The organism is Krasilnikovia cinnamomea, from assembly GCF_004217545.1.
In the GTDB taxonomy this organism is placed as follows: domain Bacteria; phylum Actinomycetota; class Actinomycetes; order Mycobacteriales; family Micromonosporaceae; genus Actinoplanes; species Actinoplanes cinnamomeus.
In genome coordinates this window covers 1611096-1668163 of record NZ_SHKY01000001.1, presented here as the reverse complement: position 1 = coordinate 1668163, position 57068 = coordinate 1611096, and the positions used below count along the sequence as shown (strand labels likewise).

Here is a 57068-nt window from a genome sequence, read left to right as displayed (position 1 = left end):
GGCGAGGACGAGGGCCGCCGCGCCGAGAAGGAGCTCGACGACCTGACGCACCGCTACGTGTCGATCGTCGACGAGCTGGTCAAGCACAAGGAAGCAGAGTTGCTCGAGGTCTGATGTCGTACCTCGAGCCCCGCGGTGGGCATTCACCCTTCGGCGGCCGGTCGCCCGAGCCCGACGTGGTGGCGCCCTACGCCTTCGATGAGCCCGCCGCGGCGCCCGACCCGTACGCGCGCTACCGCAAGCCGGCCGAATCCGGATCCCCGGAAGACGGCTGGCCGCAGACACCCGGCGACGCATCAAGCGGTCCGAGCACAGGCGGCTTCGGCTCGGCGGGCGTCGGTTCGGGCGGCTTCGGCTCGGCGGGCGGTGGATCGGGCGGGCCCGGCTCGGGCGGGCTCGGCTCGGGCGGGCTCGGCTCGGCAAGCGGTGGATCGGGCGGCCTCGGATCGGCGGGCGGCGGGTCCGCGTACGTGAATCCGGGGTGGAATGACGACCTGTCGGCGCCGGACGGCGACGAGCCAGAGCCGCCCCGGCGCCGGGGCCCGGGCCGCCGCCGCGCCCGCCGCTCGGGCGCGCCCGTGCGGCCCCGGGAGACCGCCGCCGACGGCGGGGCGCCGCCCCCGGCGAAGCCGGGTGGGCGGGCGGGCCGCAACCTGCCCGCCGCGATCGGTGTGGGCGTCACCCTCGGGGCGATCGTCCTGGGCTCGCTGTTCTGGCCCCCCGCGTTCCTTGCCGTGGTCGCGGCGGCCGCGTCGGTCGGGGTGTGGGAGATGGTCCGCGCGGTCCGTGCGGCGGACGCCCACCCGCCGCTGCTGCCGCTGCTCGCAGGCACCCTGCTCATGGCCGGGCTGGCCCAGTTCGCCGGGCCGGACGGACTCACCCTCGGCCTGCTCGTGACCGTGGCGGCCGCGCTGGTGTGGCGGCTCGGCGAGGGCGTCAGCGGCTTCCGGCGCGACCTGACCGCGATCGTGCTCATCGCGGTGTACGTGCCGTTCCTGCTGGGCTTCGGCGTGCTGGTGGTCCAGCCGGACGACGGGCCCTGGCGGGTGCTCGGGACGCTGATCGCGGTCGTGCTCTCCGACACCGGCGGCTACGCGTCCGGGGTGTTCCTCGGGCGGCACAAGATGGCCCCCAGCATCAGCCCGGGCAAGACCTGGGAGGGTTCCGCCGGGTCCGTGGTGGCCGCCGCGGTCGGCAGTGCCATCTGGTTCGCGCTGCTGATGGACGTGCCGCTGGGCTGGGGGGCGCTGTTCGGCGCCGTGATCTCGGTGGTGGCGATCACCGGTGACCTGGCCGAGTCCATGCTCAAGCGCGACCTCGGCGTCAAGGACATGAGCAACCTGCTGCCCGGCCACGGCGGCCTGATGGACCGGCTGGACTCCATCCTGTTCGCCGTGCCCACGGCATATGTGCTGCTCTCGCTCATCGCGCCGCCGGGGTGAGCGGTGCCCGGACGTGTGCCCCGCCGTGGGAGACTGGACTGGCCATGACGATGCTTCCGGTCATCCCGACCAGCCCCGATACGCCCGACGCGGTGACCACCCGCCGGCGGCCCAGCATGCCGCCGCGCCACCTCGCGGACCTCGACCTCGCCGGTCGGCGGGAGGCGGTCGCCGCGCTGGGACAGCCCGCGTTCCGGGCCAAGCAGCTCTCCACCCACTACTTCGGCCGCCTGGTGCGCGACCCGGCCGCGATGACCGACCTGCCCGCCGGCGAGCGGGACCGGCTCACCGGTGACCTGCTGCCCACGCTGCTCACGCCGGTCCGTGAGCAGGCCTGCGACGCCGGGGCGACGCGTAAGACCCTGTGGCGGCTGCACGACGGCGCGCTGGTGGAGAGCGTGCTGATGGGCTACCCCGACCGCGTGACCGCCTGCGTGTCGAGCCAGGCCGGGTGCGGCATGGCGTGCCCGTTCTGCGCCACCGGCCAGGCCGGGCTGACCCGCAACCTGTCCGTCGCCGAGATCGTCGACCAGGTCGTCTACCTGGCGGGGGTGGCCGCGTCCGGCGCGGTCACCGGCTCACCGCCCCGGCTGTCCCGGGTCGTGTTCATGGGCATGGGCGAGCCGATGGCCAACTATCCGCGGGTGATCGAGGCGGTTCGCCGCCTGACCGCGCCCGCGCCCGAGGGGCTGGGGCTCTCGCAGCGCCACATCACGGTGTCCACGGTCGGCCTGGTGCCCGCGATGCGCCGGTTGATCGCCGAACAGCTGTCTGTGACCCTTGCGTTGTCTCTGCACGCCCCCGATGATGATCTGCGCGATGAGCTAGTGCCCGTCAACCAGCGCTGGAAGGTGGCCGAGGTGCTCGGAGCCGCGTTCGACTACGCGGCGCAGACTTCTCGCCGGGTCTCCATCGAGTACGCCCTGATCAGGGACGTAAACGATCAGCCCTGGCGCGCCGACCTGCTGGGCAGGCTGCTGCACAGCAAGCTGGCGCATGTGAACCTCATCCCGCTGAACCCGACTCCGGGTAGCAGGTGGGATGCCAGCCCCAAGCCGGTCGAGCGGGAGTTCGTCCGGCGCCTGCGGGCGGCCGGGGTGCCGACCACGGTTCGCGACACCCGGGGCAGGGAGATCGACGGCGCCTGCGGCCAGCTGGCCGCGAGCGAGCTGACGGTGGTGGACGCTGGGGGCGCCGCCGCCGAGGCGGAGGTGGCACAGTGACTGGGGCGAGTTCCCAGCAGACGAAGTGGGAGACGTTGTGACGAGTCAGGGGCAGCGTTTCCGGCGGCGCGCGCTGCGGCGCGGCTACAAGGTCGACGAGGTCGACAGCTTCCTCGACCGCGTCGAGGCCACCCTGGCGGGGGAGCCCATCGGGGCGCCGGTCGGCGCCCAGGAGGTGCACGACGTCGTCTTCCGCGTGCGCTTCGGCGGATACGACGAATGGCAGGTCGACCTGCACCTGGACCGCGTCGAGCGGCAGCTGGCCGAGTTCGAGGAGCGCGGCGGGCGCGGCGCGGACCCCCGCATGGCGCCGGACTCGATGCGCGACCGGATGACCAGCACCGGCACGATGGCCCCGGTGGACCGGATGGGCCCCGGCATGGGCCGCTCCGCCCCGCCCACCGAGCGGCTGCCCGCCCCGACACGCGACGACCGGATGCAGGACGACCGGATGCGCGACGACCGGGGTTACGACGACCGGATGGCGCCACCGCAGATGCCGCAGCGCCAGCAGATGCCCACCGGGCCCGGGCCGGACCCGTACGGCAGGTACGACGAGCCCGCGTACGGCCAGCAGCAGCAGCGGTACGGCGGTGGCCCGGCCGGTTACGACACCGGCGCCTACGACGCGTACGAGCCGGGCCGGCACGGCAAGGCCGACATGACCGCCGAGATCCGGATGCCGGAGCGCGACCGTGGCGGGTACGGCGGCCCCGCGCCGATGAGCGCGCCGCCGATGTCCAGCGCCCCGATGAGTGGCCCGCCCATGGGTGGCCCCCCGATGGGTGGCGGGCAGGGCGGCCCCGGTGGGGAGCTGTACCGGGTGGATCAGCTGCGCCGCACGTTCCAGCCGCGCCGCTTCGGCAGCGGGTACGACCCGATGCAGGTGGACCGCCTGTTCGAGAGCATCCTGCAGGCGATGTCGGGCCGCGGCCCCATGCCGGTGCCCGAGAACGAGCTGGACACCCTGCAGTTCGGGCTGGTCCCGGGCGGGTACTTCGAGGCCGAGGTCGACGCGGCGCTGCGCGAGGTCAAGGACATCCTGCTGCGCCGCCGCTGAGACGCACGAAAAGGGCCCGCTCGCCGCGCGAGCGGGCCCTTTGCCGCGTACGGATTACTGGTCGTTGGGCTTGAGGCCGTTGCGGCGCAGCACCGTGTCGGCCACCACCGCCAGGACCAGCAGCAGCGCGATGATGAGGAGCCACAGGTTCTCCGTGTTGCCCTCGTGGTTGCCCCAGAAGAACATCACCATCACCGCGGCGGAGCCCAGGGCGCCGATCCGGGCCAACTTGCGGTTGCCCGGCTTGAGCTGGTCGGGCGCGTAAACCGGCTCTTCTGCCACCGTTCGGTCCTCCTGCTTCCGGCGATCACGTCTCGCCGCCAGTCTCGCACGGAGGCCACGGGCGTGACCGGGCAGCCCGGACGACGTGAGCGGCCAGCCCCGAGGGGGCGAGACGGCGGCCCGGACCGGGCGGCTCCGGGCGCGACCCGGCGGCCCGGACCCGGTACCGTCGACCCGGTCGGATTCACGGAGCGACGTCGGATTCACGGACGAGGTCGGATTCACGGGCAAGGGAGCAGGACGTGCGGATCACGGGCACCGGACACGCGAGCATGCGGATCGACACGGCCGCGGGCAGCATTCTGTGCGACCCGTGGGTCAACCCCGCCTACTTCGCGTCGTGGTTCCCGTTCCCGGACAACTCGCAGCTCGACTGGGAGTCCCTGGGCCAGGTCGACTACCTGTACGTCTCGCACCTGCACCGAGACCACTTCGACGCGGCGCACCTCAAGCGCTTCGTCAGCAAGAAGGCGACCGTGCTGCTGCCGGAGTACCCGACCAGCCAGCTCGAGGACGAGCTGCGTGACCTCGGCTTCACCAGCTTCCTGAAGACGAAGTCGGATGAGGTGCACGAGCTCGACGGCGGCCTCAAGGTGATGATCCAGGCCCTGATCAGCCCGACGGACGGCCCGATCGGCGACTCGTCGCTGTGGGTGGAGCACGACGGCATCCGGGTGCTGAACCAGAACGACGCCCGCCCCACGGATCTGTCCAGGTTCACCGAGCTGGGCCACGTGCACGCGCACATGCTGCAGTTCTCCGGCGCGATCTGGTATCCGATGGTGTACGAGCTGCCCGAGTCCGCGAAGCGGGCGTTCGGCAAGCAGAAGCGGGACCGCCAGTTCGACCGGACGTGGCGCTACATCGACGACCTCAAGGCGTCGCATGTGTTCCCGATCGCGGGCCCGCCGTGCTTCCTGGACGACGAGCTGTGGCAGTTCAACGACATCTTCGGCGACGAGGGCAACATCTTCCCCGACCAGGGCGTGTTCCTGCGCGAGTACGCGAAGGTGGGCGGCACCAACGGCATCGTGCTGCTGCCCGGCAGCGTGACCGAGCTGACCACCGACGGCGCGCAGACGTCCCACCCCACCGACGTCGACGAGTTCTTCGCGAACAAGCAGGCCCATCTGGAGGAGATGCGGGTCCGCAAGGCGCCGGTCATCGCGGCGGAGAAGGCATCCTGGCGGCACCCCGAGATCGACGTGCTGGGCGAGCTGAAGAAGCGGATCGAGCCCCTGCTGGAGGAGTCGATCTACCTGGCCAAGGGGGTCGGCGGCCCGGTTCGCTTCGACCTGGTCAGCTACGACGACGAGTCGGTCGAGTCGATCGTGGTGGATTTCCCGGGCAAGCAGGTCCGGCCGTATGCGGACGAGAAGGTGCGCTACCGGTTCCGCACGCAGCGGGAGCTGATCGAGCACCTGATCTTCATCGACGAGGGCGACTGGGTGAACTCGCTCTTCCTGTCCTGCCGCTTCTCGGCCGCCCGGATCGGCCAGTACAACGAGTTCGTGTACGCGTTCTTCAAGTGCCTGTCCGAGGAGCGCCTGCAGTATGCCGAGGGCTGGTACGACGAGCACCAGAAGTCCGTCGAGGCCGAGGACACCGTGCTGGGCGACTGGACCGTGCAGCGCCGCTGCCCGCACCTGAAGGCGGACCTGAGCCGGTTCGGCATCGTCGAGGGCAACGTGCTCACCTGCCAGCTGCACGGCTGGAAGTTCGACCTGCCCAGCGGGCGGTGTCTCACCAGCGTCGGCCATTCGATCCGGGCCGAGAAGACTTCCTAAAGAGGACATGTCGTAGCTGGGTCGGTGGTGCAGACCGTCGCTCCCGCCGAGACCGGGACGGGCGCTGGGGCGCCCGTCCCTGCCAGGTCCGTGCGTGGCTTTAGATCCCCAGGTCGGTGAGGATGCGCCGGGCGACGTTGTGGCCGGCGGCGCCGATGACGCTGCCGGCGGGGTGGGTGCCCGCGGAGCCGGCGTACAGGCCGTCTAGGCCGGTCGCGTACGGCATGCGGGCGTCGAATGCCACGGTGTTGTCGACATGGTGGATGTGGCCGCCGGTGATGCCGAAGCGCTCCTCGATGCCGGGTGGGGTGAGCGGCATCATGTCGGCTACCAGCGCGGAGGTGCCGGGGGCGTACCGGTCGCAGATGGCCAGCAGCTTGTCGACGAAGCCCGGGAGCGCCTCGTCCCAGGTGGTGCCGTCCAGCGAGTAGGGCACGGACTGCACGAACAGGGCCGACGAGTGGTGCCCGGCGTCGTCGCGCAGCGACTCGTCGACCGTGGTGTGCAGGTACCACTCGATGGTCGGTTCCTCCGGCAGCCGCCCGGCCTGGACGTCGGCCCACATGGCGCGCAGCGCGGCCATCGGGGAGTCCGCCTCGGCCAGGCCCGCCAGCCCCGCCGAGCCGGGCAGCAGGTGGATGGTCGAGCCGAACGGCGACGGTGCGCCCTCGGGCAGGCAGGAGAAGCGGGGCAGGTCGGTGAGCGCCAGGTTCAGCTTGAGCGTGGTGCCGGTCCGCTTGACCGCGTTCATCCGGGAGGTCAGGTCCTTCGGCAGCGCACCGTCCGGCACCAGCGACATCAGCCGGTACGGGTCGCAGGAGCCGAGCACCACACGGGCCGCGAGCTGGCGCCCGTCGGCCAGCACGACACCGCTGGCCGCGCCGCCGTCGACCGTCACGGCGGAGACCGGGGTGCCGGTGAGGATCCGGGCCCCGGCGGCGCGGGCCGCGTCGGCGAACGCGCGCGACACCGTGCCCATGCCGCCCTGGGCGATCATCCAGGTGCCGTCCGCGCCGGGCAGGCGGCACATGTTGTGCACCAGGAAGTTGTGGCCCGTGCCGGGGTCGTCGGGGCCCGCGTTGAGGCCGGACAGGCCGTCGGTGACCGCGTACATGCTGACCAGCAGTTCGCTCTTGAAGCCGAACCGGGACAGGTAGTCGGCGACCGAGCCGCGCACGAGGTCGATGAAGGTCGACTGCAGCTGCGGCCGGATGTGCCGGTCGGCGACCTGCTCGACCGACTCCGGCTCCTCCAGCCAGGCGGGGGCCAGGTCGGCGCGCAGCGCGGCGATCTCGACCTGCAGCGCCTCGTCGGCGGCGATGTCGCGCGGGGAGAAGAACTTCTGCATCTGCGCCCGGGTGGCCTCGCGGTCCGAGCCGAACAGCAGGTACGGCGCGCCCGGTCCGCCGGGGGTCGGCAGGAAGTAGTGCGGGTCGCGCCGCAGCACCGGGATGTCGATGTCGAGCGTGCGCAGCAGCTCGGGCGGCATGAGGCCCAGCAGGTACGAACCGGTGGACTGGCCGAGCCCGGGCACCCGGGGGAACGGGTGCTCCGTGCGGGTGGCGCCGCCGAGGGTCTGGTCCGCCTCGAGGACGACGACGTCGAGGCCGGCGCGGGCCAGCAGGACGGCGGAGACCAGGCCGTTGTGGCCGGCACCGATGATCACTACGTCGGCCCGGTCGGGCAGCACGGCGGGCGTCTGAGGGGTCATGGGGGCCGAGCCTAGCGCGTGATGCGCTGCAGCGTACGGGCCAATTCCGCCTCGAACAGGGGCTCCACGTCGGTCATCGCCCACTGCAACTGTCCGAATACCTCCATGGCGACGATTCCGTACAGGCGGGTCCAGGCGGCCATGAACAGGTACACGAGAGGTAGCGGAAACCGGTCACCGAACAACTCGAGGTACGGCTGGAACACCTCGCGCAGCGTCGGCTCGGACAGTCCCGGCGGTGGCTCGTCAGGCGGGCGGTTCCGCCAGATCTCGTCCAGGACGGTGAAGAAGGTCTCGCCGAATCGTGCCCCGGCTTCGTGGACCGGGCCACACACCATGCCGATCTGGGTGATGCCGGGTACGGGGCTGCCGAAGATCAGGGCGAATTCGGCGGGGTGGGCGAGTGACCAGCGACGGAAGCCGCGAGCCATGTGCCCGATGCGGATGACCGGGTCGGCCTCGGCGTACGCGACGGCGACCTGTTCGACCGCGGTGCGGAGTTCTTCAAATAGATCTGTGACGATATCTAGGACAAGGGCGTCGAGGTTGGCGAAGTAGCGGTAGATGGCGGGCGCGGTCAGGCCCATGTCCCGGGCGACGGCCCGCAGGGAGATGCTGGCGGGCCCGCCGGCGACGAGATGACGGCGGGCGGTCAGCTTGATCTCGGCGACGGTCTCCGCGCGCAGCCGCTCGCGGCGGCCGGGCGTGGTCGTCGTCATAGTTCGCTCCATTGACCTGGGTGAACGGTGTTTGCCAGAGTAAACAGCATTCACGATTTTAGCTATTACCGCCGCGACGGCAACGCGGCCCGGGGAGGACAACCATGTTCGGCTGGTGGGGACGCGCTGTCGTCCGGGTCCGATGGTGGGTGATCGCCGCCGCCCTGGCGCTGGTGGTGACCGGGGCCACCTGGGGTGCCGGGGTCTTCGGCGCGCTGACCGGCGGCGGTTACGCCGACCCGAACAGCGAGAGCAACCGCGCGGCCAAGACTATCGCCGCCGAACTGGGCCGCCAGGACCCCGGCGTGCTCGTCCTCTGGTCCAGTGACACCGCCACGGTGGACGACCCGGCGTTCCGGTCGGCGGTGGCCGCCCGGGTTGCCGCGCTGCGGGCCCGGCCCGAGGTGGCGGGCGTCACCAGCTACCTGGACGCGAAGGCGCCGGGCATGGTCAGCAAGGACCGGCATGCCACGTTCGCGGCGGTGCAACTGGCCGACGGGAGCGAGGACGAGAAGCTCGCGGCGTACCAGGCCATCGAACCGGAGCTGCACGCGCCCGGGCTGCAGATGAAGGCGGGCGGGCTCGCGGCGTTCGGGGCACAGGCCAACGCCCAGACCAAGGAGGATCTCACCCGGGCCGAGCTGTTCTCCCTGCCCGTACTCCTGGTGTTGCTGATCCTGGTCTTCCGCGGCCTGATCGCCGCGCTGTCGCCGCTGGTGATCGGCGGGATCGCGATCCTCGGCGCGTTCGTGGCGGTGCGCACACTGACCTACTTCACCGAGATCTCGGTCTTCGCGATCAACGTGATCACCCTGCTCGGTCTCGGCATGGCCGTGGACTACTCGCTGTTCGTGGTCAGCCGGTTCCGGGAGGAGCTGGCCAACGGGCGTGACGTCCCGGCCGCCATCCGGGCCACGGTCGCCACCGCCGGGCGTACCGTCGTGGTCTCGGGCCTCACGATCGTCCTGGCCCTGTCGAGTCTGCTGATCTTCCCGCAGCCCTTCCTCGGTGGCATGGCCATCGGCGGCATGGCCGCCGTGCTCATCGCGATGCTGGCCTCGCTCACCGTGCTCCCGGCCGTGTTGTCGCTGCTCGGGCACCGCATCGACATGCTGCGTGTGCCGCTGCCGCGCCTGCGCCGGGCCGTGCCGCGCCAGCGCGCCGCGGGTTCGGTCGCGGGTGGCAGCACCGCCTGGGCCAAGGTCGCGCACAGCGTGATGCGCCGCCCGGTGTTCTACGCGATCGGCGTGCTGGCGGTGCTGGTGGCGTTCGCGCTGCCGTTCGCCCGGGTCCAGTTCGGCGGCTTCGACGAGCGGGTGCTGCCCGCCGACACCCCGGCGCGGGTGGTCACCGAGACGCTCCGCACGGACTTCCCCGCCGCCGGGCAGAACCCGATCGACGTGTACGTCGCGGGCGCCCCGGCCGGGCCGTTCGCCACGACGATCGCCGGGCTGCCGGGGGTCACCGGTGCCCAGGTCACCGCGACCAGGGGAAACGCCTCGCTGATCACGGTCGGGTACGCCGCGGAGCCGACCACCGCGGCGGCGCGCGACGTCGCCGCGGCCATCCGCGACCTGCCGCCCCCGGCCGGGGCCACCGTGCTCGTCGGCGGGCGCCCGGCGATCGACCTTGACCTGCTGAACAGCCTCGGCGCCCGGCTGCCGTGGATGGCGCTGATCATGGCGGTGGCCACGATGGTGCTGCTGTTCTTCGCGTTCGGGTCGGTGCTGCTGCCGATCAAGGCGGTGCTGATGAACGTGGTCTCCATCGGCGCCTCGTTCGGCGTGGTGGTCTGGATCTTCCAGGACGGCCACTTCGAGAACCTGCTGCGCTTCGAGTCCACCGGCTACATCGAACCCAGCAACCTCATCCTGGTGCTGGCGGTGCTGTTCGGGCTGGCCACGGACTACGAGGTGTTCCTGCTCTCCCGGGTTCGCGAGGAGTGGGACGCCACCGGGAACAACACCACCGCGGTCGCCGCCGGTCTGCAGCACACCGGCCGGATCATCACGGCGGCGGCGCTGCTGCTCATCGTGGTGGTGGCGGGCTTCGCCACGGGCGGGGTGACCGTCATCAAGACCATCGGCGTGGGCATGATCGTGGCGATCATCGTGGACGCGACCCTGGTGCGGGCGCTGCTGGTCCCGGCGACCATGCGGCTGCTGGGCCGCTGGAACTGGTGGGCCCCGGGCCCGCTGGGCCGCCTGTACGCCCGGTACGGCATCCACGAGACGCCCCGGTCCGAGCCGGAGAGCAGCGACGTCGACCCACCCGAGCTCGGCTCGTCCACAGCCCGGTCGGACGGGGTCGCGGCGGTACGCTGACCCCGGCAGGATGCCCGGGAGGAGGTGAGTCCGATGGCCGCGCCCGCCCGGGAACCGTCGTTCGACATTCTCGGCACGCTCGATACGCCGTGGACCGCCCAACGCGCGCTCGACCTGCTGCCGGAACACCACGGGCCGAAGGTCGAGGTCTTCCGGGGGAGCGTGATCGTGACACCGCACGCCGGGTTCGACCACCAGGCGGCCGAGCGGCAGCTGGCGTTTCTGCTGCACCAGGCTGCCCGCCGGGCCGGTATGTGGGCGTACCCGGAGGTCAACATCGTGGCCGGGGATGATCTGTTCATCCCGGACTTCGTGGTGCTGCGGCGTTCGGGTGGCGGCCGGATCACCATGCCGATCATGGACGCGGTGCTGATGGGCGAGATCGTCTCCAGCGGCAACCGGCGCAAGGACGTCATCGACCGTCCCCGGGAGTACGCCGCCGCCGGCGTGCCGTACTTCATGCGTGTCGACTTCCGTAACCGGGTGCCGTCCCTGGTGCTGCACGAGCTGGCCGACGGCGAGTATCCGCCCGTGGTGGCGGCCGCCGCCGGCGGCACGTTCACCATGCGTGAGCCGTTCCCGTTCGAGATCGACCCGGGCGACCTGCTCGACGAACAGGACGAGCAGAACTGATCGGGCGGGCCGCGCGGCCGGCACTGCGGGGCCGGGCTGAGCGGCGCACACGTGCGGGCGTCGGGAAAGATGGAGCCATGCGCGACCTCGTCCTGCTCGGCTCCACCGGTTCGATCGGCACCCAGGCCATCGACATCGTGCGGCGTAACCCCGACCGGTTCCGGGTGGTGGGGATCGGCGCGGGCGGCGGCAACGTCGAGTTGCTGGCCGCCCAGGCGCTGGCGCTCGGCGTGGAGGTGGTCGGGGTGGCGCGGGCCAGCGCCGTCCAGGACCTCCAGCTTGCGTTCTACGCCCAGGCCCAGCAGCACGGGTACGCGACCGGCGACTTCCGGATCCCGAAGATCGTGGCGGGGCCGGACGCGATGACCGAGCTCGCCCAGTGGCCGTGCGACGTCGTACTCAACGGGGTGGTCGGCAGTCTCGGGCTCGCGCCGACGCTGGCGGCGCTGCGCTGCGGCCGTACCCTCGCCCTGGCCAACAAGGAGTCGCTGGTGGCCGGCGGCCCGCTGGTCAAGGCCGCGCTGACGCGGCCGGGGCAGATCGTGCCGGTCGACTCGGAGCATTCCGCGCTGGCGCAGTGCCTGCGCGGCGGCCAGCGCGGCGAGGTGCGGCGGCTGGTGCTGACCGCCAGCGGCGGAGCGTTCCGGGATCGGCGGCGCGCCGAGCTGGAGAACGTCACCCCGGAGGAGGCGCTCAAGCACCCGACCTGGGACATGGGCCCCGTGGTGACGATCAACTCGGCCACCATGGTCAACAAGGGCCTGGAGGTGATCGAGGCGCACGAGCTGTTCGACGTGCCCTACGACGACATCGAGGTCGTGGTGCACCCGCAGTCGGTGCTGCACTCGCTGGTCGAGTTCACGGACGGCTCGACCCTGGCCCAGGCCAGCCCGCCGGACATGCGGCTGCCGATCGCGTTGGCCCTGGCCTGGCCGGACCGGGTGCCGGAGGCGGCCCCGGCGGTGGACTGGACCCTCGCCCACAGCTGGGAGCTGCGGCCGCTGGACGACGAGGCGTTCCCGGCGGTACGGCTGGCCAAGGAGGCGGGCCGGGCGGGCCGGTGCCGTCCGGCGATCTACAACGCCGCGAACGAAGAGTGTGTGGCCGCGTTCGTGGCCGGTCGGCTACCGTTCCTGGGCATCGTCGAGACACTCGAGGCGGTTCTCACGGCGGCGCCCGCTTATGCGCAACCGGGTACCGTCGATGATGTGCTTGAGGCGGAGGCATGGGCGCGTGCCCAGGCTCGGCGGTTGATCGCGACTGGGGCAGAAGGAGCCTGATGCTGTACTGGCTGGGTGTGGCGGCGTTCGCGCTGGCCATCCTGATCTCGGTGAGCCTGCACGAGCTCGGGCACATGATCACCGCGAAGCGCTTCGGCATGAAGGTCACGAAGTACTTCGTCGGCTTCGGTCCGACGATCTTCTCGGTCCAGCGCGGCGAGACGGAGTACGGCCTCAAGGCCATCCCGCTCGGCGGCTTCTGCAAGATCGTCGGGATGACCCCGCAGGACGACGACGTCGCCCCCGAGGACCAGCCGCGCGCCATGTGGCGGTTCCCGGTGTGGAAGCGCACGATCGTCATGTCCGCCGGGTCGATCACCCACTTCCTCCTAGCCATCGTGGCGCTGTGGTTCGCGGCCGTCTTCGTCGGCCTGCCCAACCCCGACCTGAAGCTGCCCGAGACCGCGGCCGCCCAGCGCGCCGAGGTCGCGCGCATCCAGGTCGGCGACTGCATCCAGGTGAACCTCTCCGACCAGACGTGCGTCGTGGGCCAGAACGGGGCGCTCCCCGGCCCGGCCGCCGCGGCGGGGCTGAAGAACGGCGACGTGATCACCAAGGTGGGCGACACCACGATCGCCAACTACGGCCAGCTCACGGACGTGATCCGGGCATCGAAGGCCGGGCCGACGGTGTTCGCGTACACGCGCGACGGGGTGGCGGGCACCGCCACGGTGCAGCTGGCGCAGGCGCAGCGGCCGCCGCTGGACAACCCGCAGGGCCCGGTGAGCCAGGTCGCGGTGGCGGGCATCAGCTGGACGACGGACCAGCCCGCGCTCGTCACGTACGGGCCGGTCGAGGGCGTGAAGGCCACCGGCGACTTCGGCTGGCAGATGGTCGAGGGCACGTTCACGGCGTTCAAGAAGATCCCGGAGAAGGTGCCCGCGCTGTGGCACTCGATCACCGGCTCCGAGCGGGACCCGGAGACCCCGATCAGCGTGGTCGGGGCGAGCCGGTTGGGCGGCGAGGCGATCGCCGCGGGCGTGCCGCAGTACTTCCTGATGATCTTCATTTCGCTGAACGTCTTCATCGGCATCTTCAACCTGCTGCCGCTGCTGCCGCTCGACGGCGGCCACATCGCCATCGCCTGGTACGAGCGGGTCCGCTCCTGGCTCTTCGCCCGGCTGCGCAAGCCCGACCCGGGCCGGGTGGACTACTACAAGCTCATGCCCGTGACGTACGCGGTCATCCTCATCGGTGGGGCGTTCACGCTGCTGACCGTCACCGCCGACATCATCAACCCGATCTCGATCTTCAGGTGAGCACCAATATGACCGCAGTCAGTCTCGGCATGCCTGCCGTGCCTCCGCCGCCGCTGGCCCCGCGCCGCCAGAGCCGCCAGATCATGGTCGGTTCGGTGCCCGTGGGTGGCGGCGCGCCGGTGAGCGTGCAGTCGATGACCACCACGCTCACCGCGGACGTCAACGCGACGCTGCAGCAGATCGCGGAGCTGACCGCGTCGGGCTGCCAGATCGTCCGCGTCGCCGTGCCGTCGCAGGACGACGTCGAGGCGCTGCCCGCCATCGCCAAGAAGTCGCAGATCCCGGTGATCGCCGACATCCACTTCCAGCCGAAGTACGTCTTCGCCGCGATCGACGCGGGCTGCGCCGCGGTCCGGGTCAACCCGGGCAACATCCGGCAGTTCGACGACAAGGTCAAGGAGATCGCGAAGGCGGCGTCCGACGCGCGGGTGCCGATCCGGATCGGCGTCAACGCGGGCTCGCTGGACAAGCGGCTGCTGGAGAAGTACGGCAAGCCGACCGCCGAGGCGCTGGTGGAGTCGGCGCTGTGGGAGTGCTCGCTGTTCGAGGAGCACGGCTTCCGGGACATCAAGATCTCGGTGAAGCACAACGACCCGGTCGTCATGATCCGCGCGTACCGGCTGCTGGCCGAGCAGTGCGACTACCCGCTGCACCTCGGGGTGACCGAGGCGGGCCCCGCGTTCCAGGGCACCGTGAAGTCGGCGGTCGCGTTCGGGGCGCTGCTGGCCGAGGGGATCGGCGACACGATCCGGGTGTCGTTGTCCGCCCCGCCGGTCGAGGAGATCAAGGTCGGCAACGCCATCCTGGAGTCGCTGGGCCTGCGCGAGCGCGGCCTGGAGATCGTCTCCTGCCCGTCGTGCGGTCGCGCCCAGGTCGACGTGTACACGCTGGCCGAGCAGGTCACCGCCGCGCTGGAGGGGCTGCCCGTGCCGCTGCGGGTGGCCGTCATGGGCTGCGTCGTCAACGGACCCGGCGAGGCCCGGGAGGCGGATCTCGGCGTGGCGTCCGGCAACGGCAAGGGCCAGATCTTCGTGAAGGGCCAGGTCATCAAGACCGTGCCCGAGTCGATCATCGTGGAGACGCTGGTCGAGGAGGCGCTGCGGCTGGCCGACGAGATGGGCGCCGAGCTGCCCGACGAGCTGCGTGAGCTGCTGCCCGGCCCGACGGTCACGGTCAGCTGATCTTTTTCGTACGGGCAGAAGGGGGCGCACCGATCGGTGCGCCCCCTTCTGTCGTCGGTCCTCACTCGCCGTCGGCCAGGATCGCGTACAGCTTGCGCTTGGTCTCGCTGAGCACCTCGAGGGCGCGGTCGCGCTGCTCCGGGGTGCCGTTGAAGCCGACCTGGCGCAGGGCGTCCATGATGCCGAACGCCGCGTCGCGGAAGTCCTGCGCCTGGGACATGGTGTCCGCGCCGAACTGCGCCCACGGTGGGTTCTGCGCGGCGGTCTCGGCCTCGGGGCGGCCCGCCTCGGTGAGCGTGTAGGCCTTGCGGCCGCCGGTGGCCTCGGCCTCGATGAGGCCCTCGTCCTCCAGTAGCTGCAGGGTGGGGTAGACCGAGCCGGGGCTCGGGCGCCAGATGCCGTTGGTGCGGCTCTCCAGCTCCTGGATCATCTCGTACCCGTGCATGGGACGCTCGAGGAGCAGCGCGAGGACGGCGGGTCTGACATTGGGGCGGCTGCCGCGCCGCCCGCCCCGGCCGTGCCCGTGCGGGCCGCCGGGACCGCCGAATCCGCCGAACGGGAATCCGGGGCCGAAACCGAAGCCGCGCATCCGGGCCTCGTGGAACTGCTGGTGGAAGTGCTGTCGCATGACTATCTCCGATCAGTTGGCGATACGTAGACGATATATCGGCAACTTATCGGCAGCAAGGGTTTTCGTAGTTGGCCCGGGACGGCGCGCGTATCCGGAGGGTCATCTGGCAGTCTGATATCCGTGCTGACGGTGCCGATCCGCCAACTCGGTGACTCCGAGCGGTCGACGGTCGAGCGGATTCTCGACCGGGACCCCTACGCCGGTGCCCAGATCGCCGAGCGCGTGGCCGCGCACGGCCTGAGCTGGTGGCGCGCCGACGGCCGCATCTACGGGTACGGGCCCGGCCGCGACGTCGAGTCGCTGTGCTGGTCCGGCGCCCATCTGGTGCCGGTGTGCGTCTCGCCGCCCGCCGTCGCCGCGTTCGCGGAACTGCTCGGCGCCGAGCCGCGCGCCTGCTCGTCGATCATCGGCCGGGCCGACGCCGTGCTGGGGCTCTGGGACCGCCTCGCCGCCCACTGGGGCCAGGCCCGCGACGTACGGCCCAACCAGCCGCTGCTCGTCGCGGCGGCCGCGCCCCCCGCCCCGGCCGACCCCGAGGTCCGGCTCGTCCGGCCCGACGAGGTCGACGCGCTCTTCCCGGCCGCGGTCGCCATGTACACCGAGGAGGTCGGCGTCTCACCGCTGCTCGACGACGGCGGGCGCGGCTACCGGCGGCGGATCGCGGAGCTGGCCCGGTCGGGCCGCGCGTACGCCCGGTTCGTGGGCGGGCGGGTGATCTTCAAAGCGGAACTGGCGATCGTGACCCGCCGCACCGCGCAGGTCCAGGGGGTGTGGGTGGATCCGGAGTTCCGGGGACGCGGGCTGGCGGTGCCGGCCGTGGCGGCGGTGGTCCGGGACGCGCTGCGCCGGGTGGCCCCCACGGTCAGCCTGTACGTCAACGACTACAACTTCCCGGCGCGCCGGGTGTACGCCCGCTGCGGCTTCCAGCCCGCCGGGACCTTCGCCACCGTCCTCTTCTGACACCCCGCCGACGTCCGGCCGGCAGTGCCCGGCGGCCCGTCGTCGCCCTGTGGCACGCGTGCCTCGGCGGACGTTGAGGACTTCCGGTCAGCTTCTCGCCCGAAGTCCTCAAGGTCTTTCGTGCGGGGCGGTCAGATGGCCAAGCGGGGGATGAGGGTTGCCAAGGTTGTGGGGTTTTGCTCCAGCTCGGGGGTGGGGAGCAGGGCCATCACCGGGACCGTCACCCCGGCCTTCGCGTACGCTGCCACGTGCTCGCGGCAGCGCTCCGGCTCGCCGTGCACGATCAGGGCGTCGACGACCTCGTCGGGGATCGCGGCCAGCGCCCCGCGCCGGTCGCCCGCGGCCCAGGCCGTCCACATCGGCGCGAGGTCGGCCTCGCGGCCCAGCCACCGGTGGAACTCCGCGTACGCGGGGACGGTGAGATAGGCCGCGATCATCCGGCGGCCGACCGTGCGGGCGTAGCCGGTGTCGGCCGTGGGGCAGACGAAGATCCGGGCGACGACGTCGAAATCGGGGCGGGCCGGGCGTACCTCGCTCAGGGCGCGCGGCACGTCCGTGGCGGCCAGCCAGTTGAGGATCACGCCGTCGGCCTCGGCGGCGGCCAGGCGCAACATGCCGGGACGCAGCGCGGCCAGCAGGACCGGCGGCGGCGTGGCGGGCGGCCGCTCCAGCCGGAACCGGCGCACCGTGAACGTGTCGTACGCCTGGTCCACCACCTCGCCGGCCAGGGCGGCGCGCAGGAAGCGCAGCATGTCGCGGCTGCGCGCGTACGGGCGGGCGAAGTCGGCGGCGTTCCAGTCGCCCGCCACCACCGGGGAGGACGCGCCGATGCCGAGCTGGAACCGGCCGGGTGCCGCCTCCGCCAGCGCGGCGGCGGTCATGGCCAGCAGGCCGGGGCCGCGGGTGAACACCGGGGCGATGGCGGTGCCCAGGCGCGCCCGGGGCTGCCAGGCCGCGGCCAGGGTGAGCGGGGTGAACGCGTCGGTGCCCGCGACCTCGGACGACCACAGGTCGGTGAAACCGGCGTCGGTGAGTGCCGCGTAGACGGCCGCGTGGTCGGCCAGCGGCACCCCGGCCAGCGGAACGGTCATGCCCCAGCGAGTCGACATGTCCCGATCTTGCCGGTCGCCCGGGGTCGCGACAAGCGCATCCGGCCGACCCGGAACCGCGACCTTGGTAACAGTGGCAACATGCCGCAGCCAGCGTGATCGCGCCTGGGTAACGCGACTTTGATAACAGCGGTGTGGACGTAGCGTGTCCACTCCTTTGCGGACCGGTAGCAGTTCGTCGATGCCCGGTGAGCTCGCCCACGGTGGCTGGTATTCACGCCGGTTGTCGGTATCTTTTTGAACTGACCAGTCAGTGCAAACAGGGAGTCGTCATGTCGTTGCTCGTCGCGACCGGGGTGGGCGTACGCCATCGCCGCCGCTGGATCGTCCGTGACGTGGACCTCACGGTCGAGCCGGGCGATCTCGTCGCCATCGTGGGGCACGCCGGCAGTGGGCGAACGACCACCCTGCTCGCCCTGACGGAACGGTTCAAGCTCTCCGCGGGCAAGGTGCGGCTCGTCGGCAAGGCGTCGCTGGGCCACGTGGCCAATGTGGAGCAGCCGGAGAACCTGCTCACCGTCGCGGACCACGTCCGGGAGCGGTTGGCGCTGCTCGGCCGTTCGACCCGCAGCGCCGACGCGGTGATCTCCGGGGGCCTGTACGGGCTGGACCCGAAGCTGCAGGGATGGGAGCTCACGCCGTACCAGAAGCAGGTCCTGGGAGTGGTGCTCGCCCGCCTGGCCGACCCGGCGGTGATCGCCCTCGACGGCATCGACGAGGGCCTGGACCCGAACGAGCAGGATGACCTCTGGCGGATCCTCGGCCGGATCGCCACCGGCGGCGTCGCCATCCTGGTGACCGCCCGTGAGATGGATCCGGCCCGGGTGACGACGATCCTGCGCCTGAGCGGCCCACCGGAGGCCTTCGCCCAGCCCGCGCCCGAGCCCGTCGGCCAGACCACGCCCGAGCCCGGCCAGACCACGCCCGAGCCCGGCCAGACCGCGCCCGAGCCCGCTGGCCAGACGGTGGCGGAGCCTGCCGGCCAGGCGGCAACCGCGACGAATGAAGCCCCCGCGACCACGCGGACCCAGTGGTCCGCCCGGACCGCGGCGGCCGAGGACGGCGACGCGCTGGACGCGACGGAGGTGCTGGTGACGGCCGGTGGGGCGGCGCACCCCGCGCGCGATGAGGAGATCGACGATGAGCAGACCGAGCGGTTCGAGGACGGAGTGAAGCGATGAGGGGCGGATCCGCCGCGCAGGTGGCCGGCTTCGAAATGCTCAAACTGCTGCGCGGGCGGCTGACCGCCGTGGCGGTCGTCGTGATGGCGGTGATCCCGCTGCTGTACGGCGCCCTCTACCTGTACGCCTTCTGGGACCCGTACGGCCGGCTGAACCACGTCCCGGCCGCCATGGTGGTGGAGGACCAGCCCGCGACGGCCAGTGACGGCACCAGGGTCCACGCCGGACAGGACCTGGCCGACGAGCTGATCGAGCGGGAGGTCTTCGACTGGCACGTCACCGACGAGAAGGGTGCCGAGGAGGGCCTGCGCAGCGGCGAGTACCACATGATGCTGCGTATCCCGCGTGACTTCTCGGCGAACCTCGTCGCCAACCCCGAGCCCAAGGAGGCGCCGCGCGCCGCCGAGCTGCGGGTGATCAGCGACGACGCCACGAACTACCTCTCCGGCGTCTTCTCGCGTACCGCGTTCGAGGAGGTGCGTACCGCGGCCGCGAAGAAGTCCGCCAGCGGCTACTTCGACAAGATGCTGATCGGCTTCACCGACGTCAAGGAGGAGACCAAGGAGGCGGCCGACGGCGCGGCGACCATCGAGGACAAGCTCGGCGACGCCAAGTCCGGTGCCTCCACGATCGCCGGGAAGATCAATTCCGCGCAGAGCGGGGCGGGGCAGATCGCCGGCAAGCTCGGCACCGCGGCGAACGGCGCGGACGCCCTCGCCGACGGACTCGTCGCGCTCCACGCGGGCGCCGCCCAACTGGCCAACGCCACGCAGCAGACCGCCGCCGTCGGACGGCAGCTCTCCACGGTCGCGAATGCCGCCGTGGACAAGATCGAGCCGGTGCTGCGCGACAACGCCGACCTCATCCAGGAGGCCGCCACCCAGGTCGGCAAGGGTGCCGACGTGCTGGCCGCCAACGTGCGCCAGCTCGACACGGCCGCCGCCGACGCGGTGAACCGCGCGGAGGAGATCCAGCGGTTCCTCAATGGCCTGCCGGACGAGACGCCGGGCATCGGTGACGCGCGCGCCGCGGCCGCCAAGCTCGTGGCGGCCGCCAAGCAGACGCAGCAGGTCATCGACTCACTCGATCTGGACGCGCTGGCCAAGCGGTTGCGTGTGGTGTCGGCCGACGCCCGCAAGCTGGCCGCCGCCGCGCCGCACCTGGCCGACGACGCCGCCCGCGCCCGGGACCAGGTCAACAAGTTCGCCACCGCCCTCAACGACATCGCGGCCGGGAACAAGAAGCTGAGCGACGGGACCGCGGACGCCGCCTCGGGCGCGAGCGACCTGCGCGGCGGCATCTTCAAGCTCGCCACCGGCGCCCGCGCCCTGGACTCGGGCCTGGGCAAGATCGGCTCGGGGCAGTGGCAGCTCACCACGGGGATCGGCCAGATTCAGGGCGGCGCCGCGAAGCTCGCCAACGGCCTGGCCGACGGGGCCGAGCAGATCCCCGGGTTCGGCCAGAACACCACGGACCGCGCCGACATGCTGGGCGACCCGGTGGCGCTGAACCGGACCGTACGGCACGCCGCGAGCACGTACGGCGTGGGCTTCGCGCCGTACTTCCTGACCCTCGCGCTGTGGGTCGGCGCGATGATCAGCTACATGGTGCTCAAGCCGCTGAACCGGCGGTACGTGATGTCCGGGGCACCCGCGTACCGGGTGGCGCTGGCCGGGTTGCTGCCGGCCGTGGCCGTCGGGCTGGCCCAGGCGACGATCCTGTTCTCCGTCGTCACGGCCGGCCTGGGGCTGTCGGCCGTGCGCCCGTGGACCACGCTGGGCGTGCTGATGCTCACCGCCGTCGCGTTCGCCGCGATCATGCAGTTGCTGGGTGCGGCGCTGCGCGCGGCGGGCCGGATCATGGCGCTGGCGTTGCTGATGGTGCAGCTCACCTCGTCGGGCGGGACGTACCCGGTGCAGACGACGCCGGGCTTCTTCCAGGCGGTGCACCCCTGGTTGCCGATGACCTATGTCGTGCAGGCCCTCCGGCACGCCATCGACGGGGGCTCCACGGGTACGGTGACGGTGGGCGTGCTCGCGTTGCTCGCCTTTGGCATCGGGTCGTTCGCACTCACCGTGAGGGTGGCCCAACGTTCCCGGCGGCTCACCCCGTCGACGCTGCACCCGGAGCTGGTGATCTAGGGAGACATGACCGAGGCACATGTCGCGGACGGGCGGACCAGGCGCCGGGAGGACACCAAGCAGCGCCTGTTCGAGGCGGCCGTCGAGTTGATCGCCGAGCAGGGCTTCTCCGCCACCACCGTGGACGACATCGCGCTGCGCGCCAAAGTGGCCAAGGGCACGGTGTACTACAACTTCGCCTCCAAGACCGCGCTGTTCGAGGAGTTGCTGCGGCACGGCATCGACCAGTTGACCGAGGAGTTCCGCGCGGCGGTGGCCGGGCGGCCGCCGCGCGAGGCGGTGGCGGCGCTGGTCCACGCGCAGTTGGAGTTCATCCGCCGGTACCAGTCGTTCGCCCAGTTGCTGCTCTCCGAGATGTGGCGCAGCAACCGCGAGTGGCAGCAGACCCTGTTGCTGCTGCGCGAGCAGGCGATCAGCGTGATCGCCGAGACGCTGCAGGCGGGGGTCGACTCCGGTGACCTGCGCGCCGAGCTGGACGTCCGAGTCGCCTCGTCGGCGCTGTTCGGCGTGGGGCTGGTGGTGGCGGTGGACTGGCTGGTGTTCTCGCCGGAACGTCCCGTCGAGGAGGTCGAGCGGGGGCTGATGGCGATCGTCCAGCGCGCGACCTGAGGGGGGCTCAGGTCGCGCGGTAGTAGTTCGTGGTGGCGATGTCCGGGTGGGTCTGGGTGGGCAGCTCGGCGTTGTCGTCGTCGGTCAGGGTCCCGCCCAGCTCGACGATGCGCCGGTGCGCGGCGGCCAGCCGGTCCTCCAGGGTGACGATCCGGCAGGCGGCGGCCAGCAGGATGCCGTCGTCGAGCAGCTGGCGGACCCGCCCGGCGAGCTGCAACTGGTGGCGGGAGTAGCGGCGATGGCCGCCGATCGAGCGCTGCGGCTCGATCAGGCCGGCTGCGCCGAGGCTGCGCAGGAACGCGGGCGTCACCCCGATCATCGTGGCGGCCCGGCCCATCGTGTACGCGGGGACGTCGGCGTCGTCGAACGCGGTGGTCTTCATGCATCCTTCCCGGCGCCCTGGATCATGCGGCGCACAATCCAGGGCCCCGGCGGGTAACCGGGGCCCTGGCTGTTCAATTCTGTTGCCGACCGTCGTCGGCAGAGTCGGTCGTCCGCCTGCGTGCCGCTAGCGGACGGCCTGCGTGATGGGCATCGGCTGCGATCACCTCTTGTCGGGTCGGGGACGGTTCGATTTCGCGTCGCTGCGGTATCTCGTCCTCCTTCTCCAACTGCAGATCTGTGCCAGTTGCGTGCCGGCGGTGCGTCGCCGACCCTGCGATTTTATGACCGCCGCTGGGCGATTTCTAGTCTCGCCGCTGTAGATTTTCGCGGACGTGTCGGGGCCCGGGCGGTTCAGGCGGGGCTGAGGGAGGGTTGGTCGGCGGCGATGCGCAGCGCCTCCACCAGCCGGCGGTACAGCTCGTCGGACGCGATCAGCTCCTGGTGCGTCCCCTGCGCTCGTACCCGGCCGTCATCGAGAACGATGATGCGGTCCGCGTCGAGCACTGTGGAGAGCCGGTGCGCGATCGTCACGACGGCACCGTCGGCCGCCCGCTGTGTGATGCACTCGTGCAGCGCCGCCTCGGTCAGCCCGTCCACCTGCGCGGTCGCCTCGTCGAGCAGCAGCACGTCGGGGGTGCGCAACAACGCGCGGGCCAGCGCTATCCGCTGCCGCTGGCCACCAGACACATCCGTCGACGCGAGCGACGTGTCCAGCCCGTCGGGCAGCTCGTCCACCTTGTCGGCGAGGCGTACCGCCTCCAGCGCCGTACGGACCTCGGCGTCCGTGGCGTCGGGGTGGGTGAACCGCACGTTGTCGCCGATCGTGCCGGGCACGACGGGGGTCTCCTGCTCGACGTACGCGAGCCGGGCCCGCACCTCGTCGTGGGTGTAGGTCGCGTACGGCCGGCCGTCGAGCAGCACCTCCCCGCTGTCGGGTTCCAGGAAGCGCAGCAGCAGGGAGAACAACGTGGTCTTGCCCGCGCCCGATGGCCCGACGATGGCGGTGTGCCCGCGTCGGGCGATCTCCAGGTCGACACCCCGCAGGGCGGGCGGAGCCTCTGGACCGTACCGGGCGGTGACCGCGCGCAGGGTGAGGACCGGACCACGATCCGGGGCGTCGATGACGGTCGGTACCGGCCGCTGGCGGCTCGTCGGCTCCAGCTCGATCGCGGCGAGTTCGTTGAGCCGGCCGGCGGCGGCGATCCCGGCCTGCAGGGCGGTGACGTTCTGGGTGAGTTCTGTGATCGGGCCCATCAGCTGGAACACGTAGAGCAGGAATGCCACGAGGGTGGACACCTCCAGCAGGCCGAGGTGGGCCCGCCAGGCGCCGACGCCGAGGATGAGGATCACGGCCAGTTGGATGCCGGTCCATGCGATGGTCCACACCGTCGCGGTGATCCGCGCGGCCCGGATGCCGTGGGCTGCGGCGTCGCGCGCCTGGTCGATGACGTACCCGCTCTGCCGCGCCTCGGCGCGGCTCGCCTTGACGGTGCGGATCGCGCGCAGTGCGCCTTCGAGCGTCCCGCCGAGGCGGCCCACCGATTCCTGGGCCGCGGTCTGCGCCGTTCCGATTCTGGGCAACAGGGCCGCCATCATGGCGCTGACCACGACGACGGCGGCGAGGGTCCAGCAGAGCAGGGTCAGGTCGAGCACGCCCATCAGCACGAGCGTGCCGACGAGGCCGACCGCTGCGTTGATCAGACCGATCATGCTGCCGGACGCCTCGTGCAGCAGGCCTGTGTCGGAGGTGGCGCGGGTGACCAGTTCGCCGGTGGATCGGCGCTGCAGGTCGCCGACGCGGGCCTGGAAGTACCGGCGGATGACCGAGGTCCGGGCGTCGAGCACGACCCGCTGCGCGAGCCGGCCGAGCAGCAGCCACTGCCAGAGGGTGATCGCCACGCCGACGACGACGAGGGCGAGCAGCACGCCGACCGGCCGGACGAGTTCGACGCCGTCGCCGAGCGAGTCGAGAACCCATTTGGTGACCATCGGGGTGGCGAGGCCGGCCCCGTTGGCGGCGAGGCCGAGCACCAGACCGAGCAGCATGGTGCGGCGGTGAGGGCGCAGCAGGGCGAGCAGGGTACGGATCCTGGTGGGTTCTGCCATCCCCATAGTGGAACACTGATGTTCCAAAAAAGGCAACTGCTATTCTTCAGCGGTGACGGATGTTCAGGAGTCGGGCAGCCGTGCGCGCACTCGGCAGGCGATCTTGGATGCCGCGATCGAGGTCCTCGCCCGTAACCCCGCGGCCCCGCTCGGCGACGTGGCCGCCGCCGCGAACGTCGGCCGGACGACGCTGCACCGGTACTTCGCCGAGCGTGCCGACCTGATCGCCGCCCTGCGCGCCGAGGCGGTCGACCGGGTGCGTCGGGCCTCCGCACGGGCCCGGGTCGCAGATGGCACCGGGGCCGCCGCGATCCGCCGGCTCTGCCAGGAGTACTTCGATCTGGGTGACATCCTGTCGCTGATCTTCAACGGACAGCTCCTGCTCACCGACGCTGATTGGCAGCGGGCCGCCGAGTCTGACGCTGACTTCGTCGACATGATCGAACGCGGCCACCGTGACGGCACCGTCGACCCGGAGTTGCCGGCGTTGTGGATCCAGAGCCTGATCTGGAGTCAGCTTTACGCCGGCTGGAGCTACATCGGCGACCAGCGCGTCTCCCGGCACGAGGCGCTGCGTCTCATCCTGCGCAGCATCGAGGGCGCCGTCTCCGCGCGGTGAGGACCGGCCGCTGCGGCTCGGGCGGGAACACCCGGGGTCGCGCCGCGCAGACCGGCCGGTGCCCGGGCTGACCGGGTGGGGGCGGCGGCGCGGGGCGGGCGCAGATGCACAGCATCGACGCTGTGTCGAGAGAGAGGTGACCGCGCCCCGCGCCGCCGCGGAGCGGTAGGCCCGTGCCGGCCCACCGGGGGTCGCGAGACCTGCCGAGGGCTCGCGCGTCGATGTCGAGTGTGCGGGCTTCGCGCAGCTCAGAGCAACGCAATTAGGACGGCTCATTGACGCGCGTGACGCGCGGCGCGATCATCACCGGCAGACCGTGACCCGGGTCACAGTCACCCCCCGGCTGAGGGAGTCGCATGAGTACTGAACCCGTCCCCAGCACCGACGAAGAACGCCTTGCCCAGCTCGGCTACCAGCAGGAACTGCATCGCCGACTGTCCGGCTTCTCGAACTTCGCGGTTTCCTTCTCGATCATCTCCATCCTGGCCGGCGCGATCACGTCGTACGGCATCGCCATGACCGCGGGCGGGCCGATGGCCATCACGCTCGGCTGGCTCTTCGTCGGCGGCATGGTCACCTTCGTGGCCCTCGCGATGGCGGAGGTCTGCTCGGCGTACCCGACCGCGGGCGCGCTCTACTGGTGGGCCGCCGCGCTGGCCAAGCGGAACAAGGCCGCGTGGGCCTGGTTCATCGGCTGGTTCAACTTCCTCGGCGAGGTGGCGGTCACCGCGGCGATCGACTTCGGCGCCGCGATCACCACGTCGGCGTTCCTGAGCCTGACCCTCGACATGGAGGTGACCGCGGGCCGCACCTTCGCCATCTTCCTGGTGATCATCGCGGCGCACGGGCTGCTCAACACGTTCGGGGTGAACCTGGTGCGGGTGCTCTCCGACGTGAGCGCGTGGTGGCACCTGATCGGGGTGGCCGTCATCGTCGGGGCGCTGGTCGCGCTGCCGGACAGCCACAAGCCGATCTCCGAGGTGTTCTTCGAGGTCAAGAACGCCACCGGGTTCTCGTTCGCCGGGGCGAGCGTGTACGCCGTGCTGCTCGGCCTGCTGATGGCGCAGTACACCTACACCGGGTACGACGCCAGCGCGCACGTCGCCGAGGAGACCCACGACGCCGCCCGGGCCGCGCCGCGCGGCATCGTGATGTCGGTCGTGGTCTCGGTGATCGCCGGTTTCGTCCTGCTGTTCGCGATCACCTGGTCGATCAAGGACTACGACGCCCAACTCGGCACGCCCCTGAAGCTGCCGCCCGCGCAGATCTTCATCGACGCGGTGGGCCACAACCTGGGCACGTTCCTGCTGTTCATCTGCGTGGTGGCGCAGTTCTTCTGCGGCATGGCGTCGGTGACCGCCAACTCCCGGATGGCGTACGCGTTCGCCCGCGACGGCGCGCTGCCCGGCTCCGGGCTGTGGAAGCGGGTCAACCCGCGGACCGGCACGCCGACCAACTCCATCTGGCTCTGCGTGGCCTGCTCGACGCTGCTGGTGCTGCCGTCGCTGTGGAACGCCACCGCGTACGCGGCCGCCACGTCGATCGCCGTGATCGGCCTGTACATCGCGTACGTCGGGCCGGTCCTGCTGCGGCGCCGCAACCCGGACTTCGAGCCGGGCCCGTGGAACCTCGGCAAGTGGTCCGCACCCGTGGGCTGGATCGCGATCGTCTGGGTCGGGATGATCTGTGTGCTGTTCGTCCTGCCCACCTTCGGGCCGATCACCGCGGCGAACTTCAACTACACGATCGTGGCCGTGGCCGTCGTGCTGGGGCTGGCCACGGTGTGGTGGTTCGCCAGCGCACGCAAGTGGTTCACCGGTCCCCGATCGAACCTGCTGGAAAAGGCGGCGCACGGCGAGCAGACCACCCCCGTCGAGTGATCTGATCGAGGCAGGGGGCCGGGCTGTCCGCCCGGCCCCCTCCCCGGCCCCGTGTGCGCAAGGAGAAACAGATGGACCTGGAGGAACTCCGCGTCGGCGTCGACAACGGCAGCGTCGACACCGTGCTGCTGGCCCTGGTCGACATGCAGGGGCGGTTGCAGGGCAAGCGGCTGCATGCGCGGTACTTCCTGGACGAGGTGCTGGCCGGGGGCAGCGAAGGCTGCAACTACCTGCTGGCCGTGGACGTCGACATGAACACCGTCGACGGGTACGCGATGTCGTCGTGGGACACCGGCTACGGTGACTTCGTCATGCGGCCCGACCTGGCCACGCTGCGCCGGGTGCCGTGGCAGCCCGGCACGGCACTGGTGCTGTCGGACCTGGAGACCACCGGCGGTGATCCCGTGGTCGCCTCGCCCCGGCAGATCCTGCGCCGCCAGCTCGACCGGCTGGCCGGCCACGGGCTGAGCGCGTACGCGGGCACGGAACTGGAGTTCATCCTCTACCGCGACACGTATGAGCAGGCGTTCGCGAGGGGGTATCGCGACCTCACCCCGGCGAACCAGTACAACGTGGACTACTCGCTGCTCGGCACGGCGCGGGTCGAGCCACTGCTGCGCCGCATCCGCAACGAGATGTTCGGCGCGGGCCTCACCCCGGAGAGCGCCAAGGGCGAGTGCAACCTCGGCCAGCACGAGATCGCCTTCCGGTACACCGACGCGTTGCGCTGCGCCGACCACCACGCCATCTACAAGAACGGCGCCAAGGAGATCGCCGCCCAGGAGGGCATGGCGCTGACCTTCATGGCCAAGCCGAACGCCCGCGAGGGCAACTCGTGCCACATCCACTTCTCGCTGCGCGGCGCGGACGGGCGTTCCGCGCTGCTCGGCGACGGCCCCGGCCACCTCAGCGACACCGGGCAGCGGGTGCTGGCCGGGCTGCTGGCCACCATGCGCGAGTTCAGCCTGCTGTTCGCGCCGAACATCAACTCGTACAAGCGGTACCAGCCCGGTTCGTTCGCCCCGACGGCACTGCGGTGGGGGGTGGACAACCGGACCTGCGCGCTGCGCATGGCGGGGCACGGCCAGGGTATGCGGGTGGAGAACCGGGTGCCGGGGGGTGACGTCAATCCGTACCTGGCGATCGCGGCGCTGGTCGCGGGGGCGTTGCACGGGCTCGAACACTCCCAGGAGTTGGAACCGGAGTTCCTGGGTAACGCGTACGACGACGCGACGGCACCCCGGGTGCCGGGCACCCTGCGCGAGGCGATGGAGCTGTGGACGACTGGCGGAGCGGCGCGCGCCGCCTTCGGTGACGAGGTCGTCGAGCACTACGCCAACATGGCGCGGGTGGAGCTGGCGGCGTACGACGCGGCCGTGACGGACTGGGAGCTGCGTCGTGGCTTCGAACGCTTGTGACGCGCGGCGTGCCAGGATCGGCTGGCCCGCACTCGGCGTGGAGGAGACCCCTTGACTGACGTGATCAATCCGGCGACTGGTGCGGTGCTGACGTCCGTACCCTCGTGTGGCCTGGCCGAGACCGATGCCGCGATCGACAGTGCGCAGCGCGCTTTCGCCGGGTGGCGGCAGGTCGCGCCCGGGGACCGGGCGCGGCTGTTGCGCCGCTTCGCCGCGCTGGTCGACGCGCACCTCGACGAGCTGGCGGAGCTGGAGGTGCGCAACGCGGGGCACACCGTCGGCAACGCGCGCTGGGAGGCCGGCAACGTCCGCGACGTGCTCGACTACTACGCGGGCGCACCGGAACGGCTGACCGGGCGGCAGATCCCGGTCGCGGGCGGGCTGGACGTGACGTTGCACGAGCCGCTCGGCGTGGTCGGGATCATCGTGCCGTGGAACTTCCCGATGCCGATCGCGGGCTGGGGTTTCGCGCCCGCGCTCGCGGCGGGCAACACCGTCGTGCTCAAACCGGCCGAACTGACCCCGCTGACCGCGATCCGGCTCGGTGAGCTGGGCCGCGAGGCGGGGCTGCCGGACGGGGTCTTCACCGTGCTGCCGGGCAAGGGCAGCGTGGTCGGGCAGCGGTTCGTCACCCATCCCGCGGTGCGCAAGGTGTGCTTCACCGGCTCCACGCAGGTCGGCAAGTCCATCATGGCGGGCTGCGCCGACCAGGTGAAGCGGGTGACCCTGGAGCTCGGCGGCAAGAGCGCCAACATCGTCTTCGCGGACGCCGACCTGGAACGGGCCGCCGCGTCCGCGCCGGGCTCGGTCTTCGACAACGCGGGCCAGGACTGCTGCGCACGGTCGCGGCTGCTCGTCCAGGATTCCGTGTACGACAGGTTTCTCGCCCTGCTGGAACCCGCGGTCAAGGCGTTCCGGGTCCTCGACCCGGCGTCGCCGGACGCCGAGATGGGTCCGCTGATCTCCGCCGGGCAGCGCACCAGCGTGGCCGGCTACGTCGAAGGCGCGGACGTCGCGTTCACCGGCAGCGCGCCGGACGGCGACGGGTGGTGGTTCCCGCCGACCGTGCTGCTGGCCCGCTCGACCGCCGACCGGCACTGGCGCGAGGAGGTGTTCGGCCCGGTGCTGTCCGTGCTGCCGTTCCGCGACGAGGAGGAGGCCGTGCGGCTGGCCAACGACACCGCGTACGGGCTGTCCGGCTCGATCTGGACCCGCGACCTCGGCCGGGCGCTGCGGGTGAGCCGCGCGGTGGACTCGGGCAACCTCAGCGTCAACAGCCACTCGTCGGTGCGGTACTGGACCCCGTTCGGCGGGATGAAGGAGTCCGGGCTGGGCCGGGAACTCGGGCCCGACGCGCTGCTGTCGTTCACCGACACGAAGAACGTCTTTCTCGCCGACAGTTGATCGTCCGATGTGCTCATCTTCGGGAAAGGAACCGCGCGTGCAGAGATTGCAGGACAGGGTCGCCGTGATCACCGGGGCGGGTAGCGGGATCGGCTTGGCCACCGCGCGGCGCTTCGCCGCCGAGGGTGCCAAGGTGGTCTGCGCCGACATCTCCGAGGAGGCCGGCACGGCCGCGGCCAAGGAGGTCGGCGGCGACTTCGTCGCCTGCGACGTCAGCCACGAGGATTCCGTACGGGAGCTGTTCGACGGCGTGGCGCAGCGGCACGGACGGGTCGACATCGCGTTCAACAACGCCGGAATTTCCCCGCCCGACGACGACTCGATCCTGGTCACCGGCCTGGACGCGTGGGAACGGGTACTGCGGATCAACACCACCAGCGTCTACCTGTGCTGCAAGTACGCGATCCCGCACATGCAGCGCCAGGGCAAGGGCTCGATCATCAACACGGCGTCGTTCGTGGCGCTGATGGGAGCTGCCACCTCGCAGATTGCGTACACCGCCAGCAAGGGCGGGGTGCTGGCGATGACCCGCGAGCTCGGCGTCCAGTTCGCCCGCGAGGGCATCCGGGTCAACGCGCTGTGCCCCGGCCCGGTCGCCACCCCGCTGCTGCTGGAGCTGTTCGCCAAGGATCCGGAGCGGGCCGCGCGCCGCCTCGTGCACGTGCCCATGGGCCGGTTCGCCGAACCGGACGAGATCGCCGCCGCGGTGGCATTCCTGGCCAGCGATGACGCGTCGTTCATGACGGCCGCCCAGTTCGTCGTCGACGGCGGCATCACGGGCGCGTACGTCACCCCGCTTTGACGACCCCCGGTTCACCCGTTCGCCGGGTGAAAACCGAAACTTGAGATGGCTAGGGTGAAACAATGCGCCCGTTGATCGGCGTGACGACCTATGTGGAACCCGCGTCCTGGGGGGTCTGGCACGATCTGCCCACCGCGCTCGTGCCGCAGGCGTACGTCGAGGCAGTGACCCTGGCCGGTGGCCGGGCGGTCCTGCTGCCCCCGGACGACCTGGACGCCGATGTCCTGCGGGCGCTGCATGGTCTCGTCCTCAGCGGCGGCGCCGACCTCGGCCCGCAGCTGTACGGCGCCGAGCCGGAACCGCTGACCGACACCCGCCCCGACCGCGACGGCGCCGAGCTGCTGCTGGCCCGCGCCGCGCTGGAGCGCGACCTGCCGGTCCTGGGCGTGTGCCGGGGCATGCAGCTGCTCACGGTCGCCGCGGGCGGCACCCTGCACCAGCACCTGCCGGACGTCCTGGGCCACGAGCGGCACCGCCCCGCCCCCGGGGTGTACGGCACCCACACCGCCGCCTTCGCCGACGGCAGCCGGATCGCCGGGCTGCTCGGCGACGAGGCGGAGATCCACTGCTACCACCATCAGGGGGTGGCCGACCCCGGGACCCTCCTGGTGACCGGCCGGGCCCCGGACGGCCTGCCCGAGACCGTGGAGGACCCGGCCCGCCGGTTCCTGCTGGGGGTGCAGTGGCACCCGGAGGTGATCCGCGACAAGCGCCTCTTCGGGGCGCTGATCGATGCCGCGGGCGGCTAAGGCTTCGCGATGAGCGGACGATACGCACACTTGAGGGAAGAGGAGGCAGTCACCGGATGCGCAGGCCACTGATCGGACTGACCGCGTACGCGCAGCAGGTCCAGTACGGCTCCAATGATCTTCTGGCCGGGATGCTTCCGATGACCTACGTACGAGCGGTGCACGCCTCCGGCGGCCGCGCTGTGCTGATCACCCCCGACGAGCCCGACAGCGACGTGCTGGAGTCCCTCGACGGCCTCGTCCTCTCCGGCGGCGGCGACGTCGACCCCGCGTACTGGGGGGCGAAACGGCACCCCGCCACGGAGGTCGACGCGGTCCGCGACCGCAGCGAACTGCTGCTCACCAAGGCCGCCCTGGAGCAGGACGTGCCGATCCTGGGCATCTGCCGCGGCATGCAGGTGATGGCGGTCGCCGGGGGCGGCAGCCTGCACCAGCACCTGCCCGACCTGATCGGCGACGACCGGCACCGGGCCGCCGCCGGCACCGACCCCCTCGCGGCGGACTCGGCCGCGTTCGGGCGCCACGACGTGGTCGTGCAGCCCGGCTCGCGGGCACACGCCGAGCTGGGCGGGCGCCTCACCGTGAACTCCTTCCACCACCAGGCCGTCGACGACCCGGGCTCGTTCACCGCGGTCGGCTGGTGCCCCGACGACCGGGTCGTCGAGATCATCGAGGACCCGGAGCGGAGCTTCGCCCTCGGCGTGCAGTGGCATCCCGAGCGGACCACCGACCTGCGGGTGTTCGCCGCGCTCGTGGCCGCGGCCGCCGAGCGCTCCGGACTCGCCACGCCGCCCCGCCGCCTCGCCGCCTGAGGCCGATTGCCACCATGCGGTCTGAAACCTGGCGGGGTGCGGGCTGGCGGTGCGAGGCCCCCGGTCACCCGTTCGCCGGGGAACGCGGCGATAGGCTGTCGCCATGACCGTTCGGGCTCCTCTGCAACCGGGAAAGCTGTCGCCCTGGCGGGCCGTGCCGCAGCACATCGCGCGCCCCGAGTACGTGGGCAAGAAGCGCCCGCAGCCATGGCGCGGCTCCCACGTGCAGACCCCGGAGACGATCGAGAAGATGCGCGTCGCCGGGCGGCTCGCCGCACAGGCCACCCAGCTCGCGGGCGAGCACTGCAAGCCCGGGGTCACCACCGACGAGATCGACAAGGTGGTGCACGAGTTCCTCTGCGACCACGGCGCCTACCCGTCGACGCTGGGCTACAAGGGCTTCCCCAAGTCGTGCTGCACCTCCCTGAACGAGGTGATCTGCCACGGCATCCCGGACACCACCGTGCTGGAGGACGGCGACATCATCAACGTCGACGTCACCGCGTTCCTGAACGGGGTGCACGGCGACACCGACGCGACGTTCTGCGTCGGCGCGGTCAGCGAGGACGTGCGGCTACTGGTCGAGCGCACCCACGAGGCCATGATGCGCGGCATCCGGGCGGTCGCCCCGGGCCGCCCGATCAACGCCATCGGCCGGGTCATCGAGGCGTACGCCCGCCGCTTCGGCTACGGCGTCGTGCGCGACTTCACCGGCCACGGCATCGGTGAGGCGTTCCACTCGGGCCTGTACGTGCCGCACTACGACAACCCCAGCCTGGACACCGTGATGGAGCCGGGCATGACCTTCACCATCGAGCCGATGATCACCCTCGGCACCCACGACTACGAGATGTGGCGCGACGGCTGGACCGTCGTCACGAAGGATCGAAAGTGGACCGCCCAGTTCGAGCACACCCTCGTGGTGACCGAGGACGGGCACGAGATCCTCACCCTGCCGTGACGGAATCACCGGCCGCGCTGCGGGAACACCACCACGCCGACGTCTCCGGCGGGTGGCTGCGTGCGGCCACGTTCGGCGCCATGGACGGCCTGGTCACCAACATCGCGCTGATCGCCGGCGTGGGCGGCGGCGGGGTCGACCGGCACACGCTGATCCTCACCGGCGTCGCCGGCCTGGTCGCGGGCGCGATCTCGATGGGCCTCGGCGAGTACACCAGCGTCCGGACGCAGAACGACCAGGTCGCCGCGGAGCTGCGCAAGGAGCTGCACGAGCTGCGGGTCAACCCGGAGGGCGAGGCCCAGGAGCTGATCCGTACGTGGACCGCGCGGGGCCTGCCGGAAACGCTGGCCCGCCAGGTGGCCGACGTCCTCAAGGCCCACCCGGAGCAGGCGCTGCGGGTGCACGCCCAGGAGGAGCTGGGCGTGGTCCCCGACGAACTGCCCAGCCCGTGGACCGCGGCGGTCTCCTCGTTCCTGTGCTTCTGCGTGGGCGCCGTGGTGCCACTGCTGACGTACCTGCTCGGATTCGACAGCCTGGCGCTGGCGCTGACCGTGGGCGGGGCCGGGCTGTTCGCGGCGGGCGCGGTGGTGTCCCGGTTCACCAGCACCCCGTGGTGGCGCAGCGGGCTGCGGCAACTGCTGCTGGGCGCGGCGGCGGCCGGCGCGACGTACGTGATCGGCACCCTGATCGGCGTCGGAGTCACCTGACCCGGATTCACTCGAACAGCGCGGCGAGGCTGCCGTCGACCGGGCGGCCCCGGGCGGTGAGCTCCTCGGCCTGCGACTTGAGCACGGCGCTCAGCTCGGTCATGTCCGCGCCCCCGAGCCCGGTCCGGCGCACCGCGTCGGCGCGGTTGCGGAAGTACGTGCGGCTCAGCAGCCCCGCCACCAGCGCGGCATGCAGCCGGGCCTCGGCCATCAGCAGCAGGGCGGCGTCGGTCTCGTACCACTGGGCGAGGTGGACCGCGCGGGCGTGCGCCGCCGACGCGCGGCACCAGTTGCGCCGGGCCAGGCCGCTGAACTCCGCGGGGCGGCTCTCGGCCAGCCGGCTCAGGTGGGCGTCGCGTTGCGCCGCGAACCAGCCGTGCGGGTCGTGCAGCGCGCGGCTGGTGACGTACCGGTCGGCGATCAGCGGCCAGTCCGCGGTCAGGTCCCGGGCCTGACGCAGGCCCTCGTCGGCGGTGAGCACGGTGAGGTCCACCAGGATGCCGTCGACGCGGCGCAGCGCGGGCCGCGGCCCCGCACCGGACCGGTACGTGACGACGACCAGGTTGACGTCGCTCGCGTCGGTGTCGTCGCCGTGCGCCAGGGAGCCGTGCACCCCGATCGCCCGCACCTCGGCGGACCAGCGTCGCGCGATCACGTCCCGCAGGCGGGTGGCGAGGTGTCCACGCGGGTTGGCGGCATCCCACTCGTCCTGCGGCACCGCGTCATTCTCGCCGCCGGAGCCCGAACGGGGAAGGTCCATCCGGCGGCCGGGGACGGGCAGGCGGGGCTCAGGGGCGGCCGGGGAAGGGCAGGGTGAGCGGCGTGACGTCGGCGTGGCGGCGCCAGCGGGTGGCCCGTACCGCGGCGTCGGTCAGCGCGCCCAGGGCCGTGGACCGCTCGTCGGCGGTGGTTACCGCCAGCATCGGGCGCCACGCCTGCGCGACGCCGTCCTCCACGTGGATGGCCAGCTTGAGGGCGCTGTCCCGGTCGGTCACGGGGAACGGCAGCGCGTACCCGGCCGGCGCGGGGGCGGGGCTGACCTGGGCCGAGGCCAGCCGGGTCACCAGCGCGTCCCGGCGGTCCCGGTGCACCGCCTCGGCCGCCCGGGCATCGGCCAGCTCGCGGTCGTCGGTCAGGTGCACCCCGATCGTCCCGTACGCATAGATCGCCGCCTCCTCGGCGGCCAGCGCACCGGCCAGTTGCTCGTTCACGCGTCGCACCCTAGCCCGGTCAGCGCAGGGCCTCGGCGTGGGCGGCCCGGCACGCGGCGATCGACCCGAGCAGCGCGGCCCGGTCGGCGTCGGTCTGGCGGCAGGCCGCCGCCGCGGTGCGTTGGGCCTGCTGCTCGGCCTTGCGCAGCGCGTCGAGGGTGGGCGCCGCGCCGGTGTCCGCCGACGCCGACGGCGCGGCGGACGGCAGGGTGGCGCCGATCAGGGTGGCCAGCGCGGCCGCGTGGGCGCGATGGTCCGCGGCCAGCGGGGTGAGGCGTTTGGCGAGGTCCGGCTGGCTGAGCGCGGCCCGGTCGTACGTGGCCGCCAGTCGCAGGGCCTCGTCCAGCACGGGTTGCAGCGGGTCGGGCCGGGCGGGCTCGGGGTCGCGGTCGAACAGGCCGCAGCCGGCCGGGGCGCTCGCGGCCACGGCGGCGCCGGCGGTCATGCCCAGCAGGCGGCGCCGGGTGTATCCCGGCCCCGCATTCACCGCCGTCCTGTCCACCGGGCAAGTGAACACCATCGGGTCCAGGCGCCCCGGTGCGGGCCGGGTGCGGGCCGGGGACCTGCGCATGATGTCGATTCGGAGCGGCGCCGGGTGGCCGGCACGGTCGGCGCGTTACGCTCTGCGCAGCCGCCGGGAATCGGCCCGGCGGATAGCGGTGTTTGCCGATGGCGCCGTTCGCGGCGGACGGTCGCCCGCGCCCTCAGGTCGAGCAGAGAGGTGGGTCCGATGACCCAGCGTGGCCGTGCCGGTGCCCGGCCGGGCACCCGTCGCTCCGGCGCGCGCGGCCGCGACACGGCCGAGCCCCGTCCCGCCGCGCCGCGGGTCGACCTGGCCGCCGCCCGGGCCCGGGTCCGCGCGGTGATCGAGCCGGTCGTCGCGGCGGCCGGCTACGACCTGGAGGACGTGAGCGTGTCCCGGGCCGGACGCCGCCACGTGCTGCGGGTGCTGGTCGATGCGGACGGCGGGATCGCCCTGGACGACGTCGCCGTGATTTCGCGGGAGATCTCCGCGGCGCTCGACGCGGCCGACGAGGCCGAGGGCGAGCTGCTGGCGGGGGAGTACCAGCTGGAGGTCGGCTCGCCCGGCGTGGACCGCCCGCTGACCGCCCCCCGGCACTGGCGGCGCAACGTGGGACGCCTGGTGGCGGTCACGGTGGCCGGCCGCGCGGTGACCGGACGGGTCAGCGCGGCCGACGACGCCCGTGTCGTGATGGACGTGGACGGCACGGCCCGCGAGCTGCCCTACGACCAGCTCGGTCCGGGGCGGGTACAGATCGAGTTCAAGCGGATGGCCGAGGCCGAGTTCGAGGACACGGACGACGACGTCCTCGACCACGACGACGATGACGATGACGACGACGAGGATGGGGAGAGCGATCAGAGGTGAACATCGACCTCGCGGCACTGCGCGCCCTGGAGCGCGAGCGGGAGATCCCGTTCGACACGATCCTCGCGGCGATCGAGACCGCGCTGCTGACCGCGTACCGGCACACGGACGGGGCTGAGGGCCACGCCCGGGTGGAGATCGACCGCAAGACCGGGGTGGCGTCCGTGCTGGCCCAGGAGCTGGACGCGGACGGCAACATCGTGCGCGAGTGGGACGACACCCCGCACGACTTCGGCCGCATCGCGGCCATGACCGCCAAGCAGGTCATCCTGCAGCGGCTGCGGGAGGCGACCGACGAGCAGCACTTCGGTGAGTACGCGGGCCGCGACGGCGACCTGGTCACCGGCGTGGTGCAGGCGGACGCGGCGCGCGCCGAGAAGGGCATCGTCATCGTCGACCTGGGCAAGCTGGAGGCGATCCTGCCCCAGTCCGAGCAGGTCCCCGGCGAGCGGTACGAGCACGGTGCCCGGATCCGCTGCGTGGTGGTGCACGTGGCGAAGGGTTTCCGGGGCCCGCAGATCACCCTGTCCCGGTCCCACCCCGCGCTGGTGAAGAAGCTGTTCGGGCTGGAGGTGCCGGAGATCGGCGACGGCACCGTGGAGATCGCGGCGATCGCCCGTGAGGCAGGTCACCGTACGAAGATCGCGGTGCGCTCGACGGTGGCCGGGGTGAACGCCAAGGGCGCCTGTATCGGTCCGATGGGCCAGCGGGTTCGGGCCGTGATGAGCGAGCTGCACGGCGAGAAGATCGACATCATCGACTGGTCGGAGGATCCGGCGCAGTTCGTCGGCAACGCCCTGTCACCGGCCAAGGCGCTGCGGGTCGAGGTGGTGGACGCCGCGACGCGGACGGCACGGGTGACCGTCCCGGACTTCCAGCTTTCGCTGGCGATCGGGCGCGAGGGGCAGAATGCCCGCCTGGCGGCCCGGCTGACCGGATGGCGCATCGACATCCGGCCGGACAACGAGGCCGCTACCGTCTCGGAGCGCGATGCCGCCGAGACGGGTGGCTGACCGGATAACCGCACCGGCGGCGCGGGGGGTAGACTTTTTCGTGGTTCGACGTGCTGCCTCGGTTCACAGGGGCGCTACACCGGTGCGCACCTGCATCGGTTGTCGCAAACGCGCGCCGGCCTCCCAACTACTGCGGTTCGTCGCGGTCGGGACGGGAGCCGAGCTTCGGCTTCTCCCCGATCCGGCGCGCAGACTGCCGGGTCGGGGAGCACATGTGCATCCTGATCCGGCCTGCTTCGCACTGGCGGAGCGGCGCCGCGCCTTCGGGCGGGCGTTGCGACTGACCGGTGTCCCGGACACCGGACCGCTCGCGGAGCACGTCCGTGCGGCCCACATGCCGCACGGCGCCACCGATGGTGGGGCGTTGGGTCCCACCCGGATTCGCAAGGTAGGACGACCGACATGAGCACACGATGAAGTCCCTGAAATGACCAGGCTTCTAGTGCACGAGTGAGGTCGCTGCGGGTGCTGCCCGCACGACCTCAAGAGTTGAGGAGTGCAGTGGCAGGTAAGGCCCGCGTACACGAGCTCGCGAAGGAGCTCGGGGTCGACAGCAAGACCGTTCTCGCCAAGCTCAAGGAGATGGGCGAGTTCGTCAAGTCCGCATCCAGCACGGTCGAGGCCCCCGTGGCCCGGCGGCTCCGTGGTGCCCTGGTCGCCTCGCAGGGCGGCAACGGCGCTCCGGCGGCCCCCGCGGCGGCGCCCAGCGCCCCGGCCGAGGCCCGGACACCGACGACCGCGCGGCCGACGCCGCCGCGCCGGCCCGCCGCTCCGGCGGCGCCCGGTGCGCCCACGTCGCCCGCGCCGACCCCCGGCTCGATCGCCCGACCCAAGCCGCCCGCCGGGCGGCCGGGACCAACCCCGGGCCCGGCGGCTGCCAAGCCGGCCAGCGCCCACGACATCGAGGTAGCGGCGGCGGAAGCCCGCGCGTCGGCCCTCAAGGCGGAGCAGGAGGCCGCGGTCCGCGCGGCCCAGGCCGCCCGTACCCGGGACGCCGAACGCCGGGCGCAGCAGCCCCCGGCGGAGGGCACCGGCCGTCCGCGGCCGCCCGGCCCGGGCACTGTTCCGCCGCGCCCCGGCTCGCCGGCCGCCGGCCGTCCGGCCGCTCCTGGCACGCCGGCCCCGGGCCGTCCCGGCCCGGGCGGCAGCCCCCGTCCGCCGGCGCGCGGTCCGGGTAACAACCCGTTCGGTGTCTCCGGTGGCGGTGCGCCCCGGCCCACCCCCTCGGCCATGCCCCGGCCCAACCAGCCGGGCATGCCGCCGCGGCCCAGCCCGGCGTCGATGCCGCCGCGGCCCAGCCCCGCGTCCATGCCCGCGCAGCGTCCCGGTCGTCCCGGCGGCGGTGCTCCCGGCCGTCCCGGCGGTCCCGGGGCCGGTCGCGGCGGTCCGGGTGGCGGCGGTGGCGGTGGCTACCGTGGCGGTCCCGGTGGTGGCGGCGGTGGCGGTGGCTTCCGTGGCGGTCCCGGTGGCGGCGGCGGTGGCGGTGGTGGCTACCGCGGTGGTCCCGGTGGTGGCGGCGGTGGCGGTGGCTACCGTGGCGGCCCCGGTGGCGGCGGTGGCGGTGCCCCGGCGGGTGCCGGTGCTCCCGGTCGTCCCGGCGGTGGCGGTCGTGGCCGTGGTGGCGGTGCGGCGGGTGCCTTCGGGCGTCCCGGCGGCCGGCCGACCCGCGGCCGCAAGTCGAAGAAGCAGCGGCGTCAAGAGTTCGACAACCTGTCGGCTCCGGCCATGTCCTCGGGCGCGCCCCGGGGCAACGGCCAGGTCGTCCGGCTGTCGCGCGGCGCCTCGCTCTCCGACTTCGCCGACAAGATCAACGCCAACCCGGGCTCGCTCGTCCAGGAGATGTTCAACCTGGGCGAGATGGTCACGGCGACGCAGTCCTGCTCCGACGACACGCTGCTGCTGCTCGGCGAGCACCTCGGCTTCGACGTGCAGATCGTCAGCCCCGAGGACGAGGACCGTGAGCTGCTGGCGCAGTTCAACATCAACCTCGACGCCGAGGTCGCCGAGAACCGCCTCGTCACCCGGCCGCCGGTCGTGACCGTCATGGGTCACGTCGACCACGGTAAGACGAAGCTGCTCGACGCGATCCGCAAGACCAACGTGGTCGCGGGCGAGGCGGGTGGCATCACCCAGCAGATCGGCGCGTACCAGGTGGTCGTCGACCACAACGAGGAAGAGCGGGCGATCACCTTCATCGACACCCCGGGTCACGAGGCGTTCACCGCCATGCGTGCCCGTGGTGCCCAGGTGACCGACATCGTGATCCTCGTGGTCGCGGCGGACGACGGCGTGATGCCCCAGACGGTGGAGGCGTTGAACCACGCCAAGGCCGCCGAGGTGCCGATCGTGGTCGCGGTGAACAAGGTCGACAAGCCGGACGCCAACCCGGAGAAGGTGCGGCAGCAGCTCACCGACTACGGCGTGCTGGCCGAGGAGTACGGCGGCGACACGATGTTCGTCAACGTGGCCGCCAAGCCCGGCATCGGCATCGACGAGCTGCTCGAGGCGGTCCTGCTGACCGCGGACGCGTCGCTGGAGCTGACCGCTCCGATCGACGGGCCCGCGCAGGGTGTCGTGGTGGAGTCGCACCTCGACAAGGGCCGCGGTGCCGTGGCGACCGTCCTGGTGCAGAAGGGCACGCTGCGGGCCGGCGACTCGATCGTGGCGGGCGGCGCGCACGGCCGTGTCCGCGCCATGCTCGACGAGAACGGCAAGCAGGTCGCCGAGGCCGCCCCGGCACGGCCGGTGCTGGTGCTGGGTCTCACCTCGGTGCCCGGTGCGGGGGACACGTTCCTCGCGGCCGAGGACGACCGCACGGTGCGGCAGATCGCCGAGCAGCGGCAGGCACGCCGTCGCGCGGCGAGCTTCGCCAACTCGCGCGGCCGGGCCACCCTCGAGACGCTCATGGAGCAGCTCAAGGAGGGCGAGAAGACCTCGCTCACCCTGGTCATCAAGGGCGACAGCTCGGGTTCGGTCGAGGCTCTCGAGGACGCGCTGTTCAAGATCGAGATTCCCGACGAGATCCAGCTCAAGGTCATCCACCGCGGCGTCGGTGCGATCACCGAGAGCGACGTCAACCTGGCGAGTGCCTCGTCGGACCAGACCGCCACGATCATCGGCTTCAACGTCCGGGCCTCCAACAAGGTCAAGGAGATGGCCGACCGCGCCGGCGTGGAGATCCGCTACTACAGCGTGATCTACCAGGCCATCGAGGAGATCGAGGCGGCGCTCAAGGGCCTGCTCAAGCCGGAGTTCGAGGAGGTCGAGCAGGGCACCGCGGAGATCCGCGAGGTCTTCCGCTCGTCCAAGATCGGTCTCATCGCCGGTTGTCTGGTCCGGTCCGGTCTCATCCGCCGCAACGCCAAGGCGCGCATCCTGCGCGAGGGTGTCGTGGTGGCGGACAACGTCACGATCAGCTCGCTCAAGCGGTTCAAGGACGACGCCACCGAGGTCCGCGAGGGCTTCGAGTGTGGTCTGACCCTGTCCGGCTTCGGCACCCCGCAGGTCGGCGACGTGATCGAGACCTTCGAGATGCGCGAGAAGCCGCGGGCGTAACGCCCAAGGCAAGACGAGACGGCCCCCGGCGCTCCGGCGCCGGGGGCCGCCGTCTTTACTACCTGCATGTCCCGGTACGCCATGCTGCTCGCCCCGTCCGCCAACCGCGTCTACGCCGCCCAGGCCGGGCGCCTGTCCCAGGCGGAACTGCGGGCGTTCGCCCCGGTGCTGTCCGGCCCGCTCGACGACGTGGCGCAGACCCGGCTCGGCGGCGTGGAGTACCTCACGTTCACCGCGGAACTGTCCGCGCGCGACCTCGCGTACCTGGCGAACCTGTCCGCCGCCTACGCCCTGTTCGAGCGGACCCAGGACCTGCTGCGGCCGGTCGAGCTGACCCCCCTGGACCGGTACGACAGCGACCTCATCACGATCCCCAAGTACGCGGGCAAGACCAACGAGCAGTTCACCAAGCTGGTGCTCAACCTGACCCTGCTGGCCTCCGCCTCGGCCACCCGGATGCTGGACGGCAGGCTGACCGTCTGCGACCCGCTCTGCGGCCGGGGCACCACCCTCAACCAGGCCCTCATGTACGGCTACGACGCGATCGGCGTCGAGCTGGACGGCAAGGACGTCGAGGCGTACAAGGCGTTCCTGCAGACCTGGCTCAAGCACAAGCGGCTCAAGCACACCGCCGAGCTGGTGCCGGTACGGCGGCAGGGCCGGCGCGCCGCCCGGCGCCTGGAGGTGACGCTGGCCGCCAGCAAGGACGACCACAAGGCCGGCGCGGTGCAGAAGGTGACCGTGCTGCACGCCGACACCACGGAGCTGACCGGCCTGCTCCGCCCCGGGTGCGCCGACGTGCTCGTCGCCGACCTGCCGTACGGGATCGCGCACGGCAGCTGGTCCGAGGAGGGCGGGCTGTCGCGGCGGCCGCTCGAGCTGCTGGAGCGGGCCGTGCCGCAGTGGCTGCCGCTGCTGCGTCCCGGCGGTGCGCTCGGGCTGTCCTGGAACACCAAGGTCGCCAAGCGGGAACTCGCCGAGGACATCCTCCTCGCCAGCGGGCTGGAGATCGTCGAGTACGGGGATCTGGCGCACCGGGTCGATCAGGGCATCGAGCGCGACGTCGTGGTCGCCCGGCGACCCGGCCGACCGTCCGGGAGCGGTGCGTAAACCCGGCTGACGGGGCGGCTGCCGGGCCGTACCCTCGTCGGTCGTGTATACCGAGACCGCACTGTTTGATCTGCTGCTGCCCGGCGACTCGCGGTCGCTGAAGCAGAAGCGCTCCTACGTCCGACCGATCATCGCGATGCTGCGCCGCTTCGAGGTGAGCGTCGCCGAGGTCGGCTCCCTCGACCTGACCGGACGCGCCCAGATCGGCGTGGCCGTGGTGGCCGCCGACCCGGCGCACGCCCGTACGGTCATCGACACCTGCGAGAACCAGGTCGCCGGCCGCCCCGAGATCGAGCTGCTGTCGGTGCGCCGCCGACTGTACGGCGACGAGGACTGACCAGGGCCGTCGGTGGCCTGTGACATGTCGGACCGGGAGGGCGTTCAGGCGGTGCGGCGCGTGGGTAGGCTTCACGCGTTGGGGTGGGAGGCGAACGACCTGGGGGGCCTCCCGCGGGGCACGGATGTCGGAGGTGGGTGTCATGTCGGACCCGGCCAAGACGCGACGGCACGCGGAGCGCGTGCGGGAGCTGGTGGCATCGTTGGTGCGCGAAATCAAGGACCCCCGGATCGGCATGGTCACGATCACGGACGCCCGCATCACGGGTGACCTGCGCGACGCTACGGTCTACTACACCGTGCTCGGCGACTCGGCCGCCGAGGCGAGTACCGCCGCCGCCCTGGAGAGCGCCAAGGGCATGTTGCGCAGCCGGGTCGGCCACGCCCTCGGCCTGCGCCACTCGCCCAGCCTCGCCTTCGTGCTGGACAACGTGCAGGACCACGCCAAGGAGATCGACGACCTGCTGGCTGCGGCCCGGCACCAGGACGCCGAGGTGCAGCGGCTGGCCGCGGGCAAGCAGTACGCGGGCGACCCGGACCCGTACAAGACCGACGAGGACGACGAGGAGCGGGTCGGCGCCCGCGAGGACATGTAGTGGTCGACGTCGCCCCGTCACTGCCCCACATGCGTACCCCCCTCGGACCCACCGACGCCGATTTCGCGGCCGCCGCCGCGGCGATCCACCGGTACGCGCCGGCGGGCCGGGTACTGCTGGTGTGCCACGTCAACCCGGACGGCGACGCCCTCGGCAGCATGCTGGGCTTCGGGCTCGGGCTGCGGCGGCTGGGCGTACCGGCCCTGCAGGCCACGTTTCCGGGTGCCTTCGAGGTGCCGGAGCCGTTCACGGCCCTGCCCGGGCTGGACCTGCTGGTGCCGGAGGAGCAGGCGTACCCCGAGCCCGATCTGGTGATCGTCTTCGACGTGGCCTCGGAGTCCCGGCTCGGCGGGCTCGCCGACCGGCTGCCCCGCGCGGGCGCCACCATCGTGCTGGATCACCACGCGTCGAACACCGGCTTCGGCGGCGTGCGCCTCGTCGACGCGGGCGCCGCCGCCACCTCGGTCGTCGCCGAGCAACTGCTGGCCCGGCTCGACGTGCCGCTCGACGCGGAGATCGCCGAGTGCCTGTATGTGGCGCTGGCGACGGACACCGGCTCGTTCCGGTTCGACATGACCACGCCGCGCGTGCATGAGATGGCGGCCCGGCTCATCGCCACCGGTCTGCGTCCGGGTGAGATCTCCCGCCGCATCTTCGACACCCGCCCGTTCGGCGCCACGAAGCTCTTCGCTGAGGTGCTGGGCCGCGCGGAGCTCGACCCGGCGGCCGCCGCGGGTCGCGGCATGGTGTGGACGTACGCCACGCTGGACGATCTACGGCGGCACGGGCAGCGCCCGTACGTGATGGACGCCCTCATCGATCCGGTGCGGTGCGTGGCCGAGGCCGACGTGGCGGTCCTGGTCAAGCAGGTCGGCGACCGGGAGTGGGCGGTGTCGCTGCGCAGCAAGGGTGCGGTGGACGTGAGCGCGGTCGCGCTGGCCTTCGGCGGCGGCGGGCACCGCCTGGCCGCGGGCTTCACCGGGTACGGGGCGCCGGGCGACGTGGTCGGCGCCGTCCGCGACCGTCTCGACCAGCACGTCATCTGAGCCCGCCGAATCGGCCCCACCCGCGTTGATCCGGTCGTCCGCTGGTACGTCCAGCGGCGCACGCCCCAGTTTGGCGTTCCACCACTCGGGACCGGCCTTAGTGCGGCGGCACAGCGGCCGACTTCATGAGGTGCGAGTGCTTTCCAGGCGCGGATGTCCCGAGATGCAGGACGGTACGAGCGAAGAGTGGGATTGAACGATAGTTTGAGTTAACGGTGATTTGGTTTTGTGTCGTCCGGGACCACCGCGCGCCACAGAGCCTCGAGCCTCCCGGGTCCACCGACCCGGGCCGCGCCACTCGCCAGACGTCCGGTGACCCCGGACCGGCCGCGTGACGCCCCGCTCGATTTGCCCGTGGGCGCCGGTGCGCCCGACCTTGTGGAAGGACCACAACCATGGCTGCCAAGCCGAAGACCGAAGCTGCCGAAGAAGCCCGTGAAGCCGCCCGCCGTGCGCTGCAGACGTCGATGGACACGCGACAGTAGGTAAGCACCGCTAGGGTTTGCTCTCCTTACGGTTCGGCGGGCATCATGGGTACCCATGAGCCCGCCCGTCAAGCCCTCCCCGCCCGCTGACCCGGCCGAGTTCGCCGCGCGAGGGGCGGAGCGGGCCGGGCTGGCGCGGATCGCCGCGCTGGCCCTTCCGGCGCTGGTCGTCCTCGCCGCCGAACCGCTGTACGTCCTGGTCGACACGGCCGTCGTCGGCCACCTGGGCCGCGTCCCGCTGGCCGCGGTGGCCGTGGGCGGCACGATCCTGTCCGTCGGGGTCTGGCTCGGCACGCTGGTGGCGTACGGCACCACCGGGCGGGCGGCCCGCCGGTTCGGTGCCGGCGACCGGCCCGCCGCGGTCGCCGAGGGCGTCCAGGCGTCCTGGCTGGCGCTGCTGACCGGCGTGCTGCTGGCGCTGCTCGCGCAGGTGATCGCCGCACCGCTGACCCGCGCGCTGGCCGCCGACCCCGCGACCGCCGCCGCCGCCGCGAGCTGGCTGCGCATCGCCGCCCTGGGCGCGCCGGGACTGTTGCTGGCCGCCGCCGGCAACGGCTGGATGCGCGGCGTCCAGGACACCCGCCGTCCGCTTGTCATCGTGCTGGGCGCGAACCTGCTCTCGGCCGTGCTGTGCCCGGTGCTGGCGTATCCGGCCGGGCTGGGGCTGACCGGCTCGGCCATCGCCAACGTGATCGCGCAGAGCCTGTCCGGCGGCCTGTTCCTGTGGGCGGTGATCCGCGAACGTACGGCGCTGCGGCCCCGACCCCGGATCATCGGCGAGCAACTGGTGGCAGGCCGGGACCTGCTGATCCGCGGCGCCGCGTTCCAGGCGTGCTGGCTGTCGGCGACCGCGGTGGCCGCCCGGTTCGGGGTGGCGGCCGTGGGTGCCCACCAGATCGCGCTGCAACTGTGGTTCTTCGCCGCGCTGGCGCTCGACGCGGTGGCCATCGCCGCCCAGTCGCTGGTCGGCGCCGCCCTCGGCGGGGGAGACGGGGCGGCCGCCCGGGACGTGGCGCGCCGGGTCACCCTCGTCGGCGCTGTCGCCGGTACGGCCTTCGCCGTCGTCGCGGCGGCCGGAGCCGGGGTGGTGCCCGGTCTCTTCACGGACGATCCGGCCGTCCACGCGCAGGCGGCGATCGTCTGGCCCTGGTTCGTCGGCCTGCTGCCCTGCGCGGGCATCGTCTTCGCCCTCGACGGCGTCCTCATCGGCGCGGGCGACGTGGCGTTCATGCGCACGATGACCCTGATCGCCGCCGCGTTCGGGTTCCTGCCGGCGATCTGGCTGGCGTACGCCCTCGAACTGGGGCTGAGTGGGGTGTGGGCCGGGCTCGCGCTGTTCATGCTGGTGCGCCTCGTGCTGATCCTGCACCGCTGGCGCGGCGCCCGCTGGGCGGTCCTCGGCGCCACCCGGTGACCCCACCGGGCGGGCCGGAGGGTCGGCGGGGGCGGCCGACGGAGGTCTGGCAGGGTGGGCGGGTGCACACGGACGGGCTGATCGTGGTCGACAAGCCGGGCGGGATGACCTCGCATGACGTGGTCGCGCGGATTCGCCGCCTCGCGCGGACCCGTCGGGTCGGCCACGGGGGCACCCTCGACCCGATGGCGACCGGGGTGCTGGTGATCGGCGTGAACCGCGCGACCCGGCTGCTCACGTACGTGATCGGGTCCGAGAAGCGGTATTCGGCGACGATCCGGCTGGGCGAGCGCACGCTGACCGACGACGCGGAGGGCGAGATCACCGCCCGGGCGGCGGCGGGCGCGGTGCAGGACGCGGCGATCCGGGCCGGGCTGGCCGCACAGACCGGCGAGATCGACCAGGTGCCCAGCGCGGTGAGCGCCATCAAGATCAATGGGGAACGGGCCTACAAGCGGGTCCGCGACGGCGAACAGGTCGAGCTGCCCGCCCGCCGGGTGACGGTGCACCAGCTCGACGTGCTGGACATCCGCCGGCCGCAGGGCACCGAAGTGATCGACGTGGACGTGGACGTGAGCTGCTCCTCGGGCACGTACATCCGGGCCATCGCCCGGGACCTCGGCGCGGCGCTGGGGGTCGGGGGGCACCTGACCGCCCTGCGGCGTACCGCGGTGGGCGGGCTCACGCTGGCCGAGGCCGCGACGCTGGAGCAGCTGGAGCAGCGCGCGCCGGACGTGGTGGGGTTGCCGATGGCCGAGGCGGCTCGGCGGGCGTTCCCGCAGCGCACGGCGTCGGAGGACGAGGCGCGCGTGCTCAGCCACGGCGGGCCGCTGACGGCGGTCGGCATCACCGGCCCGTACGCGGTCTTCGATCCGGCCGGTGCCGTGCTGGCGATCGTGAGCGAGCGCGGCGGCCGCGCGAAGCCCGAGATCGTGCTGGCCCCGGCCTGAGCCTCGCCGACGCGGGCCGAGCCCGGGTCCGGGCCTTGCCCGGTGCCGGGTGCCGCCGGTCCGGGTGCCGCCGGTCCGGGTGCCGCCGGTCCGGGTGCCGCCGGTCCGGGTGCCGCCGGTCCGGGTGCCGCCGGTCCGGGTGCCGCCGGTCCGGGTGCCGCCGGTCCGGGTGCCGCCGGTCCGGGCGCCGCCGGTCCGGATGCCGCCGGTCCGGATGCCGCCGGTCCGGCGATCCGGACGTGGCCGGCGAAACAGCCCGGCGAGGGCGGCGACCGATACGCTTACGGCCGTGCGGTCGGCGGACGCGGCCGGGCAGGTACACGACGCGGCCGGAAGGCCAGAACGCGGCCGGAAGGCCATGGGGGAGGCGGTCGGCATGCAGCGCTGGCGCGGCTACGAAGGGGTGCCCGGCGGGTGGGGGCGCTCGGTCGTGACGATCGGCGTCTTCGACGGCGTGCACCGCGGGCACCAGACGATCATCGGCCACGCCGTGAAGCGCGCCCACGACCTCGGCCTGCAGTCCGTGGTGATGACGTTCGACCCCCACCCGGCCGAGGTGGTGCGTCCCGGCTCGCACCCGGCGGTGCTCACCGAGCCGGTACGCAAGGCCGAGCTGATCGAGCAGCTCGGCGTCGACGCGCTCTGCGTGGTGCCCTTCACCCCCGCGTTCTCCCAGCTCAGCCCCGAGGCGTTCGGGCACGACGTGCTGGTCGACGCGCTGCACGCGGCGGTGGTCGTGGTGGGGGACAACTTCCGGTTCGGGCACCGGGCGGCGGGCGACGTGCACCTGCTGGAGACCCTGGGCCGCTCGTTCGGCTTCACCGTGGAGGAGGCGCCGCTCGTCGCGGCGGACGGGGTGGTCTTCTCCTCCACGTACATCCGTAGTTGTGTCGATGCCGGGGACGTGCGGGCCGCGGCCGCCGCGCTGGGCCGCCCGCACCGCCTGGCCGGGGTGGTGGTCCGCGGCGACCGGCGGGGCCGGGAGATCGGCTTCCCCACGGCGAACCTGATGTGTCACCGCTACGCGTCCGTCCCCGCCGACGGGGTGTACGCCGCCTGGCTGAACCGTGGCGGCGACGGCGGCGAGCCGCCCGCCCGGCTGCCCGCCGCGGTGTCGATCGGCACCAACCCCACCTTCTCGGGCCGCGAGCGCCGGGTCGAGGCCTACGCCCTCGACTTCTCGGGTGACCTGTACGGCGAGCGGGTGAGCCTCGACTTCGTCGCCCGGCTGCGCGAACAGCGCACCTACGACAGCATCGAACCCCTGGTCCGGCAGATCCAGGAGGACGTGGAGCAGACCCGGTCGGCGCTCCACGTCGGCTGAGCGCTCGGTGCAGTCGTTCACGGCTGAGTTGACTGGCCGTATCCTCCCGGCCCTCGCTGCGCTCGGTGCAGTCGTTCACGGCTGAGCCGACCCCGTCGGAGGCAGGCTGATAAGCTTGGCTCCGACGTCGGCTCTTCCGACGACCGGTCTCGCCTGCCTGCCCGACGCCGCGGGCCGCGAGAAATCCGAAACCACCGGCAACACAGAAGCACGGAGAACATGGCGCTCGACGCAGAAACCAAGACCCGGATCATGTCGGAGTACGCAACCCTCGAGGGCGACACCGGCTCGCCCGAGGTCCAGGTCGCGATGCTGACCAAGCGGATCGCCGACCTGACCGAGCACCTGAAGGTGCACAAGCACGACCACCACAGCCGTCGCGGCCTGCTTCTGCTGGTCGGCCGCCGCCGTCGGCTCCTCAACTACGTTCAGAAGAAGGACATCCAGCGCTACCGGACGCTGATCGAGCGGCTCGGCCTGCGCCGATGATGTGACGGGGGAGTGCTCAACCGGGCGCTCCCCCGTGGTTTTTCCACCCACGGACCCGCGCGGCCGCAGGCCGTCAGCGCACCGGTCCTCGGTAGTGGTTCCCAGGCTCCCCGCCTTCGCGGGCGCTCAACCTGGGCACTTCGATCGAAGACCGGCAGCCTGAACCGCGCTGCAGAGACCGCCGGGTCCTCGACGAAGGAGTACCGCACCACATGACAGAGCAGAACGCTCTCGGCACCGAATCTCGCACCGCCGTCATCGACAACGGGTCGTTCGGCACCCGCGAGGTCACCTTCTCCACCGGACGGCTGGCCCGCCAGGCCGCCGGCTCGGTGATCGCCCGCCTCGGCGACACGGTCGTGCTGTCCGCGACCACGGCCAGCAAGCAGCCGAAGGAGCACTTCGACTTCTTCCCGCTCACGGTCGACGTCGAGGAGCGGATGTACGCCGCTGGCCGCATCCCCGGCTCGTTCTTCCGCCGTGAGGGCCGCCCCAGCGAGGACGCCGTCCTCACCTGCCGCCTGATCGACCGGCCGCTGCGCCCGTCGTTCACCAAAGGCCTGCGCAACGAGGTCCAGGTCGTCGAGACCATCCTCGCGCTCGACCCGGCGCACCCCTACGACGTGGTGGCGATGAACGCCGCCTCGATGTCCACCAAGCTTTCCGGCCTGCCGTTCAGCGGCCCGATCGGCTCGACCCGGGTCGCGCACATCGACGGCCAGTGGGTGGCGTTCCCGACCCTGGAGGAGCTGGAGCGCGCCACGTTCGACATGGTGGTCGCGGGCCGGACCCTGCCGGACGGCGACGTCGCGATCATGATGGTCGAGGCCGAGGCCACCCCGCACGCGGTCAAGCTGATCGCGGACGGCGCCACCGCCCCGACCGAGGAGATCGTCGCCGGTGGCCTGGAGGCCGCCAAGCCGGCGATCCGTGAGCTGTGCCGCGCCCAGGCGGAGCTGGCCGAGGTGGCCGCGAAGCCCGTCGCCGAGTTCCCCGTGTTCCTGGACTACCAGGAGGACGTGTTCGCCGCCGTGGCCGACGCGGTGCGGGGCGAGACCGCGGACGCGCTGAAGATCTCCAGCAAGGCGGAGCGCGAGGAGGCCCTGGATCGCATCAAGGCCAAGGCGCAGGAGCAGCTCGCGGCCCAGTTCGAGGGCCGGGAGAAGGAGATCAGCGCCGCGTTCCGGTCGCTGACCAAGTCCGAGGTACGCAACCGCGTACTGCGGGAGCAGGTCCGCATCGACGGACGTGGCCCGCGCGACATCCGGCCGCTGTCCGCCGAGGTCGGCGTGCTGCCCCGGGTGCACGGCTCGGCGCTGTTCGAGCGCGGCGAGACCCAGATCCTGGGCGTCACCACGCTGAACATGCTGCGCATGGAGCAGGCGCTGGACACCCTCGCGCCGGAGAAGTCCAAGCGCTACATGCACAACTACAACTTCCCGCCGTACTCGACCGGTGAGACCGGCCGGGTCGGCTCGCCGAAGCGGCGCGAGATCGGCCACGGCGCACTGGCCGAGCGGGCGCTGGTGCCGGTGCTGCCGTCGCGTGAGGAGTTCCCGTACGCGATCCGGCAGGTCTCCGAGGCCCTGAGCTCGAACGGCTCGACCTCGATGGGCTCGGTCTGCGCCTCCACCCTGGCGCTGCTGGCGGCCGGCGTGCCGCTGAAGGCGCCGGTCGCGGGCATCGCGATGGGCCTGATCTCCGACGAGGTCGACGGCAAGACGCAGTACGTCGCGCTGACCGACATCCTGGGCGCCGAGGACGCGTTCGGTGACATGGACTTCAAGGTCGCCGGTACCTCGGAGTTCGTCACGGCGCTGCAGCTGGACACCAAGCTGGACGGCATTCCGTCCGATGTGCTGGCCAGCGCGCTGCAGCAGGCCCACGAGGCCCGCGCCACCATCCTCGGCGTGATGGACGCGGCGATCCACGGCCCGGCCACGATGAGCGAGCACGCGCCGCGGGTCACCACGGTCAAGATCCCGGTCGACAAGATCGGTATGGTGATCGGCCCCAAGGGCCAGACCATCAACGCCATCCAGGACGAGACCGGCGCCGACATCTCCATCGAGGACGACGGCACGATCTACGTCGGCGCGACCAACGGCCCGGCCGCCGAGGCCGCGGTCGAGCGGATCAACGCCATCGCCAACCCGACCCTGCCGAAGGTGGGCGACAAGTTCCTCGGCACGGTGGTGAAGACGGCCGCGTTCGGCGCGTTCATCTCGCTGCTGCCCGGCCGCGACGGCCTGCTGCACATCTCCAAGGTGGGCGACGGCAAGCGGGTCGACAAGGTCGAGGACTTCCTCAACGTCGGCGACAAGGTCGAGGTCTCGATCGCGGACATCGACAACCGCGGCAAGATCTACCTCGACAAGGTCCGCCCCGAGGGCGCGGAGGCCCCGGCCGCGGCCGAGGCGTCCGGCGGCGAGGGCGGCGAGCGCCCGCGCGGCGACCGCCCGCGTGGCGAGAACCGCGGTGAGGGCGGCGGCGAGCCGCGCCGCCGGCGGCGCTCCGGCGGCGAGCGTTCGGGCGGCGACCGCTCCGGCGGCGACCGCAGCTGATCACGGCATGACAGCGAGTTCCCGCGGGCCGGCCGAGAGGCCGGCCCGCGTCGTGACCAGGACCATCCAGGACGGGGTACGCCGTACCGTCCTGCCCAGCGGTCTGCGCGTCCTCACCGAGCACATCCCCACCGCGCACAGCGTCTCGCTCGGGGTGTGGGTCGGCATCGGCTCCCGCGACGAGGCCCCGGCGATGTCGGGCGCCTCCCACTTCCTCGAACACCTGCTGTTCAAGGGCACCCACAAGCGGACCGCGCTGGACATCTCGGCCCAGATCGAGGCCGTGGGCGGGGAGACGAACGCCTTCACCACGAAGGAGTACACCTGCTACTACGCGCGGGTGCTCGACGCCGACCTGCCGCTGGCGGTGGATGTGCTCTGCGACGCGGTCGCCGACTCGGTGCTGCACCCGGCCGACGTGGAGACCGAGCGGGCCGTGATCCTCGAAGAGATCGCCATGCACGACGACGAGCCCGGCGACGAGGTGCACGACGTCTTCACCGAGGCGATCTTCGGTAACCACCCGCTGGGCCGCCCCATCTCGGGCACCACGGACACCATCTCGCCGATGACCCGGGCGACGATCAACGGCTTCTACCGGCGCCGGTACACCCCGCCGCGGATCGTGATCGCCGCCGCCGGCAACCTCGACCACGCGGCCGTGGTGCGTCTCGTCCGCAAGGCCCTGGCCGGCACCGCGCTGGACACCCCGGCCGCCGCGCCCGCGCTGTGCCGCCCGGCCGACCACCGGGTACGCACCCAGCGGGCGCACACGGTGGTCCGCAACCGCGACACCGAGCAGGCCCACATGGTGCTGGGCTGCCCCGGGATCGGGCGGCGCGACGAGCGCCGGTTCGCCCTGGGCATCCTCAACAACGTGCTCGGCGGCGGCATGTCCAGCCGGCTGTTCCAGGAGATCCGGGAGAAGCGCGGCCTCGCGTACTCGGTCTACTCGTACGGCAGCCAGTACGCCGACGCCGGGGTGTTCGGGGTCTACGCGGGCTGCGCCCCCGGCAAGGCCGAGGAGGTGCTGGACCTGATCCGCGCCGAGCTGGCGACGGTCGCCGCGAACGGGATCACCGCCGAGGAGGTCGCCCGCGGCAAGGGCATGGTCAAGGGCTCGTACGTGCTGGGCCTGGAGGACACCGGGTCCCGGATGAGCCGGATCGCGAAGTCCGAGTTGCTCTACGGCGACCTGCTGACGGTGTCCGAGCTGCTGGCCCGCGTCGACGCCGTGACCCTCGACGAAATCAACGAACTGGCCGTTGAGCTGCTCAGCCGGCCCATGTCGCTGGCCGTGGTGGGGCCGTTCGACGAGTCGGCGTTCCCTGACACGGCCCGCTAGCCTGGTCGGCGATGACCTCCACCCTGGCACCCGAGCACCCGCCCGCCCCGCCGCCCGCCCGACCGGACCGGCACCGGCGGCGGGTCGTCGGCATGCTGATCTGGTCGGCCGCGTTCGCGGTCGGCACCTGGTTCATTGGGGTGCCCACCAGCGACCCGCTGATCGCGTTCGGGTGGCTGTGGCTGGCGACGATCGCCTGGCGCAGCGAGCTGCCCTGGCGCCAGCACCTGCTCTTCCTGCGCGACTGGCTGCCCATCGCGCTGCTGCTGGTCGGCTACAACATCTCTCGCGGGTACGCCGACAAGCTGTTCGCGCCGCACGTCACCGAGCTGATCCACGCCGACCAGGCGATGTTCGGCGGCACGGTGCCGACCCTGTGGCTGCAGCACCACCTCTACCAGCCGGGCGCGGTGCAGTGGTGGGAGGTGCTGGTCTCGCTGGTGTACGTCTCGCACTTCCTGACCGTGCCGACCGTGGCGGTGGTGCTGTGGGTGCGCTCGCGCCCGCAGTGGGCCCGGTACATGCGCCGCTGGTTCACCCTCAGCCTGGCCGGGCTGATCACGTACTTCCTGTATCCCGCCGCGCCGCCGTGGTGGGCCGCGAAGTTCGGCTTCATCGCCGAGCCGGTGGCCCGGATCTCCACGAACGGGTGGAACGCGGTCGGGCTGCACAGCGCGGGCAACACCCTCAACGCGCTGCAGGTCGAGGCGTCCAACCCGGTCGCGGCGATGCCGTCGCTGCACACCGCGTACGCGCTGATGGCGGTGGCGTTCTTCCTGCCGGTGGTGCGCCGCCGGTGGTGGCCGCTGCTGCTGGCGTACCCGCTGGCCATGACGTTCACGCTGGTGTATTCGGGGGAGCACTACGTGATCGACGTGCTGGTGGGCTGGGCGTACGTGGGGGCGACGTTCCTCGGCGTCGGTCTCGCGGAGCGCTGGTGGCGCGCCCGCAGGCGGGTCCCGTCAGCCGACGCCTGAATTCAGGTAGGTAAGTTGTCGGTCGTGACTGACGCGCGTGAACCGATCCGGGTCGGCGTCCTCGGCGCCCGCGGCCGCATGGGGCTCGAGGTCTGCAAGGCCGTCGACGCGGCCGACGACATGGAGCTCGTGGCCATGATCGGCGGGGGCGACTGGCTGTTCAACGCCGCCGACGCGGGCGCTCAGGTGCTGGTCGACTTCACCAAGCCTGACGTCGTCATGGACAACGTGCACTGGGCGGTCGACCAGGGCATCAACATGGTCGTGGGCACCACGGGCTTCACCGAGAAGCGGCTGGAGCGGGTCCGCGGCTGGCTGTCGCACAAGCCCGGCGTCGGGGTGATCGTCGCGCCGAACTTCGGCATCGGCGCGATCCTCATGATGCAGTTCGCGGCGCGCGCGGCCCGCTACTTCGAGTCCGCCGAGATCATCGAGCTGCACCACCCGCGCAAGCTGGACGCGCCCAGCGGCACCGCCGGGCACACCGCGCGGCTCATCGCGGCGGCCCGCGCCGAGGCCGGGCGGGGCCCGGTGCCGGACGCGACCTCCGAGGAACTGCCCGGCGCGCGGGGCGCGGACATCGACGGGGTGCGCGTGCACGCCGTGCGGTCCGCGGGCCTGATCGCCCACCAGGAGGTTCTCTTCGGTACGCAGGGAGAGACGCTCACCATCCGGCACGACTCCCTGGACCGCTCCTCGTTCATGCCCGGGGTGCTGCTGGCCGTCCGCGCGGTGGTGGACCGCCCCGGCCTGACCGTCGGCATCGACGACCTGCTGGACTGAGCTCCGTCCCAGACCCCAGCCCCTCCGTCCCAGACCCCAGCCCCTCCGTCCCAGACCCCAGCCCCTCCGTCCCAGACCCCAGCCCCTCCGTCCCAGACCCCAGCCCCTCCGTCCCAGACCTCGGCCCTTTCGTCCCAGATCTCAGCCCAGGGCCACGTGTAGCCGTAGCTGCGGCACCAGCATGTCCTCCACGTCGAGGGCGCGGGCGGCGCCGTCCGGCTCCCAGCCCGCCCCGCCGAGGAACTTGCGGGTGGCCTGGTCGCCGTCGTAGGCCCAGGCCACTGCGGCGGTGAAGCCATCCGTACGCCAGGTGTCGACGCTGGCCGCCAGCAGCCGGCTGCCGTGCCCGCGCCGCCCCCACCTCGGCTCCACGAGCAGTTCGGTGATCGCCGCGACGCTCTCGGCCAGCGGGGGTTCCTCCGGCGCGAGCGCCTGCTCGTCGGCGGGACCGGACGCGGTGAACCCGACCAGCCAGGAGGCGGACTCGTTCTGTTCCATCGCCACGAGCACCCGGTGCCGCGGTGACGGTGCCGCGGTGATCGCCTCCCGCCATCCCGCCGCGAGATCCGCCTCGGTCAGCTCGGCCAGCACGTGCGCGGGCACCATCCCCCGGTACGCCGTGCGCCACGTGGCGAGCTGGAGCCGGGCGATCTCTTCGGCGTCCTCGGGACGCGCGGGACGGACGAAGCCGAGTGCCATGCGGGGCAGCCTAGTTATCCGGCGAGCGGGGCCGCGTACCGGACCTCGGCCAGCGGGGTGGTGCTCCCCTGGGGGGTGAAGAAGTCGTCGGTGCCGTCGTAGCTCAGGCCGGCGTGCTCGTAGAAGCGGCGGGCGCGCTGGTTGTCCGCCAGCACCCAGAGGCGCAGTTCCCGGGCACCCGCCGCGGTCAGCCCGGCCCGGGCCGCCGTGATCAACTCCCGGCCGGCACCCCCGCGCCACCGGCCGGGCTCCACGTAGATCGCGTAGACCTGGCCGATCGCGGCGTCGAACTCGGGTGTGTCGTTCACCAGGTACGGGCCGAACGACACGAAACCCACGATCACCCCGTCGTCCTCGGCGACCAGGGTCCGGGCGCCGGGCGGTGCCGGCAGGGCCCGCCGCCGCTGGGCGAAGTCGGCCGGGTCGAGCGCGTCCAGCACGTCGGCGGGCACGATTCCGGCGTATCCGGCCTGCCAGGCGCGTACGTGCAGCGCGGCGACCGGATCGACGTCGGCGTCGGTGAGCTCCCGTAGGACCAGCATGTCCCCGTTTGTAGCCCGTCCGGGGCGGCCGGGCGACCGAAATTGTCGGAGGTGGCGGCTAACGTGCCCGTCGATGGACACGATCACCGCCGCCGAGGCCCGCCGGATCGCGCTGGCGGCGCAGGGCTTCGTCGACCGCGCCCCGGGCGGGGTGCCGGACATGCGACACCTGCGCCGGGTGCTGGGCCGCCTGCACCTGCTGCAGATGGACTCGGTCAACGTCCTGCAGCGCGCGCACTACCTGCCCCTCTACAGCCGGCTGGGGCCCTACCCGACGACGCTGCTGGAGCGGGCGGCGTATCGGCGTCCCCGGGAGCTGTTCGAGTTCTGGGGCCACGAGGCGTCGTTGATCACGGTCGACCTGCAGCCGCTGTTCCGGTGGCGGATGGCCGACGCCCAGGCGTACGCGTGGGGCAGCATGACCCGCGTGGTGCGCGAGCAGCCCGACCTCGTGGCGTGGGTGCTCGACGAGGTGCGTGACCGTGGCCCGCTCACCGCCGCCCAGATCGAGCACGACGCCCCGCGTGACAAGAGCCACTGGGGTTGGAACTGGTCCGTGGTCAAGCAGGCGCTGGAGTGGCTGTTCTACACCGGAGCGGTCACCGCCGCCGACCGGACGAGTTCCTTCGCCCGCCGCTACGACCTGCCCGAGCGGGTGCTGCCCCGAGCCGTGCTGGACGCTCCCACCCCCACCCCGGCCGAGGCGTTCCGGGCGCTGGTGGAGCTGTCCGCGCAGGCCCTCGGCGTGGCCGCCGAGACGGAGCTGCGCGACTACTTCCGGCTGCCGGTGGCGGGGTTCAAGCCGGCGCTGGCCGAGCTGGTCGAGGCGGAGGTGCTGCAGCCGGTCACGGTGCGGGGCTGGAAGCCGGTGGCCTACCTGCACCGCGAGGCCCGGCTGCCCCGGCGGGTGGGGGCCGCCACCCTGGTCAGCCCGTTCGACCCGCTGATCTGGGAGCGCGGGCGCACCCAGCGGCTGTTCGACCTGAACTACCGGATCGAGATCTACGTCCCGGCCGCCCAGCGGCAGTACGGGTATTACGTGCTGCCGTTCCTGCTGGGGGACCGGTTCGCCGCCCGGGTCGACCTGAAGGCGGACCGCAAGGCGGGGGTGCTGCAGATCCCGGCCGCGTGGCTGGAGCCGGGTGCCGACCCCGACGAGACGGCCGCCGCGCTGGCCGTGGAGCTGCGCCGCCTCGCGGTCTGGCTGGGACTGGAGTCCATCGCCAAGCCCGAGCGCGGCGACCTCGCAGGCTCCCTTTCGGCCGTGCTGCTGGGCGGTGCCCCGGGTGTACCGTGACGGCCATGAGCAGCGTGACCGAGCCCGGGGTCGCCACGGGCGAACCCCCCGCCTGGGCCACGGCGCCCGCCGGACCCCCCGCGCCGCAGCAGGACAGGTTCACCCGGTTCCTGCAGCGCCGGTGGCGCGAGTCACCGGTCTGGGCCGCGCCGGTCGCGATGCTGGCCTGCATGGGTGGCGCGGTCGGCTACACGCTGGCGGTCCACCCCACCGACGTCGCCGCCGGTGCGGTGCCCACCTGCCTGCTGAAGTACACCACCGGCTTCCTCTGCCCGGGCTGCGGCGGCACCCGCGCCGCCTGGTATCTGCTGCACGGCGACCTGCCCGCGGCGACTCGCCACCACGCGCTGTTCGTCTTCGTGGTGCCGTTCCTGCTGTACATGTATGTGGCGTGGGCCGGTCGGCGACTGTTCGGCTGGCGCCTGCCCCAGCTGCGGCTCAGCCCCACGACGCTCGGCGTCTTCATCGGGATCTGGGGGGTCTTCACGGTGCTGCGCAACCTCCCGTGGGCACCCTTCACCGCGCTGTACGTCTGAGGCGCGTCTCGCCGGGGGTTGACCCGAGTCGG

General features: G+C 72.2%; 53 protein-coding genes (1 of these 53 only partly in view). 41 read left to right on the top strand and 12 right to left on the bottom strand.

Annotated elements, in window-relative coordinates:
* The 4 genes in view from frr to EV385_RS07285 are tightly spaced (at most 44 nt apart) and all read left to right on the top strand, a layout consistent with a single transcriptional unit that may run on beyond the window.
* Positions 1-114: the 3' portion of a ribosome recycling factor gene (gene frr, locus EV385_RS07300; protein ID WP_130508760.1), read on the top strand. It extends 444 nt beyond the left edge of the window; the window shows 114 of its 558 coding nt (coding positions 445-558); the start codon falls outside the window, past its left edge; the stop codon is at positions 112-114.
* Positions 114-1442 carry a phosphatidate cytidylyltransferase gene (locus tag EV385_RS07295; RefSeq protein WP_130508759.1) on the top strand — a complete coding sequence of 443 codons (1329 nt, stop codon included), beginning with the start codon at positions 114-116 and terminating at the stop codon, positions 1440-1442. The genes frr and EV385_RS07295 overlap by 1 nt, the downstream gene beginning before the upstream one ends.
* A gap of 44 nt (positions 1443-1486) precedes the next feature.
* Positions 1487-2665 carry a dual-specificity RNA methyltransferase RlmN gene (gene rlmN / locus EV385_RS07290; RefSeq protein WP_130508758.1) on the top strand — a complete coding sequence of 393 codons (1179 nt, stop codon included), beginning with the start codon at positions 1487-1489 and terminating at the stop codon, positions 2663-2665.
* A gap of 37 nt (positions 2666-2702) precedes the next feature.
* Positions 2703-3725, top strand: coding sequence for a DivIVA domain-containing protein (locus EV385_RS07285; protein WP_130508757.1), 1023 nt, complete (start codon positions 2703-2705; stop codon positions 3723-3725).
* A gap of 54 nt (positions 3726-3779) precedes the next feature.
* On the opposite strand, the gene EV385_RS07280 is transcribed toward EV385_RS07285, so the two are convergent.
* Positions 3780-4007, bottom strand: coding sequence for a DUF2631 domain-containing protein (locus tag EV385_RS07280; RefSeq protein WP_130508756.1), 228 nt, complete (start codon positions 4005-4007; stop codon positions 3780-3782).
* 248 nt (positions 4008-4255) lie between these two features.
* Between EV385_RS07280 and EV385_RS07275 the strand changes: the two genes are divergently transcribed.
* Positions 4256-5794, top strand: coding sequence for a Rieske 2Fe-2S domain-containing protein (locus EV385_RS07275; protein WP_207230068.1), 1539 nt, complete (start codon positions 4256-4258; stop codon positions 5792-5794).
* A 100-nt stretch (positions 5795-5894) separates the two neighbouring features.
* On the opposite strand, the gene EV385_RS07270 is transcribed toward EV385_RS07275, so the two are convergent.
* Both EV385_RS07270 and EV385_RS07265 read right to left on the bottom strand, forming a co-directional pair.
* Complete coding sequence (locus EV385_RS07270) at positions 5895-7505, bottom strand: phytoene desaturase family protein (protein WP_130508754.1); 1611 nt, start codon at positions 7503-7505, stop codon at positions 5895-5897.
* 11 nt (positions 7506-7516) lie between these two features.
* Positions 7517-8224 carry a TetR/AcrR family transcriptional regulator gene (locus EV385_RS07265; protein ID WP_165449411.1) on the bottom strand — a complete coding sequence of 236 codons (708 nt, stop codon included), beginning with the start codon at positions 8222-8224 and terminating at the stop codon, positions 7517-7519.
* Positions 8225-8328: 104 nt separating this feature from the next.
* Here EV385_RS07265 and EV385_RS07260 point away from each other — a divergent pair, with 104 nt between their 5' ends.
* From EV385_RS07260 to ispG, 5 genes are all read left to right on the top strand, one after another.
* Complete coding sequence (locus EV385_RS07260) at positions 8329-10548, top strand: MMPL family transporter (protein ID WP_130508752.1); 2220 nt, start codon at positions 8329-8331, stop codon at positions 10546-10548.
* A 33-nt stretch (positions 10549-10581) separates the two neighbouring features.
* A complete protein-coding gene (locus tag EV385_RS07255; RefSeq protein ID WP_130508751.1) occupies positions 10582-11181 on the top strand; it encodes a Uma2 family endonuclease in 600 nt (199 codons plus the stop codon).
* A 77-nt stretch (positions 11182-11258) separates the two neighbouring features.
* The gene (gene dxr, locus EV385_RS07250; RefSeq protein ID WP_130508750.1) at positions 11259-12461 is read left to right on the top strand and encodes a 1-deoxy-D-xylulose-5-phosphate reductoisomerase; all 1203 of its coding nucleotides are present in this window, start codon (positions 11259-11261) and stop codon (positions 12459-12461) included.
* Positions 12461-13720: a M50 family metallopeptidase gene (locus EV385_RS07245; RefSeq protein ID WP_130508749.1), complete on the top strand. Its 1260-nt coding sequence runs from the start codon at positions 12461-12463 to the stop codon at positions 13718-13720. Before dxr ends, EV385_RS07245 begins: the two co-directional genes overlap by 1 nt.
* An 8-nt stretch (positions 13721-13728) precedes the next feature.
* Complete coding sequence (gene ispG, locus EV385_RS07240; protein ID WP_130508748.1) at positions 13729-14901, top strand: flavodoxin-dependent (E)-4-hydroxy-3-methylbut-2-enyl-diphosphate synthase; 1173 nt, start codon at positions 13729-13731, stop codon at positions 14899-14901.
* A 61-nt stretch (positions 14902-14962) separates the two neighbouring features.
* Here the strand turns inward: ispG and EV385_RS07235 are convergent, their stop codons facing one another.
* Positions 14963-15529, bottom strand: a complete 567-nt coding sequence (locus EV385_RS07235; RefSeq protein ID WP_165449410.1) for a PadR family transcriptional regulator — start codon at positions 15527-15529, stop codon at positions 14963-14965.
* A gap of 123 nt (positions 15530-15652) precedes the next feature.
* Here EV385_RS07235 and EV385_RS07230 point away from each other — a divergent pair, with 123 nt between their 5' ends.
* Positions 15653-16492 carry a GNAT family N-acetyltransferase gene (locus EV385_RS07230; RefSeq protein WP_130508747.1) on the top strand — a complete coding sequence of 280 codons (840 nt, stop codon included), beginning with the start codon at positions 15653-15655 and terminating at the stop codon, positions 16490-16492.
* Positions 16493-16623: 131 nt separating this feature from the next.
* Here the strand turns inward: EV385_RS07230 and EV385_RS07225 are convergent, their stop codons facing one another.
* Positions 16624-17601 carry an LLM class F420-dependent oxidoreductase gene (locus EV385_RS07225; protein ID WP_242624754.1) on the bottom strand — a complete coding sequence of 326 codons (978 nt, stop codon included), beginning with the start codon at positions 17599-17601 and terminating at the stop codon, positions 16624-16626.
* A 272-nt stretch (positions 17602-17873) separates the two neighbouring features.
* Here EV385_RS07225 and EV385_RS35620 point away from each other — a divergent pair, with 272 nt between their 5' ends.
* From EV385_RS35620 to EV385_RS07210, 3 genes are read left to right on the top strand one after another with little or no spacing between them, the layout of a single operon-like run.
* A complete protein-coding gene (locus tag EV385_RS35620) occupies positions 17874-18782 on the top strand; it encodes an ATP-binding cassette domain-containing protein (protein ID WP_207229777.1) in 909 nt (302 codons plus the stop codon).
* Complete coding sequence (locus tag EV385_RS07215; protein WP_130508746.1) at positions 18779-20923, top strand: YhgE/Pip family protein; 2145 nt, start codon at positions 18779-18781, stop codon at positions 20921-20923. Before EV385_RS35620 ends, EV385_RS07215 begins: the two co-directional genes overlap by 4 nt.
* A gap of 6 nt (positions 20924-20929) precedes the next feature.
* On the top strand, positions 20930-21532 hold the full coding sequence (locus tag EV385_RS07210) for a TetR/AcrR family transcriptional regulator (RefSeq protein ID WP_130508745.1): 603 nt from the start codon (positions 20930-20932) through the stop codon (positions 21530-21532).
* 7 nt (positions 21533-21539) lie between these two features.
* On the opposite strand, the gene EV385_RS07205 is transcribed toward EV385_RS07210, so the two are convergent.
* Both EV385_RS07205 and EV385_RS07200 read right to left on the bottom strand, forming a co-directional pair.
* On the bottom strand, positions 21540-21914 hold the full coding sequence (locus tag EV385_RS07205; protein WP_130508744.1) for a MerR family transcriptional regulator: 375 nt from the start codon (positions 21912-21914) through the stop codon (positions 21540-21542).
* 353 nt (positions 21915-22267) lie between these two features.
* Positions 22268-24022 carry an ABC transporter ATP-binding protein gene (locus EV385_RS07200; RefSeq protein WP_242624753.1) on the bottom strand — a complete coding sequence of 585 codons (1755 nt, stop codon included), beginning with the start codon at positions 24020-24022 and terminating at the stop codon, positions 22268-22270.
* Between the two features lie 52 nt (positions 24023-24074).
* Here EV385_RS07200 and EV385_RS07195 point away from each other — a divergent pair, with 52 nt between their 5' ends.
* The 9 genes from EV385_RS07195 to EV385_RS07155 all read left to right on the top strand — a co-directional run bounded on the left by EV385_RS07195 (position 24075) and on the right by EV385_RS07155 (position 33374).
* Positions 24075-24641 (top strand): TetR/AcrR family transcriptional regulator, encoded by a 567-nt coding sequence (locus EV385_RS07195; RefSeq protein WP_130508743.1) that lies wholly within the window; start codon positions 24075-24077, stop codon positions 24639-24641.
* 356 nt (positions 24642-24997) lie between these two features.
* A complete protein-coding gene (locus EV385_RS07190) occupies positions 24998-26521 on the top strand; it encodes an amino acid permease (RefSeq protein ID WP_130508742.1) in 1524 nt (507 codons plus the stop codon).
* A gap of 71 nt (positions 26522-26592) precedes the next feature.
* Positions 26593-27939: a glutamine synthetase family protein gene (locus tag EV385_RS07185; RefSeq protein ID WP_130508741.1), complete on the top strand. Its 1347-nt coding sequence runs from the start codon at positions 26593-26595 to the stop codon at positions 27937-27939.
* Positions 27940-27990: 51 nt separating this feature from the next.
* Positions 27991-29343, top strand: a complete 1353-nt coding sequence (locus EV385_RS07180; RefSeq protein WP_130508740.1) for an aldehyde dehydrogenase family protein — start codon at positions 27991-27993, stop codon at positions 29341-29343.
* Between the two features lie 37 nt (positions 29344-29380).
* Positions 29381-30145: a 3-oxoacyl-ACP reductase gene (locus tag EV385_RS07175; protein ID WP_130508739.1), complete on the top strand. Its 765-nt coding sequence runs from the start codon at positions 29381-29383 to the stop codon at positions 30143-30145.
* 62 nt (positions 30146-30207) lie between these two features.
* Entirely contained in the window at positions 30208-30894 is a 687-nt protein-coding gene (locus tag EV385_RS07170; protein ID WP_130508738.1) for a gamma-glutamyl-gamma-aminobutyrate hydrolase family protein, read from the top strand.
* 56 nt (positions 30895-30950) lie between these two features.
* On the top strand, positions 30951-31706 hold the full coding sequence (locus EV385_RS07165) for a gamma-glutamyl-gamma-aminobutyrate hydrolase family protein (protein ID WP_130508737.1): 756 nt from the start codon (positions 30951-30953) through the stop codon (positions 31704-31706).
* A gap of 103 nt (positions 31707-31809) precedes the next feature.
* Entirely contained in the window at positions 31810-32667 is an 858-nt protein-coding gene (map, locus tag EV385_RS07160) for a type I methionyl aminopeptidase (RefSeq protein WP_130508736.1), read from the top strand.
* Positions 32664-33374: a VIT1/CCC1 transporter family protein gene (locus EV385_RS07155; RefSeq protein ID WP_130508735.1), complete on the top strand. Its 711-nt coding sequence runs from the start codon at positions 32664-32666 to the stop codon at positions 33372-33374. Before map ends, EV385_RS07155 begins: the two co-directional genes overlap by 4 nt.
* A 7-nt stretch (positions 33375-33381) precedes the next feature.
* Here the strand turns inward: EV385_RS07155 and EV385_RS07150 are convergent, their stop codons facing one another.
* From EV385_RS07150 to EV385_RS07140, 3 genes are all read right to left on the bottom strand, one after another.
* Positions 33382-34092: a nucleotidyltransferase domain-containing protein gene (locus EV385_RS07150; RefSeq protein WP_130508734.1), complete on the bottom strand. Its 711-nt coding sequence runs from the start codon at positions 34090-34092 to the stop codon at positions 33382-33384.
* A gap of 70 nt (positions 34093-34162) precedes the next feature.
* The gene (locus EV385_RS07145; protein ID WP_130508733.1) at positions 34163-34585 is read right to left on the bottom strand and encodes a ferritin-like domain-containing protein; all 423 of its coding nucleotides are present in this window, start codon (positions 34583-34585) and stop codon (positions 34163-34165) included.
* A 19-nt stretch (positions 34586-34604) separates the two neighbouring features.
* A complete protein-coding gene (locus EV385_RS07140; protein ID WP_341273927.1) occupies positions 34605-35087 on the bottom strand; it encodes a hypothetical protein in 483 nt (160 codons plus the stop codon).
* Positions 35088-35315: 228 nt separating this feature from the next.
* Here EV385_RS07140 and rimP point away from each other — a divergent pair, with 228 nt between their 5' ends.
* From rimP to dapB, 16 genes are all read left to right on the top strand, one after another.
* Positions 35316-35975 (top strand): ribosome maturation factor RimP, encoded by a 660-nt coding sequence (gene rimP, locus EV385_RS07135; RefSeq protein ID WP_130508732.1) that lies wholly within the window; start codon positions 35316-35318, stop codon positions 35973-35975.
* Complete coding sequence (nusA, locus tag EV385_RS07130) at positions 35972-36988, top strand: transcription termination factor NusA (RefSeq protein WP_130508731.1); 1017 nt, start codon at positions 35972-35974, stop codon at positions 36986-36988. The genes rimP and nusA overlap by 4 nt, the downstream gene beginning before the upstream one ends.
* Positions 36989-37028: 40 nt before the next feature.
* Complete coding sequence (locus tag EV385_RS07125) at positions 37029-37394, top strand: YlxR family protein (protein WP_341273926.1); 366 nt, start codon at positions 37029-37031, stop codon at positions 37392-37394.
* A 95-nt stretch (positions 37395-37489) separates the two neighbouring features.
* The gene (gene infB / locus EV385_RS07120) at positions 37490-40543 is read left to right on the top strand and encodes a translation initiation factor IF-2 (protein ID WP_130508729.1); all 3054 of its coding nucleotides are present in this window, start codon (positions 37490-37492) and stop codon (positions 40541-40543) included.
* A gap of 66 nt (positions 40544-40609) precedes the next feature.
* A complete protein-coding gene (locus EV385_RS07115; RefSeq protein ID WP_130508728.1) occupies positions 40610-41653 on the top strand; it encodes a TRM11 family SAM-dependent methyltransferase in 1044 nt (347 codons plus the stop codon).
* 43 nt (positions 41654-41696) lie between these two features.
* A complete protein-coding gene (locus EV385_RS07110; protein ID WP_130508727.1) occupies positions 41697-41990 on the top strand; it encodes a DUF503 domain-containing protein in 294 nt (97 codons plus the stop codon).
* 142 nt (positions 41991-42132) lie between these two features.
* Positions 42133-42585, top strand: coding sequence for a 30S ribosome-binding factor RbfA (gene rbfA, locus EV385_RS07105; protein WP_130508726.1), 453 nt, complete (start codon positions 42133-42135; stop codon positions 42583-42585).
* Between the two features lie 29 nt (positions 42586-42614).
* Positions 42615-43631, top strand: a complete 1017-nt coding sequence (locus EV385_RS07100) for a DHH family phosphoesterase (RefSeq protein ID WP_130513140.1) — start codon at positions 42615-42617, stop codon at positions 43629-43631.
* Positions 43632-44171: 540 nt separating this feature from the next.
* Positions 44172-45530, top strand: a complete 1359-nt coding sequence (locus tag EV385_RS07095) for an MATE family efflux transporter (protein ID WP_130508725.1) — start codon at positions 44172-44174, stop codon at positions 45528-45530.
* Between the two features lie 62 nt (positions 45531-45592).
* The gene (truB, locus tag EV385_RS07090; RefSeq protein WP_130508724.1) at positions 45593-46480 is read left to right on the top strand and encodes a tRNA pseudouridine(55) synthase TruB; all 888 of its coding nucleotides are present in this window, start codon (positions 45593-45595) and stop codon (positions 46478-46480) included.
* A 376-nt stretch (positions 46481-46856) separates the two neighbouring features.
* On the top strand, positions 46857-47804 hold the full coding sequence (locus tag EV385_RS07080) for a bifunctional riboflavin kinase/FAD synthetase (protein WP_130513139.1): 948 nt from the start codon (positions 46857-46859) through the stop codon (positions 47802-47804).
* A gap of 219 nt (positions 47805-48023) precedes the next feature.
* Positions 48024-48293, top strand: coding sequence for a 30S ribosomal protein S15 (gene rpsO / locus EV385_RS07075; RefSeq protein ID WP_130508723.1), 270 nt, complete (start codon positions 48024-48026; stop codon positions 48291-48293).
* Between the two features lie 212 nt (positions 48294-48505).
* A complete protein-coding gene (locus EV385_RS07070; RefSeq protein ID WP_130508722.1) occupies positions 48506-50857 on the top strand; it encodes a polyribonucleotide nucleotidyltransferase in 2352 nt (783 codons plus the stop codon).
* 7 nt (positions 50858-50864) lie between these two features.
* Complete coding sequence (locus EV385_RS07065) at positions 50865-52202, top strand: M16 family metallopeptidase (RefSeq protein ID WP_130508721.1); 1338 nt, start codon at positions 50865-50867, stop codon at positions 52200-52202.
* Between the two features lie 11 nt (positions 52203-52213).
* A complete protein-coding gene (locus EV385_RS07060; RefSeq protein ID WP_130508720.1) occupies positions 52214-53179 on the top strand; it encodes a phosphatase PAP2 family protein in 966 nt (321 codons plus the stop codon).
* A gap of 15 nt (positions 53180-53194) precedes the next feature.
* Positions 53195-53962, top strand: a complete 768-nt coding sequence (dapB, locus tag EV385_RS07055; protein WP_423203023.1) for a 4-hydroxy-tetrahydrodipicolinate reductase — start codon at positions 53195-53197, stop codon at positions 53960-53962.
* 141 nt (positions 53963-54103) lie between these two features.
* Here dapB and EV385_RS07050 read toward each other — a convergent pair whose 3' ends face one another.
* Both EV385_RS07050 and EV385_RS07045 read right to left on the bottom strand, forming a co-directional pair.
* Entirely contained in the window at positions 54104-54661 is a 558-nt protein-coding gene (locus EV385_RS07050; protein WP_130508718.1) for a GNAT family N-acetyltransferase, read from the bottom strand.
* 14 nt (positions 54662-54675) lie between these two features.
* Positions 54676-55203: a GNAT family N-acetyltransferase gene (locus tag EV385_RS07045; protein ID WP_165449409.1), complete on the bottom strand. Its 528-nt coding sequence runs from the start codon at positions 55201-55203 to the stop codon at positions 54676-54678.
* 73 nt (positions 55204-55276) lie between these two features.
* Here EV385_RS07045 and EV385_RS07040 point away from each other — a divergent pair, with 73 nt between their 5' ends.
* Positions 55277-56500, top strand: a complete 1224-nt coding sequence (locus EV385_RS07040) for a winged helix-turn-helix domain-containing protein (protein WP_130508716.1) — start codon at positions 55277-55279, stop codon at positions 56498-56500.
* Positions 56501-56505: 5 nt separating this feature from the next.
* Entirely contained in the window at positions 56506-57036 is a 531-nt protein-coding gene (locus EV385_RS07035; protein WP_130508715.1) for a DUF2752 domain-containing protein, read from the top strand.
* Positions 57037-57068: the final 32 nt, after the last annotated feature.

What these genes read in the sequence shown, in the direction of transcription:
- rbfA (WP_130508726.1), top strand. Translation starts at nt 42,133, where the DNA reads ATGTCGGACCCGGCCAAGACGCGACGGCACGCGGAGCGCGTGCGGGAG.
- EV385_RS07095 (WP_130508725.1), top strand. Translation starts at nt 44,172, where the DNA reads ATGAGCCCGCCCGTCAAGCCCTCCCCGCCCGCTGACCCGGCCGAGTTC.
- EV385_RS07260 (WP_130508752.1), top strand. Translation starts at nt 8,329, where the DNA reads ATGTTCGGCTGGTGGGGACGCGCTGTCGTCCGGGTCCGATGGTGGGTG.
- EV385_RS07100 (WP_130513140.1), top strand. Translation starts at nt 42,615, where the DNA reads ATGCGTACCCCCCTCGGACCCACCGACGCCGATTTCGCGGCCGCCGCC.
- EV385_RS07070 (WP_130508722.1), top strand. Translation starts at nt 48,506, where the DNA reads ATGACAGAGCAGAACGCTCTCGGCACCGAATCTCGCACCGCCGTCATC.
- map (WP_130508736.1), top strand. Translation starts at nt 31,810, where the DNA reads ATGACCGTTCGGGCTCCTCTGCAACCGGGAAAGCTGTCGCCCTGGCGG.
- ispG (WP_130508748.1), top strand. Translation starts at nt 13,729, where the DNA reads ATGACCGCAGTCAGTCTCGGCATGCCTGCCGTGCCTCCGCCGCCGCTG.
- EV385_RS07265 (WP_165449411.1), bottom strand. Translation starts at nt 8,224, where the DNA reads ATGACGACGACCACGCCCGGCCGCCGCGAGCGGCTGCGCGCGGAGACC.
- EV385_RS07165 (WP_130508737.1), top strand. Translation starts at nt 30,951, where the DNA reads ATGCGCAGGCCACTGATCGGACTGACCGCGTACGCGCAGCAGGTCCAG.
- EV385_RS07235 (WP_165449410.1), bottom strand. Translation starts at nt 15,529, where the DNA reads ATGCGACAGCACTTCCACCAGCAGTTCCACGAGGCCCGGATGCGCGGC.
- EV385_RS07215 (WP_130508746.1), top strand. Translation starts at nt 18,779, where the DNA reads ATGAGGGGCGGATCCGCCGCGCAGGTGGCCGGCTTCGAAATGCTCAAA.
- EV385_RS07190 (WP_130508742.1), top strand. Translation starts at nt 24,998, where the DNA reads ATGAGTACTGAACCCGTCCCCAGCACCGACGAAGAACGCCTTGCCCAG.
- EV385_RS07060 (WP_130508720.1), top strand. Translation starts at nt 52,214, where the DNA reads ATGACCTCCACCCTGGCACCCGAGCACCCGCCCGCCCCGCCGCCCGCC.
- rimP (WP_130508732.1), top strand. Translation starts at nt 35,316, where the DNA reads ATGACCCAGCGTGGCCGTGCCGGTGCCCGGCCGGGCACCCGTCGCTCC.
- EV385_RS07050 (WP_130508718.1), bottom strand. Translation starts at nt 54,661, where the DNA reads ATGGCACTCGGCTTCGTCCGTCCCGCGCGTCCCGAGGACGCCGAAGAG.
- EV385_RS07170 (WP_130508738.1), top strand. Translation starts at nt 30,208, where the DNA reads ATGCGCCCGTTGATCGGCGTGACGACCTATGTGGAACCCGCGTCCTGG.
- EV385_RS07045 (WP_165449409.1), bottom strand. Translation starts at nt 55,203, where the DNA reads ATGCTGGTCCTACGGGAGCTCACCGACGCCGACGTCGATCCGGTCGCC.
- rlmN (WP_130508758.1), top strand. Translation starts at nt 1,487, where the DNA reads ATGACGATGCTTCCGGTCATCCCGACCAGCCCCGATACGCCCGACGCG.
- EV385_RS07225 (WP_242624754.1), bottom strand. Translation starts at nt 17,601, where the DNA reads ATGTCGACTCGCTGGGGCATGACCGTTCCGCTGGCCGGGGTGCCGCTG.
- EV385_RS07210 (WP_130508745.1), top strand. Translation starts at nt 20,930, where the DNA reads ATGACCGAGGCACATGTCGCGGACGGGCGGACCAGGCGCCGGGAGGAC.
- EV385_RS07035 (WP_130508715.1), top strand. Translation starts at nt 56,506, where the DNA reads ATGAGCAGCGTGACCGAGCCCGGGGTCGCCACGGGCGAACCCCCCGCC.
- EV385_RS07040 (WP_130508716.1), top strand. Translation starts at nt 55,277, where the DNA reads ATGGACACGATCACCGCCGCCGAGGCCCGCCGGATCGCGCTGGCGGCG.
- EV385_RS07065 (WP_130508721.1), top strand. Translation starts at nt 50,865, where the DNA reads ATGACAGCGAGTTCCCGCGGGCCGGCCGAGAGGCCGGCCCGCGTCGTG.
- EV385_RS07200 (WP_242624753.1), bottom strand. Translation starts at nt 24,022, where the DNA reads ATGGCAGAACCCACCAGGATCCGTACCCTGCTCGCCCTGCTGCGCCCT.
- rpsO (WP_130508723.1), top strand. Translation starts at nt 48,024, where the DNA reads ATGGCGCTCGACGCAGAAACCAAGACCCGGATCATGTCGGAGTACGCA.
- EV385_RS07270 (WP_130508754.1), bottom strand. Translation starts at nt 7,505, where the DNA reads ATGACCCCTCAGACGCCCGCCGTGCTGCCCGACCGGGCCGACGTAGTG.
- EV385_RS07205 (WP_130508744.1), bottom strand. Translation starts at nt 21,914, where the DNA reads ATGAAGACCACCGCGTTCGACGACGCCGACGTCCCCGCGTACACGATG.
- dxr (WP_130508750.1), top strand. Translation starts at nt 11,259, where the DNA reads ATGCGCGACCTCGTCCTGCTCGGCTCCACCGGTTCGATCGGCACCCAG.
- EV385_RS07080 (WP_130513139.1), top strand. Translation starts at nt 46,857, where the DNA reads ATGCAGCGCTGGCGCGGCTACGAAGGGGTGCCCGGCGGGTGGGGGCGC.
- EV385_RS07185 (WP_130508741.1), top strand. Translation starts at nt 26,593, where the DNA reads ATGGACCTGGAGGAACTCCGCGTCGGCGTCGACAACGGCAGCGTCGAC.
- EV385_RS07115 (WP_130508728.1), top strand. Translation starts at nt 40,610, where the DNA reads ATGTCCCGGTACGCCATGCTGCTCGCCCCGTCCGCCAACCGCGTCTAC.
- EV385_RS35620 (WP_207229777.1), top strand. Translation starts at nt 17,874, where the DNA reads ATGTCGTTGCTCGTCGCGACCGGGGTGGGCGTACGCCATCGCCGCCGC.
- EV385_RS07295 (WP_130508759.1), top strand. Translation starts at nt 114, where the DNA reads ATGTCGTACCTCGAGCCCCGCGGTGGGCATTCACCCTTCGGCGGCCGG.
- EV385_RS07245 (WP_130508749.1), top strand. Translation starts at nt 12,461, where the DNA reads ATGCTGTACTGGCTGGGTGTGGCGGCGTTCGCGCTGGCCATCCTGATC.
- EV385_RS07255 (WP_130508751.1), top strand. Translation starts at nt 10,582, where the DNA reads ATGGCCGCGCCCGCCCGGGAACCGTCGTTCGACATTCTCGGCACGCTC.